Below are 55,040 nucleotides of genomic sequence, written 5' to 3' on the forward strand. Positions count from 1 at the left end.
CCGGCATCCGTTCGTCTGGGGCCGGCGGCGCCGGCACCAGCCACGACGCCAGCCCGGGATCGCTCTGCCGCCAAAAGCAGCCTGACTTGCCGGATGAACCACTTAGCAGCGAACCGTTAGCAAACTGTTGACGGCGGGCGGATCGCGCCACGGGCGGCCGGTGAACGCTTCCAGGCGAGACTCGGGATCGTGGGAACCGTGCAGGTCCCGTAGGGCGGGCTTCAGCCCGCCATCGGCGCTCCGGCTGGCGAGTGGCATGGCGGGCTGAAGCCCGCCCTACGGAGCTGGGCCGAACCGTGCTACCCTCCCGGCAGAACAGGGAGGTTCCCATGGCCAACCCCATCCCCGCCGACCTCCGCGCGCCCGACGCGCCGCTGCCGGAAACCGCGCCGCCGGGGACGCGCATCGGGCACGTCCACCTCAAGGTCTCGGACCTCGAGCGCGCCATCGCCTTCTACCGGGACGTCCTCGGGCTGGAGCTGCAGGCGCGCTACGGGAACCAGGCCGCGTTCCTATCGGCGGGGGGCTATCACCACCACATCGGCCTCAACACCTGGGAGAGCGCGGGCGGCACCGCTCCCCCGCCCGGGCACACGGGGCTCTACCACACGGCCCTGCTCTATCCCGACCGCCGCGCCTTGGCGCAGGCGCTCGCCCGGGCGCTCAGGGCCGGGGTGAAGCTCGACGGCCATGCCGATCACGGGGTGAGCGAGGCGGTCTATTTCCGCGACCCGGACGGCAACGGGATCGAGATCTACCGCGACCGCCCCGAATCCGAATGGCCGCGCACCCCGGACGGCGGGCCCGCCATGTCGAACGCCCCGCTCGACCTCCACGCGCTGCTGGCCGAGGCCTGAGCCTCAGGCCTCCTCCCAGGCGCGGCGCAGCTCCGCCTCCTCGGCCATCTCGCCGCGTCGCATCAGGAAGCGGCCGCTCCAGATGCCGGGGATCGTCCAGGCGCCCTCGATCTCCGTCCGGTCGGCCGAGAGGCGCCCGGCGTAGAGCACCGTATGCTGCCAGGCCCCCTCGTAGGTCTTGGTGAACTCCACCGTGCCGCCGCCCTCGCGCCCCGCCACGGCGGCGCCGAGCGCGAGGGGCGTCCCCTCGGCGCCCGCGGCGGCCTCCTGCGTGCGGCCGCTGAAGCCCGACCCGTGCGAGATCAGCGTGGCCACGAAGAAGACGGGCCGTAGACGCTCGGGATAGCTGTAGAGCCCGTGCCAGAGGCCGGTCATGGAGGCGGGGTCGCGCGACATGGGCCAGAGACTACCGCGCGGCCCGGCGCCCGGACAAGGCCAGGCGCCGCCTCAGGGCCCCCGTCAGATCAGCCGCACCTGCGTGCCGACCTGGACATGCCCGAAGAGCTCGGTGATGTGCTCGTTGAAGAGCCCGATGCAGCCGTCCGACGAGGGCCGCCCGATCTTGCGCGTGTCGTGGGTGCCGTGGATGCGGTAGTACTGCCACGACAGGTAGAGCGCGTAGGGCCCGAGCGGGTTGCGGGGGTCGCCGCCCGGCATCACGGCGGGCCAGTCGGGGAAGCGCTCGCGCATCGACGGCGTGGGCGTCCAGGTCGGCGCCACCTTCTTCTCCACGACCTGCGTGTAGCCGCGCCGCGTCAGCTCCTCGGTCGCGGGGACGGAGGTCGGGAACAGGCGGTAGGTGGCGCCGTCCGCCGACCAGTAGTGCAGCGCCCGGCTTCCGGTGTCCGCGACGATGGCGCCCACGCCCAGGGTCTCGAAGTGGTCGCGCCAGTCCATCTGCCGCAGGGCCGAGATGTTGCGCGGCGGCGTCTCCGCCCAGGCGCGCGACACCAGGGCGGGGGCGGCGAGCGCGCAGAGGCTCGCGCCGAGGAGGCTGCGACGGGTCAGGGGCATTCGAGGTCTCCATTGGTTCTGCTCGTCCGGCCAAGCTGGGAAGTGTGCAGGGCCGCCTCAAGGCTCGGCCTCCGAAATCGGCCGGGCCGTTGCAACCCTGCCGGCCTTCCGTCACATTCGAGCTGCGCAGCCAGGGGGGACAGGGCGTGCGGAAATTCCTCGTCGTGCTCGACGACACGCGCGAATGCCTGAACGCGATGCGCTTCGCCGCCATGCGCGCGTCCAAGACCGGCGGCGGCGTGGTGGTCCTTTCCATCATCTCGCCCGCCGACTTCGGCGCCTGGGTCGGCGTCGGCGACATCATGCGCGAGGAGGCGCGCGAGCGGATCGAGGTCCACTACGAGGTCTTCGCCAAGTGGATGCGCGACCGCCAGGGCGTGAGCCCCGAGCTCGTCATCCGCGAGGGCGAGGCCGTCCCCGAGATCATCGCGCTGATCCGCGACGACCCCGAGATCGGCGTCCTCGTCCTGGGCGCGGGGACCGACAACAAGGGGCCGGGCCCCCTCGTGACCGCGCTGACCAAGCAGTCGGGGACGCTTTCCGTGCCCATCACCATCGTGCCGGGCGACCTCTCCAAGGAGCGGCTGGAGGCCATCACGTGAGCCCCGGCCCCTGAGATGGACCGCCGCCTCGCGCTGGGCGCCCTCCTCGCCACCCCCGTCCTCGCCGCGCTGCTGCTCGGGCTGGGGACGATCCTGCCGCCGCTCGGCGCCTGGGCTCTGGGCCTCCTCGCCTACTGGGCGGGCCTCGGGGCGGCGCTTCGGGCCTTCTCCGACGGCGACACCCTGGCCGAGCTCGCGGTCGCGCGCTCCCCGGGGTGGCTCGTCACGCTGTTCCTGGCGCTGCCCCCGATCCTGCTCGGCGCCGCGACGCTGCGGCTCCTGGGGCGGGAGCCCCTGCCGCTCCATGTGCTCCTTGCCGCCGGGCTGGGGGCCATCGTCAACGCCACGCTCGAGGAGCTCTTCTGGCGCGGCGCCCTGCTGCCCCGGGCCACGCCCCGCGCGGCGGCGGGGGCGCTGGGGCTCTTCACGCTGTTCCACCTGGCCTGGCTCGGCGCGCTGGGGCTCGAGACCGGGGCGGGCCCGCTGGCCCCGGTGCTGGCGGCCCTGGCCCTGGGCGGGGTCTGGACCGCCGCGCGGCTCGTCACCGGAACGGTCGGCGCGGGCATCCTGGGCCACGCGGCCGTCAACCTCTTCGCCTTCGCCGGCGTGGCCGCCCGCAACTGGGGCGCCGCCTAGAGGACCCGAACGCCGTCCAGGACGGGCGGGTTCCCCTCCTCGGGTCAAAAATCATTGCTGTCCAGCGCCTTGCCTTGTATCACATCACCACCCATCTCTTGTCGGGTCCCGGCCGGGCCCCCTTGGGCGCGCGCCGATTATTTCTGAAGGCCTGGAAAGGAACACAGGATGAAGACGATTCTTATGCTGACCACTGCGGCGCTGCTCGGCACCGCGGGTCTGGTCGCCGCACAGGAGACCACGGCGACCGAAGACGCGTTCGGCCTGGCGCAGGTGCAGGAAGACAACATGCTCGTCGAGCTGCCGCTCGTCACCGCGACGGCGGACGGCACGGTCGAGATCCGCGGCATCGCCGGCGATCAGGAAGGTCAGGTCTTCGGCTCCCAGCCCGTGACCGCAGGCGCCAACGAGAACGTCCGCGTCACGCTCCTCCAGGCCCCGAACGCCGAAACGGTCCTGGCCGTGCTCGTGATCGACGGCGCCGACGTGGCCTCGCAGGAAATCCGGCTCTCCGCGCCCGGCGGCGACTCCAGCAGCGGCGGTGAGGAAGACGGCGACAGCGAAGGCGAGGCCGGCTCCGACAGCAACGGCTGACGCCGTTCGGCGATCAAACCTTCGAGGTGTCGGGGAGACCCGGCGCCTCGTTCCGTTTCGGGGCTCGGCCCATTGCTGCGGGGCGCGGGGCATCTACCATCCTCCTTCGACCGGGAGGTGGCGTGATGCGTGACCTGTGGTTCGTCGTGGCGTTCCTGCTCTGGCCGCTCGCGGTCCTGGCGCAGGAGGGGCCGCCCCTCGATCCCCGGGACCTCGACCCGCAGGACGCCCGCTTCCTCCAGGCGGCGCTGGTCTGGTCCGGCGACTACGTCGGGCTGACCGACGGCGACTGGGGCGAGAGGAGCCAGGGCGCGCTGGAGGCCTGGCTCGGCCGGGCCGGCTCCGGGGCCGGAACAGCCACCGGATCGGCGCTCCTCCCTCTCCTGGCCGACTTCGTGGAGGAAGGGGCCGCGAACGGCTGGGCGACCTTCAACCTCGACGGCACGCTGACCGTGGCCCTGCCCTCCACGCTGCTTGTCCCCGCACCCGACAAGCCCGGCGTCATGGAGTTCCGCAGCCCCGCGGACGACCTCGTGTTCCGCATCCTCTTCGGCACGCCGGCCGAGGCGCGGGACATGCACGACTGGATGACGGGCGCCCATGCCGGCCCCGAGGCCCCCTACCGCAGCGAGCGCGGCGACCGCCTCGTCTCGGCCGTCACGCTCGCGAATGGCAAGCGGGTCTATCTGCGCTCGGCCATGGTCGATGGCGTCGCCGTGTCCATGCAGGTGGTGAGCGAGCCCTGGCAGAGGCCGCGCGCCGACCTGATCGCCTCCTCGATGCAATGGGGCTCGGCTCCGGACCTAGTGCCCACCCCCGGAGGCGCGCTGGAGGCGATCCTCCTCGGCCCCGGCGAGCCGCCCCGGGTGGCCTCGGCGCCGAGGCCGACCCTCCCGCCCAAGGCGCCGCAACCCGTGTCGTCCTCGGGGCCCATCGGCACCGGGACAGGCTTCTACGTCAACAACACCGACGTGGTGACCGCCGCCCATGTGGTCGAGGGCTGCCGCGACCTGCGGCTCGAGGACGGCTCCGCGCTGCGGGTCCTGTCAGCCGACCGGACCCTGGATGTGGCGGTCCTGACAGCCGAGCACAGATCTGCGCAGTGGCTTCCGATCAGTTCGGAGACGGGTCCCAGGCTCGGCCAGCCGGTCCTCGCCCTGGGCTACCCCTTCACCAGCCTGGAGATCATGGCGAACCAGGGCCTTTCGGTGACGGGAGGCAACATCAGCGCCCTACCCCGCGTCGCCGACCCGACCTCGCGGATCATGATCTCCGCTCCAGTTCAGCCCGGCAACAGCGGCGGCCCTCTCCTGAGCAACCGTGGCGCCGTGCTGGGCGTGGTTGTGGAGCGATTGGACGATCTCGTTGTGCTGGAGAACACAGGCACCCTGCCCCAGAACATGAACAGGGCGACCTCGGTCCAGCAGCTCGTCCCTTTCCTCGAGTCGGCCCATGTCCTTTTTCCCGCCGCCGGGGACACCCCGGAGACCGACCTCTCGCAGGGCATCCCTGACGCGATCCAGGAGGCCGTGGTGCTGATCGTCTGCTTCTGACTTAGAATCATTCCAAATCCTTGACGACGACGCCCCGAGGGCGCATATCGGTGGCCTCACGCGAGAGGCCCCCATGTTCATCCAGACCGAATCGACGCCCAACCCGGCCACGCTCAAGTTCCTGCCCGGCGAGACGGTGCTGGGCCGCGGCACCGCCGACCTCCCGGACGCGGAGTCCGCGCAGAAGTCGCCGCTGGGCCGCCGCATCTTCGCGGTGCCGGGCGTGACGGGCGTGTTCCTGGGCTCGGACTTCGTGACCGTGACCAAGGGCGCCGACGTGGAGTGGGACCACATCAAGCCCGCCATCCTCGGCGCGGTGATGGACCACTTCCAGTCGGGCGACCCGGTGATGCTGGACGCGGGCGCCGCCCCTTCGGCCCACGCCGCCCATGACGGCGAGGACGCGGCCATCGTCGAGCAGATCAAGGAGCTCCTCGACACGCGCGTCCGCCCGGCGGTGGCGCAGGACGGCGGCGACATCACCTTCCACGGCTTCGACCGGGGGGTGGTCTACCTCCACATGCAGGGCGCCTGCGCGGGCTGCCCCTCCTCGACCCTGACGCTCAAGATGGGCATCGAGAACCTGCTCCGGCACTACATCCCCGAGGTGACCGAGGTCCGGCCGGTTGCGGCCTGAGCCCCTCCTCCTCGCCTTCGACACGTCGGCCGCGCATTGCGCGGCCGCCTTGCTTTCGGGGGACCGGGTCCTCGCCTCGCGCGGGGAGGACATGGGCACCGGCCAGGCCGAGCGGCTCATGCCGATGCTGGAGGAGGTCCTGCGCGACGGCGGCGCCACCTGGCGCGACCTGTCCGCCCTGGGCGTCGGCACCGGCCCTGGCAACTTCACCGGCGTCCGCATCAGCGTCGCGGCGGCGCGCGGCCTCGCGCTGGGCCTGAAGGTTCCCGCGATCGGCGTCACCGCCTTCGAGGCGCTGGCCTGGGGCTTCGACGCGGTGCTGACCGCGCGGGACGCCCGGCTCGGGCAGGTCCACCTCCAGGCCTTCGGCCCCGCCGCCTTCGGGCCGGTGACGCAGGGGCTCGACGCCGCTCTCCCGCCGCTCCCGCCCGGCACCCCGGTCGTCGGCGACGTCGCGGAGGAGTTGGCCGCGCGCTTCGGCGGCACGCCGGCCGCCGCGAAGGCCCCGCTGGCCGAGGCCGTCGCGCGGATCGCCCGGTCGCGGCTCGGGCGGGACAACCCCCGTCCCGCTCCGCTCTACCTCCGCGCGCCGGATGCCGCACCGCCGCGCGACCCGGCGCCCGTCATCCTCCCCGGATGAGCCCCGAAGCCCTGGCCGATCTCCACGCGGCCGCCTTCGCGCAGGACCGCCCCTGGACGACCCGGGAGTTCGCCTCGCTCCTGTCCCTGCCGGGGAGCCTTCTGCTCGGCGACCACCGCGCGGTCCTCCTCGGGCGCGTCACGCTGGACGAAGCCGAGGTCCTGACGCTGGCCACCCACCCCGGCCACCGCCGCCGGGGCCTCGCGGCGGCCCTCCTCGCGGGCTTCGAGGCGGAGGCCCGCGCCCGGGGCGCCGCTCGCGCCTTCCTGGAGGTCGCCGAGGACAACCTCCCCGCCCGCGCGCTCTACGAAGGCCATGGCTACGCCGAGGTCGGCCGCCGCCGCGCCTACTACGCGCGCGAGGGTGCCGCGCCCGTCGCGGCTCTGGTCCTCGCCCGCCCGCTCTGACGCTCCGTCGCGCGGGACGCACGGAAATAGCAGTTGACCCTTCCAGCGCGCCGGTAGCTTATTTGGCGCCATGATACGGGACCCCAAGGCCCCCAACATCAAAGGACTGGGAGAGACATGACGAAGTTCACGACCCTTCTCGGCGCGTCGGCCGCCCTCGCGCTCGTGGCCGGGGCCGCGCTGGCCGAGCCCGCGATCATCTTCGACCTCGGCGGCAAGTTCGACAAGTCGTTCAACGAGAGCGCCAACGCCGGCGCCACCCGCTGGGCCGAGGAGACCGGAGAGACCTTCGCCGAGTTCGAGCTGACCGCCGAGGCCCAGCGCGAGCAGGCCATCCGCCGCTTCGCCGAGCAGGGCAAGAGCCCGATCATCATGGTGGGCTTCATGTCCGCCACGCCTCTGAACGAGATCGCCCCCGACTACCCCGACACCAAGTTCGTGATCGTGGACGCCGTGGTGGACCAGCCCAACGTCCGCTCGGTCGTCTTCAACGAGCATGAGGGCTCCTACCTCGTGGGGATGCTCGCCGCCATGGCCTCGCAGACCGGGACCGTGGGCTTCGTGGGCGGCATGGACATCCCGCTCATCCGCAAGTTCGGCTGCGGCTACGCCCAGGGCGTGATGGCGGCGAACCCCGACGCCACCGTGATCGCCAACTTCACCGGCACCACCCCCGCCGCCTGGAACGACCCGGCCAAGGGCTCGGAGCTGACGCTGGCGCAGATCGGCCAGGGCGCCGACGTGGTCTATGCCGCCGCCGGCGGGACCGGCGTGGGCGTGCTCCAGACCGCCGCCGACGAGAACATCCTGTCGATCGGCGTGGACTCCAACCAGAACTACCTGCATCCGGGCCAGGTGCTGACCTCGATGGTCAAGCATGTGGACAACGCCGTCTACGAGGCCATGAAGGCGGGCGAGGCCGTCGAGACCGGCACGCAGGTCATGGGCGTCGCCAACGAGGGCGTGGGCTACGCGCTGGACGACAACAACGCGTCGCTCATCACCCCCGAGATGAAGGCCGCCGTGGACGAGGCCGCGGCCAAGATCGCCTCGGGCGAGATCGAGGTCCACGACTACAGCGCCGACGAGAGCTGCCCCGCGATCCAGTTCTGATCCGGGCCAGCGCCTGAGACCTCGGGGGCCGCGCGGCAAGGACCGCGCGGCCCCCTGTGCAACGACAGCCGGGACCCCTGCCCATGGCCCTCGACGCCGCCTCGCCCTCCGCCGCGCCCCCTGCCATCGAGCTTCGTGGCATCTCCAAGGCCTTCGGCCCGGTCCAGGCCAACAGGAACATCTCGATCCGCGTGATGCCCGGCACGATCCACGGCATCATCGGCGAGAACGGCGCCGGCAAGTCGACGCTGATGTCGATCCTCTACGGCTTCTACCACGCGGATTCGGGCGAGATCCTCATCGACGGCCGCCCGACGCGCATCCCCGACTCCCAGGCCGCCATCCGCGCCGGGATCGGCATGGTGTTCCAGCACTTCAAGCTCGTGGAGAACTTCACGGTGCTGGAGAACATCGTGCTGGGGGCCGAGGATTCGGGCCTGCTGCGCCCCTCCCTCGCCCGCGCGCGGCGCGAGCTGCGGCAACTGGCCAAGGAATACGAGCTCGACGTGGACCCCGACGCCACCATCGAGGAGATCGGCGTGGGGATGCAGCAGCGGGTGGAGATCCTGAAGGCCCTCTACCGCAAGGCCGACATCCTCATCCTCGACGAGCCCACGGGCGTGCTGACCCCGGCCGAGGCCGACCACCTGTTCCGCATCCTGGGCAACCTCAAGGCGCAGGGGAAGACCATCGTCCTCATCACCCACAAGCTGCGCGAGATCATGGCGATCACCGACAACGTCTCGGTGATGCGGCGGGGCGAGATGGTGGCGACCGTGCGGACCGCCGACACCAACCCCCAGCAGCTCGCCGAGCTGATGGTGGGCCGGAAGGTGCTGCTGCGCGTGGACAAGGCGCCCGCCACCCCCGGCGCGCCGGTGCTGGAGGTCGAGAACCTCCGCGTCGTGGACGCCAAGAAGGTGGAGCGGCTCAAGGGCGTCTCCTTCACCGTCCGCGCGGGCGAGATCCTGGGCATCGCCGGGGTCGCCGGCAACGGGCAGAGCGAGCTCCTCGAGGTGCTGGGCGGCATGATGAGGGCCACCGGCAGCGTGCGCCTCAAGGGCCGGCCGCTGGACCTGTCGGGCCGCGAGGACGCGCGCGACCGGCGCGAGGTGGGCATCGGCCACGTCCCCGAGGACCGCCAGAGCGAGGGCCTCGTCCTCGACTACACCGCCTGGGAGAACATGGCGCTGGGCTACCACCACCGCGACGCCTTCGCGAACGGCCCCTTCATCGACCGGCCCGCGATCATGAAGAACACCATCGACAAGATGCAGCGCTTCGACGTGCGCCCGCCGGACCCGATGCTGCTCGCGAAAAGCTTCTCGGGCGGCAACCAGCAGAAGATCGTCGTCGCGCGCGAGATCGAGTCGGGCCCCGACCTCCTCCTCGTGGGCCAGCCCACGCGCGGCGTGGACATCGGCGCCATCGAGTTCATCCACAAGCAGATCGTGGCGCTGCGCGACCAGGGCAAGGCGATCCTCCTCGTCAGCGTGGAGCTCGACGAGATCCTGTCGCTCTCGGACCGCATCGCCGTCATGTTCGACGGCCGCATCATGGGCGAGCGCATCGCCAGCGAGACCAACGCGGGCGAGCTCGGCCTCCTGATGGCCGGCGTCACCGGGGAGGCCGCGTGATGGAACGGATGCCGCGCTGGGCCGACGTCCTCCTCGTCCCGCTGATCTCCCTCATCCTCGCCGCCGCGATCTCGGCCATCGTCATCCTCGCCATCGGCGAGAACCCGTGGAACGCCCTCAAGATCATGGTCACGGGCGCCCTCGGCTCGTCCTATGCCTGGGGCTACACGCTCTACTACGCGACGAACTTCATCTTCACGGGCCTCGCGGTCGCCCTCGCCAACCATGCGCGGCTCTTCAACATCGGCGGCGACGGGCAGGCGACGGTCGGCGGCCTGGGCGTGGCCCTCATCGCCCTCTACCTCCCCTGGCCGCACTGGACGCTGGCGCTCCTCGCGGCCATCGTGGCCTCGGCGGCCTTCGGGGCGGCCTGGGCGGCGATCCCGGCCTATCTCCAGGCCAAGCGGGGCAGCCACATCGTCATTACGACGATCATGTTCAACTACATCGCCTATGCGCTGCTCACCTACCTTCTGACCGGCCCCATGAAGCCCTCGGGCACCATGGAGACGGCGACCGCCCCCTTTCCCGAGGGCACGCACATCCCCTCCTTCCGGGACCTCTTCTCCCATGGGGAGACGATCCTGTTCCGGGGCACCCCGGCCAACGTCACCTTCTTCGTGGCGGTCCTCGCCTGCGTCCTGGTCTGGATGCTGATCTGGAAGACGCGCCTCGGCTACGAGATCCGCGCCTTCGGCTTCTCCGAGGGGGCCGCGCGCTACGCCGGGATCGGCTCCACCAAGATCATCGTCGTGACGATGCTGCTCTCCGGGGCGCTCGCGGGCCTCATGGCCATCAACAACACCCTGGGCGAGGCCGAGCGGCTCATCCTCAACGCCGTGGAGGGGGCGGGCTTCATCGGCATCGCCGTGGCCCTGATGGGCCGGAGCCACCCGCTCGGCGTCTTCCTGGCCGCCGTCCTCTTCGGCTTCCTCTACCAGGGCGGGGCGGAGCTCTCGCTCTCCACCAGCATCCCGCGCGAGATGGTGGTGGTGATCCAGGCCCTCGTCATCATGTTCACGGGCGCCCTCGACAACATGGTGCGGATGCCGGTCGAGAGGCTCTTCGCCAACCGCCGCGCGCGGGGCACGCCCGTCGCGCCGCTCGCCGGCCCCACGGCCGAGCGCGCGCCCGACCGCGCCGCGCCCCCCTCCACCCCCACGACCGCGGAGTAGGCCCATGGACTGGAACACCGTTCTCCTGCTCCTCGATTCCACGATCCGCACGGCGACGCCCCTGCTCCTCGCCTGCCTCGCCGGCCTCTTCTCGGAACGCGCCGGCATCTTCGACATCGGGCTCGAGGGGAAGATGCTGGTCTCGGCCTTCCTCGCGGCGGGCTTCGCCTACGTCACGGGCTCGGTCTGGCTGGGCCTCCTCGCGGGGATCGCGGGGTCGCTGCTCCTGTCGGCGATCCACGGCGCGGCCTCGATCACCTTCCGGGGCAACCAGCTCATCTCGGGCGTGGCGATCAACTTCCTGGCCTCGGGCCTCACCGTGGTCGTCTCCCAGAGCTGGTTCGGAGAGGGCGGGCGCACGCCCCAGCTCGGGGACGGGGGGCGGTTCGGCGAGGTGGTCCTGCCCGGAGCCATCCGGCTCTCCGAGATGACCATCCGCGAGCAGCGCGAGCTGCCGCTGCTCACGCGCTTCTACTCGGACGTCCTCTCGGGCCACTCGATCCTGACCTACATCGCGCTCCTGGCGGTGCCGCTGTCCTGGTGGGTGCTCTACCGCACGAGGTTCGGCCTGCGCCTGCGCGCGGTGGGCGAGAACCCGGCCGCCGTGGACACCGCCGGCATCTCGGTGAGGCGCCTGCGCTACTCGGCCGTCGCGATCGCCGGGGTGCTCTGCGCCATCGCCGGGGCCCAGCTCTCCACCGCCGAGCCCGCGGCGGGCTTCATCCGCGACATGACGGCGGGGCGGGGCTACATCGCGCTCGCGGCGCTGATCTTCGCCAAGTGGCGCCCCTGGCCGGCGCTGGGCGCCTGCATGCTCTTCGGCTTCTTCCAGGCGCTCGAGACCCGGCCCGACATCTTCGTCCGGCTCTTCGACCTGCGCGTCCCCTCGGCGCTGCTCAGCGCGATGCCCTACATCCTGACCGTCATCATCCTCGCGGGCTTCGTCGGCCGCGCGATCCCGCCGCGCGCGGGCGGGGAGCCCTATGTCAAGGAACGCTGAAGCCCTCGCCGCCATCGTCAAGGACCGCGCGGGGCACGAGCCCGTGCGGCTCGGCCTGATCCTCGGCTCCGGCCTCGGCCACATCGCGGGGCAGGTCGAGGGCACCGCGATCCCCTATTCCGACCTCGACGGCTTCCCCCAGGCGGGCGTCTCGGGCCACGACCCGAACCTCGTGGTCGGGCGGCTGGAGGGCATCCGCGTCGCGGTCTTCGGCGGCCGGGCGCATTACTACGAAGCCGGCGACCCCGCCGCGATGCGCGTGCCGCTGGAGGTGCTGAAGCACCTCGGCGCCGAGTCCGTGGTGCTGACCAACGCGGCCGGCTCGCTCCGCCCCGACATGCCGACCGGCTCGGTCATGCTGCTCAACGACCACATCAACTTCTCCGGCCTCAACCCCCTGATCGGCGAGCCCACCGACGCCCGCTTCGTCCCCATGACCGAGGCCCACGACCCCGGCCTCCGGGCCCTCCTGCGCGCCGCCGCCCATGTCGAGAAGGTGGACCTGCACGAGGGCGTCTACGCCTGGTACTCCGGCCCCTCCTTCGAGACCCCGGCCGAGATCCGCGCCATCCGCACGCTGGGCGCCGACGCCGTGGGGATGTCCACGGTGCCCGAGGTGATCCTCGCCCGCTTCCTCGGGCTCCGCGTCGCCGCAATCTCCGCCGTCACCAACATGGCGGCGGGCCTGTCCTCGGAAGCGATCAGCCACGAGCACACCAAGGCCATGGCCCTCCTGGGCGCCGCCAAGCTCGAGAAGGTCCTCCGCCGCTTCCTGCTCGAGCTGCCCTGAGGCGCACCTCGCCTGTGCCCCAAATGAATCGGTGTCGGTTTTTGCGGCCCGCTCGCCGCCCTGTCATTGGAAAACGGGGCGGCTCGCTGTTCATCTAGGGGCACCGTCGGGACGCCGCCCATGCAGCTCTACCTCCCCATCGCCGAGGTCTCGGTCAACGCCTTCCTGCTCCTCGGTCTCGGGGGGCGTCGTGGGCTCTTGTCCGGCATGTTCGGCGTGGGCGGGGGCTTCCTCATCACGCCGCTCCTCTTCCTCGTGGGCATCCCGCCCGCCGTGGCGGTGGCGACCTCCGCGAACCAGATCGTCGCCTCGTCCTTCTCGGCGCTGCTGGCGCACCTGCGCCGCCGCACGGTGGACATGTGGATGGGGTCGGTCCTCCTGATCGGCGGCCTCCTGGGCTCCGCGCTGGGGGTCATGGCCTTCAACGTCCTCAAGGCCTTGGGCCAGGTCGACCTGCTGGTGAAGCTCTGCTACGTGGCCTTCCTCGGCACCGTGGGCGGCATGATGCTGGCCGAGAGCCTGCGCGCGCTCTACCGCGCCCGCACGGGGGTCGCGCCCAAGCGGCGGCGGCACAACTGGGTCCACGCGCTCCCCTTCAAGACCCGCTTCCGCGTCTCGGGCCTCTACATCTCGGTCATCCCGCCGATCCTCGTGGGCCTCCTCGTGGGCCTCCTGTCGGCCATCATGGGCGTGGGCGGCGGCTTCATCCTGATCCCGGCGATGATCTACCTGCTGGGGATGCCCACCAAGGTCGTGGTCGGCACCTCGACCTTCCAGATCATCTTCCTGACCGCCTTCACGACGCTGCTCCACGCCACCACCAACCAGACCGTGGACGTGGTCCTCGCGCTCCTGCTCATCCTCGGCGGCGTCATCGGCGCGCAGGTGGGCGCCCAGATCGGCACGCGGCTGAAGCCCGAGCACCTTAGGCTACTCCTCGCGCTCCTCGTCCTCGCGGTCTGCGGGCAGATCGCGCTCGGCCTCTTCCTGCGGCCCGACGACCTCTTCTCGATCGAGGCCGCCGAATGAGGGCGCTGCTCGCCCTCCTCGCGCTCCTCCTCTGGACGGCCCAGGCCCGGGCCGAGGAGATCGTGCTCGGCCTCTCCTCGGACCAGGTCGCCATCACCGCGACCTTCACCGGCTCGGACATCCTGATCTTCGGCGCCGTCAAGCGCGACACGCCCGCGCCCGCCGGCGCCGCCCCGCTCGGCGTCGTCATCGCCGTCTCGGGTCCGCTCCAGCCCCTCACGGTGCGCGAGGCGCAGCGCCGCTTCGGCATCTGGGTCAACAGCGCTGCCGTGCAGGTGGACGCGGCGCCCTCGTTCTATGCGGTCGCCACCACCGGCCCCCTCGACAAGGTGCTCAGCTCGACCGAGGACCTGCGCCATTCCATCACCATCCCCCGCGCGATCCGGGCCATCGGCAACGACGTCGGCAACCGAGAGGACTTCCTCGACGCCCTCCTCCGCATCCGCGAGGGGGAGGGCCAGTACCGCATCCTCGAAGGCGCCGTGGAGTTCGACGAGCAGACGCTCTTCCGCACCCAGATCGGCCTTCCCGCCAACCTCGTCGAGGGCGACTATCCCACGCGCATCTTCCTGACGCGCGACGGCGAGGTCATCGACATGTTCGAGACCACGATCTACGTCCGCAAGGCCGGCATCGAGCGCTGGCTCAACGCGCTGGCCCATGAGGAACCCTTCCTCTACGGCCTGCTGGCGCTCGCGCTCGCCATCGCCGCCGGCTGGGGCGCCTCGGCGGGCTTCCAGGCGCTGCGGGGCTAGCCGCCCGCGCCCGGCCCGGCTACACCCGCCCGCATGGTGTCCCTGCCCGCCCTCTCGCCCGACCAGTCCGACGCGTGGGCGGCCGTGGCCACCCTCCTTGCCCAGGCGGGCATCGGGCTCGAGGACGGGCACCTTGCCCCGGCGAACCCGGACCGCGCCCCCTCGGTCCTCGCCGTCACCGGCAAGGCGGGGTCGGGCAAGTCCATGCTGCTGGCCGCCCTCACCAAGGGGCTGCGCGAGGCCGGGGTCGACGTCGTTTCCCCCGACTGGGAGGGACGTCGCAAGCGGGAGAGGCGCACCCTCGCCATCCTCGCCCCCACGAACAAGGCCGCCGCCGTGCTCCGCGCCAAGGGCGTGCCCGCGACGACGATCCACCGCATCCTCTACACCCCCGTCTACGACCCGGAGTTCGAGAAGGTCGCCGAGTGGCTCGCCGGCCAGGGCGAGCGGCCCAGGCCCGGGCGGCTGACCGACGACCAGCTCGACCGCGCCAAGGCGGCCTACGACCTCCACGGCTCGGTCCCGGCCTCGCTGGCGGCGGCGGGCCTGCGCGGGTCCGACTTCATCACCGGCTGGAAGCGGCGCGAGGAGCCGCTGGACATCGGCTTCATCGACGAATCCTCGATGCTGGACGACCGCCAGTTCGAGGACCTCAAGGAGATCTTCCCGACCCTCGTCCTCTTCGGCGACCCGGCGCAGCTTCCGCCCGTGCAGGGCAACGGCGGCGGCATGGTCTTCGAGAAGCTGCCCCGCGACCGCGTGAAGTCCCTCACCCGCGTCCACCGGCAGGAGGCCGACTCCCCCATCCTCGACCTCGCCCATGCCCTCGCCGACCCGGCGCTAGAGTTCGACGCCTTCGAGGACATGGTGCAGGAGGCCGCCCGCCGCGACCCGCGCGTCACCGTGACGGGCCGCGTGGACAGCGACCTCATGGCCCGCTCGCCGGTCCTCGTCTGGCGCAACGTCACGCGGATCAAGCTCATCCACGCCTTCCGCGCCGCGCACCAGGCGCCCGAGACGGAGCTCCTTCCCGGCGAGCCGCTGATCTGCGACGGGATCGAGCTCCCCCTCAAGCACCGCAAGAAGCGCCTCGACCTCGAGGCGCGGGGCCTCATCAAGGGCGCGCAGGTGATCTACCTCGGCCCCGGCAAGCGCCCCGGCTTCTCCCGCCTCCACGTCATCGGCGCCGAGGAGCCGCAGGTCTCGGCCGCCTCCATCGTCAAGATCGAGAAGGAGGGCGAGGAGGAGCCCTTCATCCCCTACGCCGCGCAGATGGGCGCGACCTTCCTCCACGGCGCGGCGGTGACGATCCACAAGGCGCAAGGCAGCCAGTGGGACGTGGTGCAGGTCTTCGCCCCCGACATCTTCGTCGCCGCCCGGATGGGCCGCGTCGAGGCCGGCCAGCCCCTCTGGAAGCGCCTGGCGTATGTGGCAATCACCCGCGCCGCGCAGGAGTTGCGGTGGGTGGTGGCGAACCGCCTCGCGCGGCCGACGCGGCCGTTGACGACGGAGGACCTGAAGGCGCCCCCGGCGGCGCTGGAGTTGGCAGCGGAAGAGTGACGTCCGGCCCATCGTCCTCGTAGGGCGGGGTTCACCCCGCCAGGCGACCTCGGCAACCGGCCCGCCCGCTCATGTATGGCGGGGTGAACCCCGCCCTACGCCGCCCCGAGCCCCTCCCAGAACGCCCACCGATGCTGCCGCGCGATCTCCGCCTCCGGCACCAGCATCGACCCCTTGCCCCGCAGCGACAGCACCTGCCCGCCCTCGTTGAACGCAGGCCACGCCGCCAGCCCCTCCGCCTCGGGCGCCCCCCTCGCCACGAAGGCCCCCCAGCGCGCCGTCATCTCGCGCGACAGCCGCCGCTCGGCCTCGCCGAACCGGGGCGCGATGGGCGTCCCGTTGTCGAAGCTCGGGAACAGGTAGGCGAGCTCCGCCGCGTGCCCCGCGCCCCATTCGAAGCCCATGGGCTCCGGCGTCAGCCCCGGCCCCGTCCGGTGCGCGAACTCGTAGGCCCAGACCTGCGTGTGCTGCGCCATCTCGCGCGTGAGGCGGAGGTTGCCGCAGCCGCCGATCCCGTCGAACGCCCCGGAGTCGGTCACCACCTCGCCCGCGAGATACGCCCCCGTGAATTCGCCCCCGTCCGCGGGCCAGGAATACTCCGCCAGCACCCGCTCGGCCTTGCCCCCGAACCAATCCCGCACCCAAGCCGCATACTCGGCCTCGGTCCAGCCGGCGCTCTCGTTCATGAAGGTCCGCCCCTCGTCCCGGGTCGCGCCGATCACCACGGGCACCCGTTGGAAGGCCCCGGCCCGGATCGCCTCCTGTATGGGTGAGGGCAGGAAGGGCGTGAAATGCACCGGATGCGGCACCTCGCCCGGATAGGGAAGGTCGATGAGCCGAGCCACCGGCAGCGCCCGCAGCCGCGCCAGCGCGTCCGGCCCCGCGCAGCCCAGCGCCTCGGCGATCCCGAGCCCCAGCGCCTCCGCGTCCTGCAAGGGCAGGCTCGCCGCCGACCCGCTCTGCACCATGGCCCCGGAGAAGAGCCCCTCCGACCCCGGCGCCACCAGATGCGCGCAGACCGACCAGCCGCCCGCCGACTCGCCGCCGACGGTGACCCGCTTCGGATCGCCCCCGAAGGCGCCTATGTTGTCCCGCACCCAGCGCAGCGCCGCCTGCTGGTCCATGAGCCCCCAGTTGCCCGACTCCCCCGACTCCGCCGTCAGGGCCGGATGCGCGAGGAACCCGAGCACGCCCAGCCGGTAGTTGAGGCTCACCCCCACGACGCCCGTCCGGGCCACGAACTGGGTCATGTCGCACTGGTCGGAGCTGCCGTTCATCAGCCCGCCGCCGTGGATGAAGACGTAGACCGGGAGCTTCGCGCCGTCCTCGGCTCCCTCCGGCCGCCAGACGTTGAGGAACAGGCAGTCCTCCGCCTCCGACCGGGGCCCGTTCGAGCTCTCGGCCGCCGCCGCCCGCGCGCCGAAGGCGGTCGCGTCCCGAACGCCCCGCCAGGACTTCACCCGCTGCGGGGGCCTCCAGCGGAGCTTCCCCACCGGGGGCGCGGCGTAGGGAAGCCCCAGGAACGCCTCGACGCCTTCGCCCGCGCGTCCGCGCACCGGGCCCGAGCGGGTCCGGACCACCGGCCCGGCGCCCGCGTCCCTGTCCTCCGGCATCGCGCCCCTCCCCCCGATCGCTCAGGGGGACGATAGCCCCGCCGGGCCGCCCCGCAACGCCCTACTGCTGGCCGAGCTTCAGGTCCGGCGAATAGGTCCCTTCGACCTCCTTGGTCACCGCCTGCCCGCAGCGCATCACGCCGCGCGCCGCGTCGAAGGCGTAGGTCGGGTCGCCGTGCAGGCTCCAGCCCTTCGAAAGGGCCTCCGAGACCTTGTGGCAGAAGGCGGAGGTGTCGTCCTCCGACAGGAAGCGGTAGAGCAGCAAGGTCAGCCTCCGAACGGCCAGGGTCCGACGAGGCCGTGGATGTAGCCCACCACGAGGAGGACCACCACCGCCCCCACGGCCGCCCCGATCTCCTTGCCCAGCGGCGCGGGCGCGGGCCTGACCCAGAGCGGCTCCGCCCGGTTGATGAGCACGACCTCCAGAATCGCCCAGACCAGCAGCCCGCCGAACAGCACGAAGGAGGGCAGGTCCCCGTTCACGAGGAGGTGCGCGACGGCCCAGACCATCACGCCGATCAGCAGGGGATGCCGCAGCGCCCGCATGGCCCGCGTCTTCATGCCGGAGGAGGCCGCGAGGTAGAAGGCCACCAGCATCAGCAGGTTGTTGATCCCCGTCGTGGCCGGCGTCCGGCCCCACCACACGGCATCGCTGGTCCAGCTCCGGTAGCCGATGACCATGAGCACGACCCCGAGGAGCGAGCCCAGCGCCACGATCCCGCGCCCGCCGTTCCCCGCCCGCGCGCGCGACTCCGGGGCAAGGCGCTTCCACAGATGCGTCCCGCTCCAGAGCAGGACCCCCAGGATCAGCCAAACCATGCCCACGCCCCCTTGCCCGCTTCGCCGGCACCCTCGCCCAGGCCCGGGGCCCATGCAACTGATTCGCCCCGAGCCGCGTTGCCGGATCAGCAGCGCACGCCGCGTCAAGACATTCCTGCCGGGCCGCGGCGCTCCTTCACGCGACGCACCCCATCGCCCGTTCCCGCGCGGAACGGCCCCAGGAGGCTTCGGCCATGACGACGACGATTCGACTCGCGGCGACCGCCCTTCTGCTCTCGGCCGGGATGGCCCAGGCCCAGAGCGTCCAATGCACCGACCACGAGGCCATGCAGCGGATGCTGGCCGAGAACTGGGGCGAGAGCCGCCAGTCCATCGCCCTCGACGCGGCGGATTCGATGGTGGAGCTCTTCGCCTCCGCCGAGACCGGCACCTGGACGCTGACCGTCACCCAGCCCGGCGGGCCCACCTGCATGATCGCCTCGGGCCACGCCTTCGAGATGGTGCGGGACCCCCTCCCCGTGCTGGACGAGGGCGCCTGAGTCTCCCAGCGCCTGTTGCCGGCCGGACACGCCGCAAGGGGTTGACAAGCGGATCGGAACCGAGCCGCGCACGAGCGTGTTGCCCCTGTGAAAAGCCCTGGCAGCCACGACCGGGGCCAAGCGAGGCGGCATGCGGGCCGCCCGAAGCAGGGGTTTAGCAGATGGACCTTCCCATCCTTGCCGCGACGGCGCTTGGCCTCGCGGTCGCATCGGTCGCGGGCAGCATGGACCGGGGCGCCGCCCCGCACAAGGCCGAAGGACCGGCCGCCCTCGTCGGCCAGCACCTTTACGCCACCGAGGACCCGATCCCCCGCTGGGGCGAGCCGGTCCGCGCCGAGGACTTCGCCGTGGAGGACATGGGCCGCGTCGCCCGGGTCGTCACCGGCCCCGACGGGCGCCCGCAGGGCCTCGTGGTCGAGGTCGGCGGCCTCTGGGGCTACGGCGCCCAGGAGGTGCGGCTCGGGATGGAGCGCGTCCACCTCCTGCGCGCCGCCGACGGCGGGGACCGGCTCGTCGTGGACCTCAGCGTCTCGGGCGCCGAGCCCTCGCCCGACGGCGAGCCCCAGTTCGACCTCTGACCCCCGACCTTTAGCGCAATCACGCGAATCCGACGGGTTCGCGCCCTTGCGCGGCCATCGGCCGGGGGCTAGTCCCTCGCGCGACCCATCCGCGCGAAGGAACACCCCGCCATGGCCAGACCCAAGATCGCCCTCATCGGTGCCGGACAGATCGGCGGCACCCTCGCGCACCTCGTCGCGCTCAAGGAGCTGGGCGACGTCATCCTCTTCGACATCGCCGAGGGCACGCCCCAGGGCAAGGCGCTCGACATCGCCCAAAGCGGCCCCTCCGCCCGCTTCGACGCAAGCCTCAAGGGCGCCAACTCCTACGAGGAGATCGCGGGCGCCGACGTCTGCATCGTCACCGCCGGCGTCCCCCGCAAGCCGGGGATGAGCCGCGACGACCTCCTCGGCATCAACCTCAAGGTGATGAAGTCCGTGGGTGAGGGCATCAAGGCCCACGCCCCGAACGCCTTCGTCATCTGCATCACCAACCCGCTCGATGCCATGGTCTGGGCGCTCCAGCAGTTCTCGGGGCTTCCCTCTCACATGGTCTGCGGCATGGCGGGCGTGCTCGACTCCGCCCGCTTCCGCCACTTCCTGTCCCAGGAGTTCGGCGTCTCCACGAAGGACGTGACCGCCTTCGTGCTGGGCGGCCACGGCGACACCATGGTCCCGCTCGTCCGCTACTCGACCGTCGCGGGCATCCCGCTCCCCGACCTCGTCAAGATGGGCTGGACCACGCAGGAGAAGCTCGACGGCATCGTCCAGCGCACCCGCGACGGCGGCGCCGAAATCGTGGGCCTCCTCAAGACCGGCTCCGCCTTCTACGCCCCCGCCCAGTCCGCGATCGAGATGGCCGAGGCCTATCTCAAGGACCAGAAGCGCGTCCTGCCCTGCGCCGCGCACGTCTCCGGCGCCTACGGCCTCGACGGGATGTATGTGGGCGTGCCCACCGTGATCGGCGCCGGGGGCATCGAGAAGGTCATCGAGATCGCCATGGACGAGGGCGAATCCGCGATGTTCCAGAAGTCGGTGGACGCGGTGAAGGGCCTCGTCGCGGCCTGCAAGGGCATCGACCAGAGCCTCGCCGCCTGAGGCGAGGTTTTCCCCACTAGGGCCGGCGAGCCCTGACGCATTAGGCTCCGGGGCACCCACCCCCGGAGCCTTTTTCATGCGCCTCCTCGCCGCCGCCCTCCTCGCCCTCGCCGCCCACTCCGCCGCCGCCGACACGACCTACTCCGACCGGATCGCCACGCAGGGCCTCCGCGCCACCGAGGCCGAGCTCGCGGCGCTCCCCTCCCCCAGCCCCTCCGACCGCTTCGCCCTGGGCGGCGTCCGCTTCCTCGCCGGCATCGAGCGCGCCCTCCAGCTCCGCTACGATGTCGGCCTCTCCGAGGGCATGGCCGTCGCCTCCGGCGTCCCCCTCCTCCGGCTCCCCATCGGCGAGAACCCTTCCCCCACGCCCTTCCAGCCCGGCATGATCGACGACCTCTTCCGGGGCGTGGAATCCGACATGGCCGGCGCCATCGAGGCGCTCTCCACCATCCAGGACACCGACGAGGTCGCCGTCGAGATCGACACCGCCGACCTCTGGTTCGACATCGACGGCAACGGCACCCGCGCCCCCGGCGAAGGCGTCATGGAGATCGCCGCCTGGACCCTCGCCGGCGGCTTCGGCGGCCTGGAGATCCCCTCCACCACGATCCGCTTCGACACCGCCGATGCCGCCTGGCTCTCGGCCTATGCGCACCTGCTGTCCGCGATTAGCGACGGCATCCTCGCCGTGGATGTCTCGGACGCCATCGCCCGCGTGACGGAGGCCCGCGCCTCCTTCGAGGCCCTCGGCCTGCCCCCGCCCGCCTACGACTTCCTCTTCGGCGACGACATGGCCGAGACCGCCGACCTCGTCGCCATGTTCGTCATGGCCGTCGAGGGCCAGCCCGACCCCGCCCGCACCCGTGCGGCGCGCGACCACCTCCTCGCCGTGGTGCAGGACAACCGCCGCTTCTGGAGCCTCGTCCCGCGCGAGGCCGACAACGACCGCGAGTGGATCCCGAACAAGCGCCAGCAGTCGGCGACCGGCCTCCCCTTCCCGCCCGACACCGGCGCGCGCTGGCTCGCGGTTCTGTCCGACGCCGAGGCGGTGCTGAAGGGCGAACTCCTGATCCCCTTCTGGCGCGTGGGCCCCGGCGCGGGCCTCGACCTGAACGCGCTCCTCGAGAACCCGCCCGAGCTCGACGTCGCCAGCATGATCCAGGGCGCGACCTTCGTCCCCTACCTCAAGGCGGGCCGCCTTGCCGATGGACGCAACCTGAGGTTCTTCGAAAGCCTCGTGCAGGGTGATTCGGCGCTCTATGCGGTCATGCTCAATTAAGCTGCGATCACGCCCGAAATGGCTGTGATCACAAGCGTCGGGTTTTGAGCCCGACGCGCGCTTTTCCGTTTGTCGGCCTGCGGGGCCCATGGTTAGACGGCGCCGCGACGGACAACGAGGGACGCGCCCGATGAACATCCACGAATACCAGGCCAAGGAGCTGCTCCGCGCCGCCGGAGCCCCCGTGGCGGACGGCCGCGTCGTCCTGCGGGCCGAGGACGCCAAGACGGCGGCCGGCCAGATCGACGGCCCCGTCTGGGTGGTCAAGGCGCAGATCCACGCCGGCGGCCGCGGCAAGGGCAGCTTCAAGGAATCCGACGCCGGCGAGAAGGGCGGCGTCCGCATCACCAAGTCGGTCGAGGAAGCCGAGATGGAGGCCCGCCGGATGCTGGGCCGCACCCTCGTGACCAAGCAGACCGGCGCCCCCGGCAAGCAGGTGAACCGCGTCTACATCGAGGACGGCGCCGACATCGCGCGCGAGCTCTACCTCGCCCTCCTCGTGGACCGGCAGACCTCGCGCGTGGCCTTCGTCTGCTCGCAGGAAGGCGGCATGGACATCGAGGAGGTGGCCCATGCCACGCCCGACCGCATCCTGACGCTGACCATCGACCCCGCGACCGGCTACCAGCCCTTCCACGGCCGCCGCATCGCCTACGCGCTGGGCCTCGAAGGGGCGCAGGTCAAGCAATGCGTGGCCCTGATGGGCAAGCTCTTCGACCTCTTCCTCTCCAAGGACATGGAGATGCTGGAGATCAACCCGCTGATCGTGACCAAGGCCGGGAACCTCCACTGCCTCGACGCCAAGATGGGCTTCGACAACAACGCGCTCTACCGCCACGCCGACATCGCGGCCCTGGCCGACGAGACCGAGGTCGACCCCAAGGAGCTCGCGGCCCAGAAGTTCGACCTGAACTACATCGCGCTCGACGGCGACATCGGCTGCATGGTGAACGGCGCGGGCCTCGCCATGGCGACGATGGACATCATCAAGCTCTACGGGGCCGAGCCCGCCAACTTCCTCGACGTGGGCGGCGGCGCCTCCAAGGAGAAGGTGACCGAGGCCTTCAAGATCATCACCTCGGACCCCAACGTGAAGGGCATCCTGGTCAACATCTTCGGCGGCATCATGCGCTGCGACATCATCGCGGAGGGCATCATCGCCGCCGTGAAGGAGGTCGGCCTGAACGTCCCGCTGGTGGTGCGCCTGGAGGGCACCAACGTCGAGCTCGGCAAGCAGATCATCCGCGACAGCGGACTCAACGTGATCCCGGCGGACGACCTGTCCGACGCGGCGGAAAAGATCGTCAAGGCGGTCAGGGGCTAAGCGGATGTCCATCCTCGTCAATCAATCCACCAAGGTCATCTGCCAGGGCTTCACCGGCTCCCAGGGCACCTTCCACTCCGAGCAGGCCATCGCCTACGGCACCAGGATGGTCGGCGGCGTGACCCCCGGCAAGGGCGGCACCGAGCACCTCGGCCTCCCCGTCTTCGACTCGGTCCATGAGGCCGTGGCCAAGACCGGCGCGGACGCCTCCGTCATCTACGTCCCCCCGCCCTTCGCCGCCGACTCGATCCTCGAGGCCATCGACGCGCAGATCCCCCTCGTCGTCTGCATCACCGAGGGCATCCCCGTCCTCGACATGATGCGCGTCAAGCGGGCGCTGGCCGGGTCCTCCACCCGCCTCATCGGCCCCAACTGCCCCGGCATCCTCACCCCCGACGAATGCAAGATCGGCATCATGCCGGGCTCGATCTTCTCCAAGGGCTCGGTCGGCGTGGTCTCCCGCTCCGGCACGCTCACCTACGAGGCGGTCAAGCAGACCACCGACGTGGGCCTCGGCCAGAGCACGGCGGTCGGCATCGGCGGCGACCCGATCAAGGGGATGGAGCACATCGACGTCCTCGAGATGTTCCTCGCCGACCCCGAGACGCAGTCGATCATCATGATCGGCGAGATCGGGGGCAGCGCCGAGGAGGACGCCGCGCAGTTCCTCATGGACGAGAAGAAGGCCGGCCGCTGGAAGCCCACCGCCGGCTTCATCGCCGGCCGCACGGCGCCGAAGGGCCGCCGCATGGGCCATGCCGGCGCCATCGTCTCGGGCGGCAAGGGCGACGCGGAGTCCAAGATCGAGGCCATGAAGCGCGCCGGCATCGTCGTCGCCGACAGCCCGGCGGGCCTGGGCGAGGCGGTGAAGCAGGCGATCGGGTGATGCAGACCCCCGTAGGGCGGGCCTCGGCCCGCCACATCGACATCACGGAAGGTGGCGGGCTGGAGCCCGCCCTACGGCTTTCGCGCCCCCTCGCGCAATTTCGTGACCGCCGCCCGTGGCGTTCACTCGACGTCAACACCCTATCTCCAGTCTGACCCCAGCGCCTTCCCCTCCCCCGAGGTGACCTCATGACCGACCAGCCCTCCAACGACCAGTTCCGCGCCTCCTCCTTCCTCCAGGGCGCCAATGCCTCCTACGTCGAGGCCCTGCAGGAGAGGTTCCAGCAGGACCCCGCCTCGGTGGACCAGAGCTGGCGCGACTTCTTCGCCGCCCTGCAGGAGCCCGCGCCCGCGCACCCGTCCTGGGCCCGCCCCGACTGGCCGCCCATGCCGGCGGACGAGCTGACCTCGGCCCTCACCGGCCTCTGGCCGACCGAGGGCAAGGCCGCCGGCGACAAGATCAAGGCCAAGGCCGAGGAGAAGGGCGTCGGCCTCACCGACGCCCAGGTCCGCCAGGCGGTGCTCGACTCGCTCCGCGCGCTCATGCTGATCCGCGCCTACCGCATCCGGGGCCACCTCGCCGCCAACCTCGACCCGCTGGGCCTGCGCGACACCGCCCACCACCCCGAGCTTGACCCGGCCTCCTACGGCTTCTCGCCCGCCGACATGGACCGCCCGATCTTCATCGACAACGTGCTCGGGCTCGAGCACGCGTCGATGCGGCAGATCGTGGACCTCGTGCGGCGGACCTACTGCGGCACCTTCGCGCTCCAGTTCATGCACATCTCCGACCCCGCCCAGGCCCAGTGGCTCAAGGAGCGGATCGAGGGCTACGGCAAGGAGATCACCTTCACCCAGAACGGCCGCCGGGCGATCCTCAACAAGCTCGTCGAGGCCGAGGGCTTCGAGAAGTTCCTGCACGTCAAGTACACCGGCACCAAGCGCTTCGGCCTCGACGGCGCCGAGGCGCTGATCCCGGCGATGGAGCAGATCATCAAGCGCGGCGGCGCCCTCGGCGTGGAGGAGATCGTCATCGGGATGCCCCACCGGGGCCGCCTCAACGTCCTCGCCAACGTCCTGAGCAAGCCCTACCGCGCCATCTTCCACGAGTTCCAGGGCGGCTCCTACAAGCCCGACGACGTGGACGGCTCGGGCGACGTGAAGTACCACCTGGGCGCGTCGAGCGACCGGGAGTTCGACGGCAACACCGTCCACCTGTCGCTGACCGCCAACCCCTCGCATCTCGAGGCGGTGAACCCGGTCGTCCTCGGCAAGGCCCGCGCCAAGCAGGACCAGCACGGCGACCCCGACCGCACCCGGGTCCTCTCCGTGCTCCTGCACGGCGACGCGGCCTTCGCGGGCCAGGGCGTCGTGGCGGAATGCTTCGGCCTCTCCGGCCTCAAGGGCCACCGCACCGGCGGCACGATCCACATCGTGGTGAACAACCAGATCGGCTTCACCACCGCGCCCAGCTTCTCGCGCTCCAGCCCCTACCCGACCGACATCGCCCTGATGGTCGAGGCGCCGATCTTCCACGTCAACGGCGACGACCCGGAGGCCGTGGTCCACGCCGCCAAGGTCGCCACCGAGTTCCGCCAGAAGTTCCACAAGGACGCGGTGATCGACATCTTCTGCTACCGCCGGTTCGGCCACAACGAGGGCGACGAGCCCATGTTCACGAACCCGGCGATGTACAACCGGATCAAGAAGCAGAAGACCACGCTCACGCTGTATACCGAACGCCTCGTCCGCGACGGCCTCATCCCCGAGGGGGAGGTCGAGGAGATGAAGGCCCAGTTCCAGGCCCGCCTGAACGAGGACTTCGAGGCCGGCAAGGCCTACAGCCCCAACAAGGCCGACTGGCTCGACGGGCGCTGGTCCCACATCGACCGCCAGAACGACGCCGCCTACGAACGCGGCGACACCGCCATCACGCCCGAGACGCTCGGGGAGATCGGGCGCGCGCTCACCACGGCGCCGGCGGGCTTCGCGCTCCACAAGACGGTGGACCGCCTGCTCGACGCCAAGCGGCAGATGTTCGCCAGCGGAGAGGGCTTCGACTGGGCCACGGGCGAGGCGCTGGCCTTCGGCTCGCTGCTGACCGAGGGCTACCCCGTCCGCCTCTCGGGCCAGGATTCCACGCGCGGCACCTTCTCGCAGCGCCACTCCGCCTTCATCAACCAGGAGACGGAGGAGCGCTACTACCCCCTCAACCACATCCGCGAGGGGCAGGCGCGCTACGAGGTCATCGACTCGATGCTCTCGGAATACGCGGTGCTGGGCTTCGAATACGGCTACTCGCTGAGCGAGCCCAACGCCCTCGTGGCCTGGGAGGCGCAGTTCGGCGACTTCGCCAACGGCGCGCAGATCATGTTCGACCAGTTCATCAGCTCGGGCGAATCCAAGTGGCTGCGGATGAGCGGCCTCGTCATGCTCCTGCCCCACGGCTTCGAGGGCCAGGGGCCCGAGCACTCCTCGGCGCGGCTCGAGCGCTTCCTGCAGCTCTGCGGCAGCGACAACTGGATCGTGGCGAACTGCACGACGCCCGCGAACTACTTCCACATCCTGCGCCGGCAGCTCCACCGCAACTTCCGCAAGCCCCTGGTGCTGATGACGCCCAAGTCGCTCCTGCGGCACAAGCTCGCCGTGTCGAGGGCGGAGGACTTCACCACCGGCTCCAGCTTCCACCGCGTCCTCTGGGACGACGCGCAGAAGGGGAACTCGGCCACGAAGCTGGTGGCCGACGACCAGATCCGTCGCGTCGTCCTCTGCTCGGGCAAGGTCTACTACGACCTGCTGGAGGAGCGGGACGCGCGCGGGATCGACGACATCTACCTCCTGCGCGTCGAGCAGTTCTATCCCTTCCCGGCGCACAGCCTCATCAACGAGCTCGGCCGCTTCAGGAACGCCGACGTCGTGTGGTGCCAGGAGGAGCCCAAGAACCAGGGCGCCTGGAGCTTCATCGAGCCCAACATCGAATGGGTGCTCGGCCGCATCGACGCCACCGCCAAGCGCCCGGCCTACGTGGGCCGCGCCGCCTCGGCGAGCCCCGCGACCGGCCTCGCCTCCTCGCACAAGGCCCAGCAACAGGCGCTCGTGGACGAAGCGCTGACCATCGAAGGAAAGTAAGTCACATGGCCATCGAAGTCCGCGTCCCCGCCCTGGGCGAGAGCGTCACCGAGGCGACCGTCGCCACCTGGTTCAAGAAGCCGGGCGACACGGTCGCCGCCGACGAGATGCTCTGCGAGCTCGAGACCGACAAGGTGACGGTGGAGGTCCCCGCCCCCGCCGCCGGCACCCTGGGCGAGATCGTCGCCGCCGAGGGCACCACGGTCGGCCCCAACGCCCTTCTCGCCACCATCGCGGAAGGCGCCGGCGCCGCACCCGCCAAGGCCGCCGCCCCGGTCGCCGCCGACGTGGCGACCGCGCCGCAGGATTCGCCCGCCACGCACCCGGCGCCCACCGCCGCCCCCTCGGGCCCCGGCGAGTATGGCGGCGAGACCACCTCGCAGGCCGCCGCCCAGTCCGCCCGCTCGGACATCGAGGATGCACCCTCCGCCAAGAAGCTGATGGCCGACCAGGGCCTCTCGCGCGATCAGGTCCAGGGCACCGGCCGCGACGGCCGCGTGATGAAGGAGGACGTGCTCCGCGTCCTCGACGCCCCCAAGCCCGCCGCCCCCGCGCCGGCCCCGCAGGCCCCCCGCGCGCCCACGCCCGCCCAGGACGCCGGCCGCGAGGAGCGGGTCAAGATGACCCGCCTCCGCCAGACCATCGCCCGCCGCCTCAAGGAGGCGCAGAACACCGCGGCGATGCTCACGACCTACAACGAGGCCGACATGAGCGCGATCATGTCCCTCAGGTCCGAGTTCAAGGACGCCTTCGAGAAGAAGCACAAGGTCAAGCTCGGCTTCATGTCCTTCTTCGTGAAGGCCTGCGTCCATGCGCTGCAGGAGGTGCCGGAGGTCAACGCCGAGATCGACGGCGACGAGGTCGTCTACAAGCGCTACGTCCACATGGGCGTCGCCGTGGGCACGCCCACCGGCCTCGTCGTCCCCGTGGTACGCGACGCCCAGGACAAGAGCTTCGCGCAGATCGAGAAGGAGATCGCCGACCTCGGGCTCAAGGCCCGCGACGGCAAGCTCTCGATGGCCGATATGCAGGGCGGCACCTTCACCATCTCGAACGGCGGCGTCTACGGCTCCCTGATGTCCTCGCCGATCCTCAACCCGCCGCAGTCCGGCATCCTCGGGATGCACAAGATCCAGGACCGCCCCGTCGCCCTCGGCGGGCAGGTCGTCATCCGCCCGATGATGTACCTCGCGCTCAGCTACGATCACCGCATCGTCGACGGCAAGGGCGCGGTGACCTTCCTCGTCCGCGTCAAGGAAGCCCTCGAGGACCCGCGCCGGCTGCTGATGGACCTCTGACGGGCCGCGCCCGGAACGCACCCTACATTCCCACCGTAGGGTGCGCTTCAGCGCACCATCGTCAAAGGACCAAGACCCATGATGCAGCTCCTCTGCCAGCTCGACACCAACGACTTCCCGCTGGAAGCGCGACTTCGACGCCGAGTCGACCGACCGGATGGAGGCGGGGCTCTCCCTCCTCCAGATGTGGCGCGACGCCGACTCGCGCAGCGGCGTCTTCCTCCTCTTCGGGGTCAACGACCGCCCCCGGGCGGAAGCGTGGCTCCGCAAGGAGCAGGGCTTCGGCGGCCCCATGCAGGCCCACTTCCTGGAGACCGCATGACGCCCGAGCTCACGGCCCTCGCCGTCGCCGCGCTGATCCAGTACGCCACGCTCGGCACCTTCGGGGCCTTGGCGCGGCGGCAGGGGACGCTCGCCTACCAGGCCACCAACCGCGACGCGCCCTCGCCCCACGCCGGCCCCGCCGCCCGCGCGCAGCGCGCCTTGGCCAACCACGCCGAGAACCTGATCCTCTTCGCGATCGCCGTCATCGTGGTGACGCTCTCGGACCAGGCCACGCGCTTCACCGCGACCTGCGCCTGGCTCTACGTGATCGCCCGCCTCCTCTACGTCCCCGCCTATGTCGCAGGCTATGCGCCCGTCCGGTCGCTGGCCTGGGGCGTGGGCTGGGTCGCGACGCTGCTGATGATCCTGGCAGCCCTCTTCTGACTTCGGAGTCTCCCATGGCCACCTACGACCTTCTCGTGATCGGCGCCGGCCCCGGCGGCTACGTCTGCGCCATCCGGGCCGCGCAGCTCGGCCTCAAGGTCGCGGTGGCCGAGGGGCGGGCGACGCTCGGCGGCACCTGCCTCAACGTCGGCTGCATCCCCTCCAAGGCGCTCCTCCACGCCACGCACGAGCTGCACGAGGCGAACCACAACTTCGGCCGCATGGGCCTCGTGGTGCCGCAGCCCCAGGTCGACTGGGCCCGGATGCTCGCCTACAAGGACGAGGTCATCGGCCAGAACACCACGGGCATCGAGTTCCTGTTCAAGAAGAACAAGATCGACTGGCTCAAGGGCTACGCCTCGATCCCCGCCCCCGGCCAAGTCGCCCTCAACGGCGAGACGCACGAGGCCCGCGCCATCGTCATCGCCTCCGGCTCCCAGGCCAGCACCCTTCCCGGCGTCACGGTCGACGAGGAGGTGGTCGTCACCTCCACCGGCGCGCTCTCCCTCAAGGCGATCCCCCAGAGCATGGTGGTGATCGGCGCCGGCGTGATCGGGCTGGAGATGGGCTCGGTCTACTCGCGCCTCGGCACCGAGGTGACGGTGGTCGAATACCTCGACCAGATCACCCCCGGCATGGACGCCGAGGTCTGCAAGCAGTTCCAGCGCCTCCTCCAGAAGCAGGGCCTGACCTTCGTCCTCGGCACCGCCGTGCAGGGGGTGGAGCGCACCGCCGCCGGCGCGGTCGTCACCCACAAGTCCCGCAAGACGGGGAAGGAGGACCGCCTCGAGGCCGAGGTCGTCCTCGTCGCCACGGGGCGCAAGCCCTTCGTGGACGGCTTGGGCCTCGACGCGCTGGGCGTGCAGATGACCCCCCGCGGCCAGATCGCCACCGACGCCGGCTTCGCCACCAGCGTCCCCGGCCTCTACGCCATCGGCGACGTGCGCGAGGGTCCCATGCTCGCCCACAAGGCCGAGGACGAGGGCGTCGCCGTGGCCGAGATCCTCGCCGGCCAGCACGGCCACGTGAACTACGGCGTGATCCCCGGCGTCATCTACACCACGCCCGAGGTCGCCACCGTCGGCCAGACCGAGGAGCAATTGAAAGCCGAAGGGCGCGCCTACAAGGTCGGCAAGTTCCCCTTCATGGGCAACGGCCGCGCCAAGGCGGTGTTCCAGGGCGAGGGCTTCGTGAAGCTCCTCTCCGACAAGGCGACCGACCGCATCCTCGGCTGCCACATCATCGGCCCCATGGCCGGGGACCTGATCCACGAGGTCGCCGTCGCCATGGAGTTCGGCGCCTCCGCCGAGGACCTCGCCCGCACCTGCCACGCCCACCCCACGTTCAGCGAGGCGGTGCGCGAGGCCGCGCTCGCCTGCGGGGATGGGGCGATCCACGCCTGACCTCGGTGTCGCCCCGTAGGGCGCGTGCTCGCGCGCACCGCGCCGGCGGCCCTGATTCGGCCCCAGGGCCGGTGTCTGCGGGCACGCCGCCGACAGGGCGACGCAACACCCTGCCCGGGCAACTTCCGCTCTGGCATCAACCCCTTACCCCCGGGGTGTTGCGTCGCCCCACCCCCCAACGAACGCCCCGTTCACCATTCGTTAACCCCACCCCGGCACCCTGGACCGCGAGGACAGGTGCATCCCTCCGACGCGCCCTCCCCCCGGCCCCAGACCACCCCCGCCCGCAAGGGCACGCATCAGGGTGCAGGCCGGACGGGAGGCGCCGAGGGGGCCTGCACCCTCGGACGCTGGCCCAGGGACGGTCGGCCGCGCTCCGGGGTTCCCGCCCGACCGTCCGGCCCGGAGCCGCTTGCGGGACATTGCTCTCCCGCTCTCGGAAAGGCACGTCCGGGCTGGGTCTGCATGGCCCGTGCTCTTTGAGGGACCAAGCGTGCCGACGCCCCACTGGGAGATGCCCCTGCCCGTCGCGAGACGCCGCAGGTCGTCGCAAAGACCCAGCCGCCGCGTGCCGAAGCACGCCTTCCGCGCCGTGGACTGGCAATCCCGGCGCGGCGCTCGGGTACGACAGGGGCGCGCATGCACCCGCAGCCTCCGTAACGGCCCGAGCCGGGCGCCGCCGCCACGCTTCCCCGCGTGGGCGCCCGCCCCGGCTTTCCCCTTCCGCCGCGACAGGGCACAACTCCATCGTCCACGACGGAAGCGCATGATGCCCCTGGTCCTGATCCTCAACGGCCCGAACCTGAACCTTCTCGGCCAGCGCCAGCCCGAGATCTACGGCCGCGAGACCCTCGCCGACGTGGACCGCGACTGCGCCGCCCTCGGGCAGAGCCTCGGACTCGACACCAGCCTCCGCCAGTCCAACCACGAGGGCCAGATCGTCGACTGGATCCACGAGGCCCGGGACAGGGCCCAGGCCATCGTCATCAACCCCGGCGCCCTGACCCACACGAGCGTTGCCATCCTCGACGCCCTGAACGCCTTCGAGGGCCCGGTAATCGAGGTCCACATCTCCAACGTCCACAAGCGCGAGAGCTTCCGCCACCACAGCTACGTGTCGCTGCGCGCCGACGGCATCATCGTCGGCTGCGGGACGCAGGGCTACCAGCTCGCCCTGCGCCGGATCGCGGCGCTGCTGGGCTACTCCGCCGCCTGAGTCGTCACGCGCGGCACCGGCCGCTGCGCCGCCCGCCAATCCGGGTCGATCCAGGGCTCCCGCTCCTCGCGCGGCAGGACTCGCCCGAGGATGTGGTCCGAGGCCTTCTCCCCCGTCATGATCGACGGCGCGTTGAGGTTGCCGTTAGTCACGCGCGGGAAGATCGAGCTGTCGGCCACCCGCAGCCCCTCGACCCCGATCACCCGGCACTCCGGGTCCACGACCGACATGGGGTCGTCCACGGCCCCCATCCGGCAGGTCCCGCAGGGGTGATAGGCGCTCTCGACGTGCTCGCGGATTGCCTCGTCCAGCGCCGCGTCCGACTGCACGCCCTCGCCCGGCAGGATCTCCGGCCCCGCGAAGTCGCGGAACGCCTCCTGCCCGAAGATGTCGCGGGTGAGCCGGATGCAGGCCCGGAAGTCGCGCCAGTCCTCCTCCCGGCTCATGTAGTTGAAGAGGATGCGGGGCGAGGCCGCCGGGTCGGGCGACCGCAGGGTCACGCTTCCCCGCGACGGCGACCGCATCGGCCCCACATGCGCCTGGAACCCGTGCCCCTGCGCCACCGCCCGCCCGTCGTAGCGCACCGCGATGGGAAGGAAGTGGAACTGGATGTCCGGGTAGTCGACCCCGGCGCGCGACCGGATGAAGGCCCCCGCCTCGAACTGGTTCGACGCCCCGAGCCCCTGCCCGGTGAAGAGCCATCGCGCGCCCACCAGAGCCTTGCCCCAGAGGTTCCAGTACCGGAACAGCGACACGGGCTTGGTCGCGGCGCGCTGGACGTAGATCTCCAAGTGGTCCTGCAGGTTCCGCCCCACGCCGGGCCGGTCGGCCACCACGGGCACGCCCATCTCGCGCAGATGCTCCCCGGGCCCCACGCCCGACAGCATCAGCAGCTTCGGCGAGTTGATGGAGGACGACGCGACGATCACCTCCCGCCGCGCCATCACCTTCTGGAGCCCGTTGTAGCTGTCGATCTCGACGCCCTTGGCGCGACCGTCCTCGATGATGATCCGCCGCGCGATCCCCTTCACGAGGTCGCAGTTGGGCCGCCGCAGCGCGGGTCGCAGATAGGCGAAGGCCGCCGACCAGCGCCGCCCGGCCCAGATCGTCGCCTCCATGGGCCCGAAGCCCTCCTGCTGGAGGCCGTTCGGGTCCTCGGTCACCGGATAGCCCGCCTCCTGCCCGGCCTTGAGGAAGGCCTGCGCCAGCGGGTTGTCGCAGGGGCCGCGCGTGATGTGCAGCGGCCCGTCATGCCCCCGCCAGGAGGGATCGCCCGTCCGCCCGTGCCAGTGCTCCATCCGCCGGAAGTAGGGCAGCACGTCGGCGTAGGACCAGCCCGTGGCCCCGGCCTGCTCCCAATGGTCGTAGTCCTTGGCGTGCCCCCGGACGTAGACCATGCCGTTGATCGAGGACGACCCGCCGATCACCTTGCCGCGCGGCGTCGCCAGCACCCGCCCGCCCAGATGCGGCTCGGGCTCGGTGCGGAAGCCCCAGTCGTAGCGGGCCATGTTCATGGGATAGCTCAGCGCCGCCGGCATCCGGATGAAGGGTCCCCCAGTCCGAGCCCCCCGCCTCGATGATGAGGACCGAATGCCCCGCCTCCGACAGGCGGTAGGCCATGGCGCAGCCGGCGCTGCCCGCACCGACGATGACGTAATCGGCTTCCATCAGGGGCCCTCCCTTTGCGCTGTCAGAAGGGCGCCCAGGCCGGCCCCATGCCGACATAGACGGACTTCAGTTGCGAATAGTGCTCGATGGCCGCATGGCCGTTCTCGCGCCCGATGCCGGACCGCTTCATGCCGCCGAAGGGCGCCTCGACTGGCGTCAGGTTGTAGGCGTTGATGAAGCAGGTCCCGACCTCGAACCCCGCCGCCATCCGGTGCCCGCGCGACAGGTCCCGCGTGAACACCCCGGCCGCGAGCCCGAACTCGGTGGCGTTGGCCCGCGCCAGCACCTCCTCCTCGGAGTCGAAGTCCAGCACCGACATGACGGGACCGAAGATCTCGTCCCGCGCGATGGCCATGCCGTCGGTGACGTCCGCGAAGACGGTGGGCTCGATCCAGAACCCGGGCCGGTTGAGCCTGCGCCCGCCCGCCACGAGCCGCGCGCCCTCCTCCAGCCCCTTCGCGATGAACCCCTCGACGATCTCGCGCTGGCGCTGCGACACCATCGGCCCGAAGTTGGTCCGCTCGTCCAGCGGATCGTCCATGACCACGCCCTTCAGCCGCTCCGAAAGCCGCCCCAGAAAGTCGTCCTTGATCCCCCGCTGCACGAAGACCCGCGTCCCGTTCGAGCAGACCTGCCCGGTCGAGTAGAAGTTCCCCAGGATCGCCCCCGACACGGCGCTGTCGAGGTCCGCATCCTCGAACACGATCAGCGGCGACTTGCCCCCGAGCTCCAGCGTGACGTGCTTCATGCCCTTGGCGGCGGCCTCGTAGACCTTGGTCCCCGTCGGCACCGACCCGGTGATCGACACCTTCGCCACCCGCGGATCATTGATGAGCGCCGCGCCCACCGCCCCCATCCCCTGCACGACGTTGTAGAGGCCCGCAGGCGCCCCGGCCTCCATCAGGATCTCCGCCAGCCTGAGCGCGCCCAACGGCGTCGTCTCGCTCGGCTTGAACACCATCGCGTTCCCGCAGGCGAGCGCCGGCGCTCCCTTCCAGGCCGCGATCTGGGTCGGATAGTTCCAGGCCCCGATGCCCACGCAGACGCCCAGCGGCTCGCGCCGCGTGTAGACGAAGTCGCCCCCGAGCTGGATGTGCTCGCCCGACAGCGTGGCCGCCAGCCCGCCGAAGTACTCGAGCGCGTCCGCCGCGCTCATGGCGTCGGCCACCAGCGTCTCGGACAGCGGCTTGCCGGTGTCGTAGGTCTCCAGCACGGACAGGTCCCGGTTCCGCTTCCGGATCAGGTCCGCCGCCCGCCGCAGCACCCGCCCGCGCTCGACGCCGCGCAGAGCCGCCCACTCCTTCTGCGCCCGCTCGGCCGAGGCCAGCGCCTCCTCGATCACCGAAGGCGTCGCCGCATGAACGGTCGCGATGACCTCCCCGGTCGCCGGGTAGATCACCGGGATCGCCTCGCCGCTCGCGTCCTCGCGCCAGGCGCCGTTCACGAAGTGGCTGGCCTTGGGCTGCGTCTCGGTCATGTCATTCGCCCCTCGGGAAGCGCTGGTTCTCCTCCAGCACGTTGAGGTCCATGTGGTTGCGCATGTATCGCTCGGACGCCTGCCGCAGCGGCTGGAAGTCCCAAGGGAAATAGGCCCCGTTCCGCAGCGCCTCGTAGACGACCCAGCGCCGCGCCTGGCTCTCGCGCACCTCGGCGTCGTAGGCCTTCAGGTCCCAGCGCGCATCGGCCAGCGCCCGGAGCCGAGCCAGCGTCTCGGCATGACCCGGATCGCCCGCGAGGTTGGTCAGCTCCCTCGGATCGGCGTCGAGGTCGAACAGCATCTCCGGGTCGAGCTCGCAGCGGACGTACTTCCACCGCCCGTCCCGGATCGCCACCAGCGGCGCCTCCGACGCCTCCGCCGCATACTCCATCGGCACCGGCCCCCGCTCCGCCCCGCCCACGACGGGGACCAGCGACACCCCGTCCGTCCAGGGCGCCACCCCGTCCATCGACACCCCCGCGAGGTCGCAGAGCGTCGGACAGAGGTCGATCGTGCTCACCGGCGTGTCCACCCGGCCGGCCGTCAGCCCCGGCGCCGCGATCATCAGCGGCACGGCGGCGGAGTGGTCGAAGAAGTTCATCTTGAACCACATCCCGCGCTCGCCCAGCATGTCGCCGTGATCGGACAGGAAGACGACGATGGCCTTCTGCCGCGTCGCCTCCAGCACCGCCAGGATTTCCCCGATCTTGTCGTCCACGTAGGAGATGTTGGCGAAGTAGGCCCGCCGCGCCCGCCGCACCATCTCGGGCGTGATCTCGGAGCTGCGCCAGTCGGACGCATCCATGATCCGCTTGGAATGCGGGTCCATGTCTTCATACGGAATGGGCGCCACCTCCGGCTCGAGATGCTCGCAATCCTCGTAGAGGTCCCAGTACGTCCGCCGCGCGACGTAGGGGGGGTCGGTGCGGATGCGTGAAGCTCGCCGTCAGGCACCAGGGCCGGGGGATCGTGGCCACGCGACAGGTCGTAGAGCTTCTGGACGGCGTTATGCGCCACCTCGTCGTCGTATTCGTACTGGTTGGTGATCTCCGCCACCCCGGCCCCCGAGACGGAGCCGAGGTTGTGATACCACCAGTCGATCCGCTCGCCGGGCTTGCGGTAGTCCGGCGTCCAGCCGAAGTCGGCCGGGTAGATGTCCGTCGTCAGCCGCTGCTCCAGCCCGTGGAGCTGGTCCGGCCCGACGAAATGCATCTTCCCCGACAGCGCCGTCTGGTAGCCCGCCCGCCGCAGGTGGTGGGCGAAGGTCGGCACCGAGGAGGTGAACTCGGCCGCGTTGTCGTAAACCCGCGTGCGGCGCGGCAACTGCCCCGACATGACCGAGGCCCGCGCCGGCGCGCAGAGCGGCGAGCCCGTGTAGGTATTGGCGAACCGCGCCGACCGCTGGGCCAGTCGCTTCAGGTTCGGCGCATGCAGCCAGTCGGCCGGCCCGTCGGGGAACAAGGGCCCCGCGAGCTGGTCCACCATGAGGATCAAGATGTTCGGACGGGTCACTCCCCGACCTCCTTCGCCAAGTAGTCAAGAACGAGCGCCGTCGCCGCCTTGCGGTCCGGCGCCTTGGTGGCCAGGGCCTGCCGCAGGTAGACCCCGTCGATCAGCGCCCCGAGCCCCTCGGACACGGCATTGGCCCGCTCGCCCACCAGCGGCCGCAGGTCGTGGACGAGGTTCGACCGGAGCCGCTTGTGGTAGACCGCGAGAAGACGCCGCGCCTCAGGCATGGTCTGCGCCAGGACGTAGAAGTTGAGCCAGGCCGCGATGCTCTCCCGCCGGAAGGACGCGGCCGAGAAGCTCGCCTGGACGATGGCCTCGACCCGGTCGCGGGGCGCCTCGGCGGTGGCCAGCGCGCCCCGCACCTCAGCCCCGAAGACGGTGAGCACGTGGCGCATGGCGGCGACGAAGATCGCCTCCTTGGAGCCGAAGTAGTGATGCGCCAGCGCCGAGGAGACCCCCGCCCGGCCCGCGATCTGGGCGACGGTCACCTCCAGCGATCCGGCGCGGGCGACCTCCTGGATGGTTGCCTTGACGATCGCCGCCCGTCGGATAGGCTCCGCCGCATGTCGCGCCATGGCTTCCCTCGCGAAAAAAGGCTTGCCATCTCGCAATATCGGGTCGTTAATTGACTCGTCAATCAAGAAACGGCGGGGCGACGCCCCCGCGCCCATAGGGAGACACCATCGATGACCCTGCGCACGAGCCTGAGCGCCCTCGCGCTCCTTGCCGTGGCCGCCCCGGCCCTGGCTCAGGAGGCCTGCACCTCCGTCAGCCTCTCGGACGTGGGCTGGACCGACATCACCTCCACCACCTCGGCCGCCAAGCAGGTGCTGGAGGCTCTCGGCTACGACGTGGACGTGCAGGTCCTGGGCGTGCCCGTCACCTTCGAGGCGCTCTCGACCGGCGACATCGACGTGTTCCTCGGCAACTGGATGCCCTCGCAGACCGCCGCCATCCAGAGCTACCTCGACGAGGGCTCAATCGAGACGCTGGGCATGAACCTCGAAGGCACCAAGTACAACCTCGCGGTGCCCGCCTATCTCTACGACCAGGGCCTCCACACCTACGAGGACCTGCCCAAGTTCAAGGACGCGCTGAACAGCGAGATCTACGGCATCGAGCCCGGCAACGAGGCCAACACCTACCTCATCGGCCTGACCGAGGCCGGCGGGACCCTTGAGGGCTTCACCATCGTGGAAAGCTCCGAGCAGGGGATGCTCGCCCAGGTCAAGAGCGCGGTCGAGTCCGAGGCGCCGGTCGTCTTCCTCGGCTGGGAGCCGCACCCGATGAACTCCAACTTCCCGCTCAAGTACCTGGAAGGCGGCGAGGACTTCTTCGGCGGCCAGGGCAACGTCTACACCGTGACCCGCAAGGGCTTCGCGGCCGATTGCCCGAACGTGGCCAAGCTCCTGACCAACATGCACTTCACGCTGCCCATGGAGAACGAGATGATGGGCGCCATCCTCGACGAGGGGAAGGACCCCGACACCGCCGTCAAGGACTGGCTGGTCGCCCACCCCGAGACCATCGACCCCTGGCTCGACGGCGTGACCACGGTGGACGGCGGCGATGGCCTCGCGGCCGTGAAGTCGGCCCTGGGCCTCTGATCCCGGCGCGGCCCCCGGTCGATCCGGGGGCCGCCCGCCCTGGAGGGTGCGCATGGACTGGCTGACGACCAAGATCCCCGTGGGCCGATGGGCGGCCGACCTCTTCGACTGGATCCAGACCAACGGGCGCGGCGTCGTCCGCCCGGTCAAGGCGGCGGTCCAGGCCTTCGTGGACGCGGTCGAGTGGCTCCTGCAGCTCCCGCACCCCCTTCTCCTCATCGCCATCTTCGTGGCGATCACCTGGCTTCTCCAGCGCTCCTGGAAGACCTGCCTCCTCGTCCTGCTCGGCCTCCTCTACATCCTGAACCAGGGCTACTGGGAGGCGACGACGCAGACCCTGGCGCTGGTGCTCGCCTCCTGCGTGGTCTGCATGGGGGTGGGCGTCCCGCTCGGCATCGCCGCCGCGCACCGGCCCTGGCTCTACACCTGGATGCAGCCGATCCTCGACCTCATGCAGACGCTGCCGAGCTTCGTCTACCTGATCCCGGCCATCGTGCTCTTCGGCCTCAAGGCCGTGCCGGCGCTGGTGGCGACCGTCATCTTCGTGCTGCCCGCGCCGATCCGCCTCACCCGGCTCGGCATCGCCTCGACGCCGCAGTCCCTCCTCGAGGCGGCCGAGGCCTTCGGGGCCACGCCGCGCCAGAAGCTCTGGAAGGTCGAATTGCCCTACGCCCTCCCGCAGATCATGGCGGGCCTCAACCAGACGATCATGCTGTCGCTCTCCATGGTGGTGATCGCGGCGCTGGTCGGCGCGGCGGGCCTCGGCACCCCGGTCGTCCGCGCGCTGGGCACCGTCAACTCCGAACTCGGCTTCGAGTCCGGGTTCGTCATCGTCGTCGTGGCCATCGTCCTCGACCGGATGCTGAGGTTCGGGCACCAATGATGGAACAGACCCACGTCCCCGACCCCGCCGTCGTCTTCGACCACGTCAACATCGTCTTCGGCGACCACCCCGAGCGCGCGCTGCCCCTCATGGACCGGGGCGAGAGCCGCTCCGACATCCAGCGCCAGACCGGCCAGGTCCTAGGCGTCCACGAATGCTCGCTGGAGGTGGCCGAGGGCGAGATCCTCGTGCTCATGGGCCTCTCGGGCTCGGGCAAGTCCACGCTGCTGCGCGCCGTGAACGGCCTCAATCCGGTGGTCCGGGGCGACGTCCGGGTCCGCACCGACGGCAAGCTCGCCTCCGTCACCAAGGCCGACCCCGTCACGCTCCGCAATATCCGGCAGCGGACCGTTGCCATGGTCTTCCAGCAGTTCGGCCTGCTGCCCTGGCGGACGGTGCGCGACAACGTCGGCCTTGGGCTGGAGCTGCGCGGCCAGACCAAGGCCGAGCGCATGGCCCGCGTCGAGGAGGAGCTCAGGCTCGTCAACCTCGCCGAGCGGGCCGACGCCCTGGTGGGCGAGCTCTCGGGCGGGATGCAGCAGCGCGTGGGCCTCGCCCGCGCCTTCGCCACCGACGCCCCGGTCCTGCTGATGGACGAGCCCTTCTCGGCGCTCGACCCCCTCATCCGCAACCGCCTGCAGGACGAGCTCCTGGCGCTGCAGGCCAGGCGGGGCCGGACGATCATCTTCGTGAGCCACGACCTCGACGAGGCCTTCAAGCTCGGCAACCGGATCGCCATCATGGAGGGCGGGCGGATCGTCCAGTGCGGCACGCCCCGCGACATCTTCCGCGCGCCGGCCACGCCCTACGTCGCCGACTTCGTGGCGCACATGAACCCGCTCGGCGTCCTGCGCGCCCGCGACGTCATGGTGGCGCCGAACGGCCAGCTCCCGCAGGGCGAGATCGCGCCCGACGCCGACATCCGCAGCGTCATGGTCCAGCTCAAGAGCGGCCCCCTCGCGGTGCGCGAGGATGGGGCCGTGCTGGGCCACGTCACCTCGGACGGAGTGCTGGCCCGGCTGCTCGACCCCCGGGCCTGAGACGCGCGCCGGGCCAAGGCCCGGCGACCGGCGTCACGAGGCGGCGTAGGCCGCCATGACGTCCTCGGACGCCTCCATGTTGGTCGTCACCGACTGCACGTCGTCGTCCTCCTCGAGGACCTCGACGAGGCGCATGAGCTTGTCGAAGGCCTCGCCCTCGATGGGCGTCGTCACCTTGGGCCGCCAGACGAACTTGGCCGTCTCGCTCTCGCCCAGGGACTGCTCCAGCGCCGCAGAGACGGTGCCGAGGTCGTCCTCGCCGGTGGTGATCCAGTGGCCTTCCTCGTCGGTCTCGACGTCCTCGGCCCCGGCCTCCAGCGCCGCTATCATCACCGTGTCGGCATCGCCGGCTTCGGGCTTGTAGAAGATCTCGCCCTTGCGCTCGAACTGGAAGGAGACCGAGTTGGTCTCGCCCAGGTTGCCGCCGTTCTTGCCGAAGGTGCTGCGGACGTTCGACGCGGTGCGATTGCGGTTGTCGGTCAGCGCCTCGACGATCACGGCCACGCCGCCGGGACCGTAGCCCTCGTAGCGGATGTTCTCGTAATCTCCCGCGTCGCCGCCCTGCGACTTCTTGATCGCGCGGTCGATCACGTCACGGGGCATGGAGCTGGCGCGGGCCTCCTTGACCGCCAGGCGCAGGCGCGGGTTCTTCTCGGGGTCCGGGTCCCCCATCTTGGCCGCGACGGTGATCTCCTTGGCGAGCTTGGAGAACAGGCGCGAGCGGATCGCGTCCTGCTTGCCCTTGCGGTGCTGGATGTTGGCCCATTTGGAATGGCCGGCCATGGGCGTCGTCTCCCGAGTGTGCGAATGATCGCGCCCCTGTATCCCAAGCCCCGCCAGGGGGGCAAGGGTGGGGGCTCAAAGGCTCCAGATCAGCGGGATCACGAGGCTCGCCACCACCCCCGCGAGGACGTTGAGCGGGATGCCGACCTTGAGGAAGTCCGAGAACTTGTAGCCGCCCGGACCGTAGACCAGCAGGTTGCACTGATAGCCGATGGGCGTCGCGAAGCCGAAGGACGCGCCCATCATCACCGCGATCAGCACCGGCCGGGGGTCGAGCCCGAGGGTCTTGGCCAAGCCGATCGCCACCGGCGTCACCACCACCGCCACGGCGTTGTTGCTCAGAAGCTCGGTCAGCAGCGAGCAGAGCGCGTAGATCGCGAAGATCGTCAGCACCGGGTTCCAGCCCTGCATCCAGGGCGCCACGCCGTTCACGATCAGCTCCACCGCCCCGACTGCTCCAGCCCCTCCCCCACCGCGAGCATTGCGAAGAGCATGGCGAGGAGCTGGCCGTCGATGAAGCCGAAAGCCTCGTCCGAGTCGATGCAGCCGGTCACGAGCACGACCGCCACGCCGAGGAAGGCCAGGATCTCGATGGGCGCGACCTCGAAGGCCGACAGGAGCACGACCGTGGCCATGACCGCGATCACGATGGGCGCATGATTGCGCCGGTAGGCGCGCTGCGTCGGATGCGCGATGTCGACGAGGTTCATGTCCTGCGCCAGCCGCTGGATGTCCTCGGATGCGCCCTCGAGGAGGAGCGTGTCCCCGGGCCGGATCACCACGTCGTCGAGCTGGCTGCCGAAGTTCTTGTCGCGGCGATGGACGGCGAGCGGATAGACCCCGTAACGGCGGCGCAGGCGCAGGTCGCCCAGGCGCCGCCCGACCATCCGGCAATCGGCCGCGATCAGCGCCTCCACGGTCGAGGTCGGCACCGAGGAGAGCTGGTCCACCCGCCGCAGGGACTTGTCGCGCTGGAGCGTCAGGAGCTCGGTCATCGCGGTCCGCAGCACCACGCGGTCGCCCGCCTGGAGCGTCACGTGCTCGAAGTCGCGGCGGAGCGAGGCATCGCCCCGGATCACGTCGATGAGCCGCACCCCCTCGCGCTGGAAGAGCTGCACGCCCAGCACCTCGCGCCCGACGAGGTTGCTCTCCTCCGGGATCACGACCTCGGTGAAGTAGCGCATCCGCGAGCGGTCGGTCAGGAAGTCGGTCATGCTCTTGCGCTCGGGCAGGAGCTTGGGGCCGAGCAGCGCGAGGTAGAGCATCCCGGCGATGGCCACCGGAATGCCCACCGGCGACATCTCGAAGATGTGGAAGGGCTCGAGCCCCGCGTCGGCCGCGACCCCCGCCACCACGAGGTTCGTCGAGGTCCCGATCAGCGTGACGCAGCCGCCGAGCAGGGTGAGGTAGCTCAGCGGGATCATCAGCTTGGACGGGGCGACGCTCATCTGTCGCGAGAGCTGGATGAAGACCGGCAGCATCACCACCACGATGGGCGTGTTGTTGACGAAGGCGGAGGTGGCCACGATCCCCGCGCAGATCAGTCCCAGGGTGAGCCTCGGCCTCTCCTGGACATGGCGGGCGGCATAGCCGCCGATGAAATCGAGCCCCCCGGTCCGCACCAATGCGCCCACCAGGATCAGCATGGCGACGATGGTCCAGGGCGCGCTGTTCGAGAAGACGTCGAGCACGCCGTCCGTCGGCAGCACGCCGGTGACCACCAGCGCCGCCGCGCCGACGATGGCCACGACCTCGACGGGGAACTTCTCCCACATGAAGGCCAGGAACATCAGCAGCATGATGGCGATGGCGGCCCAGGGCTGCATCTCCGCCGGGACGGCGAGTCCGAACATTCAGGACCTCATGACAGGCAAGGACGGGCGGAGGTCAGGGTCGCGCCTCGGGAAGGCGACCGCCGACGCGGACGGGAACGGCGCGGGTGGCGCGGCCCGTCCGGTCCTCGGTCTCGACATAGAGGCCCGAAAGGGTCGCCTCGCCCAAGGCGGGGGTGAAGCGGTCGCGGCCCATGCCGGTGATGAACCGGCGCATGGGCTCCTCCTTCTGCATCCCGATGACCGAGTCGTAGTCGCCGCACATCCCGGCGTCGGTCTGGTAGGCGGTGCCGTTCGCGTGGATCACCACGTCGGCGGTCGGCACATGGGTGTGGGTCCCCACGACGATGCTGGCCCGCCCGTCGCAGAAGTGGCCCATGGCCATCTTCTCGCTGGTGGCCTCGGCGTGCATGTCGACGAGGCTCGCCTGCACGAGGCCGCCCCGGGGATGCGCCCGCAGCACGGCGTCCACGGCCGAGAATGGATCGTCGAAAGGCCGCTTCATGAAGACCTGCCCCAGGACCTGCGCCACGAGCACCTTGCGCCCGCCCGGCACGTCGTAGACCCGATGCCCACGCCCCGGCGCCCCCTTGGCGTAGTTGAGGGGCCGGATCACCCGTGGCTCCTGCTCGATGAACTGGAGCATGTCCTTCTGGTCGAAGGCATGGTCGCCCAAGGTCAGCACGTCGGCCCCGGCAGCCAGGAGCGCCCGCGCGTGCTCGGGCGTCAGCCCCATGCCGCCCGAGGCGTTCTCGCCATTGACCACCACGAAGTCGAGCCGCCACTCGGCCCGCAGCGCGGGGAGCCGCTCGGCGACCGCGGAGCGGCCTGCGCGGCCCATGACGTCGCCCAGGAACAGAAGCCTCATGGCCAAGGTGCTTAGGGGCCTGGCGCGACGGTGGCAAGCGGGCCGTGCGCCCCAGGGACCAGGTCAGGGCCGGATGACCTCCGATTCGGTCACGATCAGGTCGAGATGGGCATCCGTCTCCTCGAGGGGAAGGCCGTCGTCCTCCTGCGCCGCCCAGGCGAAGCCGATCGCCGTCACCGGCCCCGCTGCGCGCAGCAGGGCGAGCGTCCGGTCGTAGAACCCGCCGCCGTAGCCCAGCCGCCCGCCGTCCCTGTCGAAGGCGACGAGCGGAACGATCAGCACCTCCGGCACGATCCAGTTCCCCGACTCCGGGATGCTCGTCCCGAAGCCCCCGTCCACCATCACGCTCTCCGGCGTCCACTGGCGGAAGCTCAGCGGGTGGCCACGCTTCGGCGTGACGGGCACGCCCACCGGCCCATGGCGCGCGGCCTCGGCCATGGCGGGGAGCGGGTCGATCTCGCTCCGCATGGGGAGGTAACCGGACAGGGGGCGGCCCCAATGGGGTGCGAGCACCTCCATGAGGAGGGCGGCGGGAGCGGGATGCCCCCTCTCCCACGCCGCCTGGCGGCGCGCGAAGGCGCGGGCGCGCGCCTCCGCCTTGATGTCGGCAAGGTCCTTCACAGCAGCACCACCGTAGCCAGTCCCAGGAATACGAAGAAGCCCGTCACGTCGGTCATGGTCGTCACGAAGGTCCCCGAGGCGAGCGCCGGGTCCACGCCCAGCCGTTCGAGAACCAGCGGGATGAAGGTCCCCGCGAGCGACGCCACCAGGAGGTTCACTACCAGCGCGACCGCGATGACGGCACCCAGGTCCACCGAGCCGAAGAGCAGCATCGTGGCAAGGCCCAGGAACGCGGCGAGGGCCACCCCGTTCAGAAGCCCCACCAGCGCCTCGCGCCGGATCACTCGCCAGGCGTTCGACCGCGTGAGGTCCCGCGTGGCCAGCGCCCGCACGGCGACGGTCAGCGACTGCGTCCCCGCGTTGCCGCCCATGGAGGCCACGATGGGCATGAGCACGGCCAGCGCCACCAGCGCCTGGATCGTCCCCGCGAAGCGCGAGATCACCAGCGCCGAGAGGCCCGCCGTGCCGAGGTTCACGATGAGCCAGGGGATGCGCTGGCGCGCGGTGGCCAGCACCGGGTCCGACAGCGCGCCCTCTCCCACGCCGGCGAGGCGCAGGATGTCCTCCTCGTGCTCCTCGTCGAGCACGGTCATGGCATCGTCGATGGTCACGACGCCCACGAGCCGGTCGTCGTCGTCCACCACGGGGGCCGAGATCAGGTGATACCTCTCGAAGGCGCGCGCGACGTCGCCCTGGTCGTCTTCGACATGGAAGGTGCGGAAGCTGTCCTCGGTGATGTCCCGCAGCCTCACGTCGCGCCGGGACGACAGGATGCGCCCCAGCGTGACGTAGCCCACGGGCTTGAGGCGCGGATCGACCAGCACGACGTGGTAGAACTGGTCGGGAAGCGTGATCCCCGAGCGCAGGAAGTCGATGGCGTCGCCCACGGTCCAATGCGAGGGCGCGCGCACCACCTCGGACTGCATGAGGCGGCCGGCCGAGTCCTCGGGGTAGGCCAGCGCCTTCTCGACGGCGATCCGATCGGCGGCAGGCAGCGCGGCCAGCACCTCGGCCTGCCCCTCGGCATCGAGATCCTCCACGAGGTCGACGACGTCGTCGGTCTCGAGGTCCTGCACCGCGAGGGCCAGCTCGCCGGGCGAGAGGCCCTCGATGACCTCCTCGCGCAGGGACTCATCGAGCTCGGACAGGATGTCCCCATCCACGCCGCCCTTCCAGAGCGCGAGGAGGTCACGCCGCTGGTTCGGGCCGATCTGCTCGAGGAGGTCGGCGATGTCGGCGGCGTGCAGGGGATCGAGCAGAGCATCGAGCCGGGGCGGCATCCCCCGCCCCCACGGGCATCGAGCGCCTCGTCCACGAGGCGGGGGTCGAGGCCGAACTCGTCCTCCTCGTCCTCGGGCGGCGGGGGAGCGATGTCGGATCGGTCGTCCATTCCCCCCTGCCCCCATGCTGCCGACGCGGCGGACCCTAGCGATTTTCGGTGCGGGGGCAACGGGGGACGGCCGGTTTGCAGCGCCCGCGCGGGACCCCTAAGGTGCGGGCATGACCACGCATCTTCTCCTCGGCCAGACCCTTGCCTTCACCGGCGACCCCTTCTCCCGGCCCTGGGAGGACTGCGTGGAGCACCACGAGAGCGGCGGCGTCCTCGTCCGGGACGGTCGCATCGAGGCGGTGGGGGACGGGAACGCCCTGCAGGCCGCGAATCCCGGCGTTCCGGTGGCGAACTACGGCCGTGACCTGATCCTGCCGGGCTTCGTGGACGCCCACATGCACTATCCCCAGACGGGCATCATCGCCTCCTGGGGCAAGCGGCTGATCGACTGGCTGAACACCTACACCTTCCCCGAGGAGATGCGGTTCCGGGATCCAGCCTACGCGGCGGAGGTGGCGGGCCGGACGCTCGACCTCGCGCTGGCCCACGGGACGACGACGCTCTGCTCCTTCTGCACGATCCATCCCGAAAGCGTGGACGCCTTCTTCGAGGCGGCGCAGGCGCGGGAAATGCGGGTCGTGGCGGGCAAGACCTGCATGGACCGCGACACCGCGCCCGAGGGGCTGCGGGACACCGCTCGGGCCGCCCACGACGAGAGCGCGGCGCTGATCGCCCGGTGGCATGGCCGAGGCCGTGCGACCTACGCCATCACGCCCCGCTTCTCGCCCACGTCCACGCCGGCGCAACTCGAGGCGCTCGGGGCCCTTTGGGCCGGGAATCCCACCTGTCTGATGCAGACTCATCTGAGCGAGCAGGTGGACGAGGTGGCCTGGGTCCGGGGCCTCTATCCCGAGGCGCGGGACTACCTCGACACCTACGAATCCCACGGCCTTCTCGGCGCTCGGGGGCTCTACGGCCACTCGATCCACCTCGAGCCGCGCGAGATCGACCGGCTGCGGGAGGTCGGGGCGGCCGTGGTCCACTGCCCGACCTCGAACACCTTCATCGGCTCGGGGCTCTTCGACCTCGCGGGCCTCAAGGGACGGGGCATCCCGGTGGGCCTCGCCACCGACACGGGGGGCGGGTCGTTCTTCTCGATGCTGCGGACGATGGCCGCCGCCTACGAGGTCGCGCAACTGCGGGGGCAGGCGATCCACCCGGCCCAGCTCCTCTGGCTCGCCACCGAGGCGAGCGCGCGGGCCCTGCATCTCGACGGCACCATCGGGAGCCTGAGGCCCGGGGCGGACGCGGACCTCGTGGTCCTGGACCTCGCCTCGACGCCCGCCGTCGCGCAGCGGGCCAAGCGGGCCGAGGACCTGTGGCAGGCGGTGTTCCCCACCATCATGATGGGCGACGATCGCGCGATCCGGGCGACCTGGGTAGCGGGACGGCCTATGGCGCGCCCCGCCTGAGACGGGCTCAGCAGCCGTCCGCGAACATCAGGACCCAGAAGCCCTGCGACTCGCCCAGGCCGAAGACGCCGTAGTTGCGGCCCAGCATGTTGGCGCGGTGGCCTGACGAGGTCGCCCAGCCGTTGAAGGCATCCTGCGCGCTGCGCTGGCCCCAGGCGATGTTCTCGGCGAAGTAGCCCTGTCCCTGGCAGCCGGCGGCTCGGGCCCGCACGACGACGTTCGAGCCATCGCGGCCGGTGTGGGAGAAGTCATCCCCGCGCGCCATGTCCTCGGCATAGGCCTGCGCTGCCGACGAGAGGACTCGGCTCTCGCTCAGCCCGCCGAGGCCGTAGTTGGCGCGGAACTGGTTCAGTGCCGCGCCGAACCCGCCCGAGGAGGAGGACGCCATCCAGAGCGCCTCGGCCGAGCCGGACGACGGCGCGGCAAGGAGCCCACCCGAGAGGAGAAAGGCCGCAAGAAGGGCCGGAATAAGTCGCATCGAACTGCTCGCTTGGCTGTCCCACGAGAGCAGTAGCCAGCAGGATTTTGTCATTCCATTGGCCGACCGCCTCCGCAAAACGGCAACAGCGTGTTTCCGCTCAACCAACAGGCGAGTTTCCGCGGGAGGCCGGGATGCCCTCCCGCTTGAAATCGGGGGACGACACCGAATCGGCGACGCCTTGCCGGAAGCTGCGGACTTCCGACCGAACTCCGCTGGCTCGGGGTTGATCGGCCTGGAGCCGTCGAACGCTGGACCGCCTTCGTCTTGAACTTCCGATCGGGATATCCTGCGTAAGTCCGGGCGCTCCGCGCGTGAACGCGAATCGGGTGCGACCTCTGGGGAGCCTTGGCCGGACGTCAGCAGCCGCAATGCTCGCTAGGGTGATTTCCCTGCGACTGGACTCACGCCGGGTCGGCTTGGTGGGGCCCTCTTGGCCACAATCCCGAAAGGCGGAAACGGCAGGCCGGCTGCCGGACCCGTCAGGACCCCGCCAGCAGTTCCATCGCGGCGGCATGGATTTCGGCATTGGCCGCTGCCAGGAGGCGTCCACCCCCGTGGGCGGGCCGGCCGTCCCAACCGGTCGCGATCCCGCCCGCCGCCGTCACGACGGCGATGGGGGCCTGCACGTCGTAGGGCTGGAGTCCGGCCTCGATCACCAGGTCCACCTGCCCCGCCGCGAGCAGCGCGTAGCCGTAGCAGTCCATGCCGTAGCGCACGAGACGCGCCTGGTCGGCCACGCGGCGAAAGGCCCGATGCTCCTCCTCGGTGCCGATCTCGGGGAAGGTGGTGAGGATCGTGGCCCCGGCGAGCGGACGCGCCGGGGCGGTGCGCAGGCGGGCGGTCCCCAGCGGCCCCGTGACCGAGGCCTCGCCCAAGCCGCCGAAGAACCGCTCTCCGATGTAGGGCTGGTCGATGATGCCGTAGAGCGGCCCCTCGGCGTCGGAGACGGCGACGAGGACGCCCCAGGTCGGTGTCCCGCTGATATAGCCGCGCGTGCCATCTATGGGATCCAGCACCCAAGTCAGGCCGGAGGTGCCGTCCAGCGTCCCGTATTCCTCCCCCAGGATGCCGTCCTGGGGCCTCTCCCGTGCCAGGACGGCCCGCATGGCCCGCTCTGCGGCGCGATCCGCCTCGGTCACGGGGTCGAACCGCCCCCCCGGGCCGGGGCCCTTGTCATCGGAAGCGATCCCCGTGCGGAAATGGCGGAGCGTCTCGGGCCGGGCCGCGTCGGCGAGGGCCTGGGCCGTCCGGATCAGGTGGGCCCGCGTGTCGGGGCTCAGGGTGTCGCGCATCAGGCCGCTCCGCTCCCGGGATCGCCGGGGCGGTATCGCGGCCCGGGGCACCGGGTCAAGTCAGGCGGCGTCGCTCAGGACACGAGCGAGGTCGAAGAGCCGGCGGCGCTGCGTCTCGGGGATCGCGTAGTAGGAGCGCAGGAGCTCCAGCGCCTCGCGGTCCGAGAGGAGGTCGTCGGGCATGTCGGCGACCAGGTTGCCATCGACGGGGGCCCGGCTGTCCATCCCCTCGAAGAAGAAGGAGACCGGCACGTTTAGCGCGCCGGCGATGTCCCAGAGCCGGGAGGCGCTGACCCGATTCGCGCCGGTTTCGTACTTCTGGATCTGCTGGAACTTGATCCCGACCTTGTCAGCCAGTTGCTGCTGAGTCGTGCCAAGCGTCCAGCGCCGATGGCGGATGCGTTTGCCCACATGCACGTCGACGGGATGCTTCATGTTGCGCTTCCTTACGTGGTTCCATTTCGTCGCAGCCGCGCCGGACCTTGTAAGGGGTCGCCCCACCCCCGGGTAGAACAGGCTTCGGTCAGTTTGCGTTCCGATGCCTCGGATATATCGGAACACGGATAGGTTGAACAGGTGGGATTTTCCTTACCCTTAGCGATCCTGGGACCCGTCAGGCGGGCACCGCCCTCGCCATCTCCGCCCCGCTCCGCGCGGGGGAGGAGACCGAACCGCCGAACTCCCGCCGGATCAGCTCCACGAGGTCCTTCTGCGCGGGGCTTGCGCCCGAGTCGCGGGAATAGAGGTTGATGTGGACCGACCAGAGCTCGGGCAGCACGCCGCCGTGGTCGATCCGCTCCGAGGAGTAGGGCTCGTGTCCCGCGATCGCCGCGTGGATGGCGAGGTCGGCGCTGACCGTGGCATAGACCATCTGGTCCGAGCTGCTCTCGATGGCCATCTCCCAGGGGATGCCGACCTCGTCGAGCCGCTTCTGCACGGGCTGGCGGAAGATGCAGTCCCGGCAGAAGGCGATTCGGAGCGGCGAGGACTGCCAGGCCACGCCGCCGGGCGCGCCGACCCAGATGAGGGGGCTCACCACCAGGGTCTCGGCGCCCGGCCGAGGGCCGTCCTCGGTGGTGAGGATCACGTCGATCTCCCCCTTCTCGAAGCCGGCCTGGAGCATCCGGGTGTAGTCGGACAGCAGGTTCACCTTCACGCGCGGGTAGTCCCGGGCGAATCGGCGCAGGACCTGCGGCACCGCCGGATAGACGATGTCGAAGGGCACACCGAGCACGATCTCCCCCGCCTCGTCCCGGGCCGAGAGCCGCCGCCAGGCTTCGTCGTTGATCGACAGCATCCGCCGGGCATAGCCCACCAGGAGCTCGCCGCAGGGCGTCAGCGACACGCCGCGCCCCGTCCGGTCGAGAAGCTCCAACCCCAGGGTCTCCTCGAGCCTCTTGAGCTGCATGGAGACCGCCGACTGCGTCAGGTGCACGAGGCCCGCGGCCTTGGTCACGCTGCCGGTATCCGCGACCGTCACCAGCGAGCGGAGGGAGGCCAGGTCGAGGTTGCGGGGCATATCACATCTCCTGATGACTTACCCATCCAACATTCATTTCACTTATGTCCCGCGGAGGCTCATTTATCAAGCATCGGAATGACGGAGACCCCGGTCATCACGAAATTGAAGCCCGGCTATTGGAGGAAACGATCATGGAACGTGCTCTTTCGACGACCCACGGCTCCCACCGGACGGGGGGCCTCCGGCCTCTCGGCCGGTTCGTGGGCCTCATGTCCCTCGGACGTTCGCGCCGCCGTCTGGGCGAACTCGAGGATCATCTCCTGCGCGACATCGGCCTGACCGCGGCCGAGGCGCGGCGCGAAGCCGAAAAGCCGGTCTGGAATGCGCCGGCCCATTGGCTGCGCTAAATTCAGCAGCTCTGGATCTTGTCTTGAAAAGCCCGACCCCTCTTCCAATATGCAGCCGCGAGGGCGCCGTAGGCCACACGGCGTCCCTGAGGCAACTCGGAGGGTTCCATGGCTGACTACACCACGATCCGCGCGCGCACGGCCGGCACCCAAGCCGCGCGGATCGACGAAGGGCTTCGCGCCTACATGAATCGGGTCTACGGCACGATGTCCGTCGGCATGCTGATCACGGGGGCCGCCGCCTGGGCGATCGCCGGGCTGTCGGTCACGAGCGATCCGACGGGCGCGGCCGCGCAGATCGGCGCCAACGAATACCTGACCAACTTCGGCTACGCGCTCTACGCCTCGCCGCTGAAGTGGGTCGTGATGTTCCTGCCGCTGGTGATGGTCTTCGCCTTCTCGGCCGCGCTGAACCGGATGTCCGCCGCGGCGGCGCAGGTCTTCTTCTACGTCTATGCCCTCGCGATGGGCGCCTCGCTGAGCTCGATCTTCCTCGTGTTCACGGGCACCTCGATCGCGCAGGTCTTCCTCGTCACCGCGATCGCCTTCGCGGGCCTGTCGCTCTACGGCTACACGACCAAGCGCGACCTGAGCGCGATGGGCACCTTCCTGATGATGGGCCTGATCGGTCTCGTCGTCGCGATGATCGTGAACATCTTCCTGGCCTCCCCGGCGATGAGCTTCGCGATCTCGGCCATCGGCGTGCTGATCTTCGCGGGCCTGACGGCCTACGATACCCAGACCATCAAGGGGACCTACGTGGCCCACGCCACGCAAGGCGACTCGGAGTGGCTGGGCAAGGCGGCCGTGATGGGCGCGCTGCAGCTCTACCTCGACTTCATCAACCTCTTCATGTTCCTGCTGCAGTTCATGGGCGACCGCCGGAGCTGACCGGAGCGTGACAGGATCGACCAGGGGGCCGGCGGAGACGCCGGCCCTTTTTCTTATTTCATAGGTCCCGCTCCATCTCGACGGCCGGGAAGTCGGCACCACCGAAGCGGAGCAGGATCGGGCGCAGGGGCCGGAAGCCCAAGGCCTCGTAGAAGCGCACGGCGGTCAGGGTGGAGAGCGAGGAGAGCCGCTGCGCCCCGGCCTCGCGCGCGTCCAGCATCACCTGCTCCATGACCGCCCGCCCGACCCCCTGCCGCGCGACCCTCGCGTCGGTGGCGACATGGCGGACATGGCCCAGGCCAGGCACCACGGGACCGCCGGAGGGCGGCTCGGGCGACCAGCCGCCGGCTCCGAGAAGCCGCCCCTCCTCCTCGGCCAGGAAGTAGCGCCCCGAGGCAATTAGCCTTGGCTGCGCCCGCGCCATGCGGGGAAGCGCGAGGACCAGCGTGGAGGGAGGATAGTCGGCCCTGAGCTGCGGCCCGTAGGACCGCCCGAGCAGCGCGTCCACGGCGCCGATGTCGTCAGGCGTGGCGCGGCGGACGGTCAGCATGGGTCCCCCCGAACGGACGAAGGGGCCGCGTGCGGCACACGCGACCCCCGTCAGATCGAACCCGAAGGACGGGTTACTTGATCTTGCCTTCCTTGTACTCGACGTGCTTGCGCACGACGGGGTCGTACTTACGGACCGTCATCTTCTCGGTCATGGTGCGGGCGTTCCTCTTGGTGACGTAGAAGTGCCCGGTGCCCGCCGAGGAGTTGAGGCGGATCTTGATGGTGGTCGGCTTGGCCATGTGCGTCTCTCCCGTCGCGGGAGGTGGCCCGCGTGAATCTCGGATGAAGCCCGCCTTCTAGCGGCAAGGGCGTTGGTGTCAACCCGCCAAAGGCGGCGAGAGGCGCGCGGACGGCCTGTAAGCCGGATTCTGTCCGGGGGCCGAAGCCCCCTGGATGACCATTCCTCTCGATCCGCCGTTGCCGACGGACCTCTAGCTGCCAACCCGGGTTCCTCGGGCTGAAGCATCCCTGCCTTGCGGCGCGGAACCCCTATTTGGCATTGCTCCCGGTGGGGCTTGCCGTGCCGGTCCGGTTGCCCGTCCCGCGGTGGGCTCTTGCCCCACCGTTTCACCTTTTCCCCGACCAGGTCGGGGTAGTCTGTTCTCTGTGGCGCTTTCCCTCGGGTTTCCCCGGCCGGGCGTTACCCGGCACCGTGCTTTCCGGAGTCCGGACTTTCCTCGTGGGCCCAGGGTCGCCCCTTTGGCCCCCGCGGTCATCCAGCCATCCGCGCCGGGCCGATCTAGGCGGCCGACGCCCGGTGGTCAACCGGGAAGCGGCGAGCGAGGTCGAGCGCGGCGCCGGCGTCCCGGGGCGAGACCGGCCCCTCGGCCCATGGCCGGAAACGCAGGCGGAAGGCCCGCAGCAGGAGGTCCGGCGGGAGCGCAGGATCGTAGCCAAAGGAACGGAGCGCGGGGAGGAGGTCCTGCGGGTCGCCCTCTCCCTCCTCTGGCCAGACCGAGAGGCCGGCGCGGGCGAGGCGCCGCCAGTCGAAGCGCGGGCCTGGGTCGGCCTTGCGCGTGGGGGCCATGTCGGAATGGCCGATGACCCGCTCGGGCGGGATGGACCATCGGGCCAGTATGTCGCCTACCAACCGCTCCAGCGCGAGCATCTGCGGGTGCGCGTAGGGATGCGTGCCCCGATTCTGGAGCTCGATGCCGATCGAGCGGGAGTTGACGTCCGTGACCTCGCCCCACCGACCCGCGCCGGCGTGCCAGGCGCGCCGCTCCTCGGGGACGAGGGACATGACCTCTCCGTCCTCGGCAATGAGGTAGTGGGCCGAAACCTCGGCCACGGGGTCGCAGAGCCGCTCCAGCGATTCCCTGGCCGTGGCCATCGCGGTGTAGTGGATCACCACGAGGTCGGGACGGACGCCGCCCCGACGCTCGCCGTGGTTGGGGGAGAGGCTCAGCCCCGACCCACGGCCGCGCGGAACGGCGCGGGGTCCCAGGCGCAGGCGAAGCCATCCCCGTCGGGGTCGAGGCCCAGGGAGTCCTTGTCCGGCCCGCCTCGGGCCAGGAAGTCGCGCTGCGCCTCGTCGGCGGTGCGGTACTTGGCGCAGTTCCGTTCGGCCCGGCCCTCGCGGGCGAAGAGGACGAAGCGCGAATACCAGGGCTGGCCGACCGAGTTCGGCGCGCTCAGGGCATATTGGACGATGTTCGGGCCGGTGTCGGCGGGCGGCGCCGGCAGGGCCTGCGGCTGCAGGACCTGATATTGCGCGGCCTGCTGCGCGCGCCGGGCCGCGTCGGATTCGATCGATTCGCGCGAGGAGACGGCCTGGAAGTCCTGCTCGTCCGAGATGCCGCCGGTGTTGCCGGGGACCGTGCCGACGAGGGTTGGCGCGGCGTTGCTGGGCGAGGCTTCGAGGCCGGTGGCGCGCATCACGTTGACGTCGCCGGCCACGCCGCTCGAGGCGACGCTGACGAGGCCGTTGCCGGCGGGCGCGGGGGCGGCGGGGAGCGGCACGGAGGAGGTGAAGGCCCCCGAGGTCGGCGCCGGAGCGCCGGCCACGGGTGCGGCCGACGAGACGCCCGGGTAGGGCGCGGCGGAGGAGACGCCGGGAAGCGGCGCGCCGATCGGGCCGCTCGACACCGGCGCCACGCCGATCCCGGCGGCGCTGAGGGCCGAGCTTGGGATGCCGCCGGGCGGCACGGGTGCCGGAGAGGTCGGTGTGGCCATGCCGTAGGGCGAGGTCGCCACCGTTCCGGGGGCGGCGAAGCCCGTCGGCGCCGCGCCGGTCAGCTCAGCCTCGCGCTGGTAGCTGCCGTAGTCGCCGAATCCGACGCCCTGGCTCGGCGGCGCGGGCTGCGCGCAGCCGGCCAGCAGAAGCCCCAACGTCCCCAGAACCATCAGTCCGCGCATGTGTCCCTCCATGGCAGCGGGCGCCCCTACCACCACTTTGCCGGCTTTGCCAAGAACCCGGCTGCACGTTCCAGTGAGTATGCGACATTCAGGAGGTCGCCTTCCTCCCACGGTCGCCCGATGAGCTGGAGCCCGAGCGGGAGCCCCTGCCTGTCGAGCCCCGCCGGGACCGAGATGCCGGGAAGCCCAGCGAGGTTCACGGTCACGGTGAAGACGTCGTTGAGGTACATCTGCACCGGGTCGGCGTTGGCCATCTCGCCCAGTCCGAAGGCCGCCGAGGGCGTGGCGGGCGTCAGGATGGCGTCGATGCCGTCCGCGAAGGCCAGCTCGAAGTCGCGCTTGATGAGGGTGCGGACCTTGCGGGCGCGGTTGTAATAGGCGTCGTAGAAGCCGGCCGAGAGGACGTAGGTCCCGACCATGATGCGGCGCTGGACCTCGGGGCCGAAGCCCTCGGCGCGGGTCTTCTCGTACATGTCGGTGATGCCGTCGCCTTGGGCGAGCTTGGCACGGTGGCCGAAGCGGACGCCGTCGTAGCGGGCGAGGTTGGAGGACGCCTCGGCGGGGCGATCACGTAGTAGCAGGGCAGCGCGTACTTGGTGTGCGGGAGCGAGATGTCCCGGATCTCGGCGCCCGCGTCCTGGAGCATCTCGCGGCCCTTGGCCCAGAGCGCCTCGATCTC

54 protein-coding genes, 1 other RNA gene and 4 pseudogenes (1 of these 59 running past the window's edge) are annotated in these 55,040 nt (G+C 70.7%); 34 read left to right on the forward strand and 25 right to left on the reverse strand.

Annotation, left to right across the window (positions count from 1 at the left end; translation table 11 throughout):
* The first annotated feature begins 329 nt into the window (after positions 1–329).
* Positions 330–857: a VOC family protein gene (locus RUMESO_RS04870; protein WP_082483364.1), complete on the forward strand. Its 528-nt coding sequence runs from the start codon at positions 330–332 to the stop codon at positions 855–857.
* 3 nt (positions 858–860) lie between these two features.
* On the opposite strand, the gene RUMESO_RS04875 is transcribed toward RUMESO_RS04870, so the two are convergent.
* Positions 861–1,253, reverse strand: coding sequence for a hypothetical protein (locus tag RUMESO_RS04875; RefSeq protein WP_037278533.1), 393 nt, complete (start codon positions 1,251–1,253; stop codon positions 861–863).
* A 63-nt stretch (positions 1,254–1,316) separates the two neighbouring features.
* A complete protein-coding gene (locus tag RUMESO_RS04880) occupies positions 1,317–1,871 on the reverse strand; it encodes a L,D-transpeptidase (RefSeq protein ID WP_037278535.1) in 555 nt (184 codons plus the stop codon).
* Positions 1,872–2,017: 146 nt separating this feature from the next.
* Between RUMESO_RS04880 and RUMESO_RS04885 the strand changes: the two genes are divergently transcribed.
* From RUMESO_RS04885 to RUMESO_RS04955, 15 genes are all read left to right on the forward strand, one after another.
* Complete coding sequence (locus RUMESO_RS04885; protein WP_037278536.1) at positions 2,018–2,473, forward strand: universal stress protein; 456 nt, start codon at positions 2,018–2,020, stop codon at positions 2,471–2,473.
* A gap of 15 nt (positions 2,474–2,488) precedes the next feature.
* Positions 2,489–3,109, forward strand: a complete 621-nt coding sequence (locus RUMESO_RS04890) for a CPBP family glutamic-type intramembrane protease (RefSeq protein ID WP_037278538.1) — start codon at positions 2,489–2,491, stop codon at positions 3,107–3,109.
* Between the two features lie 168 nt (positions 3,110–3,277).
* Positions 3,278–3,703 (forward strand): hypothetical protein, encoded by a 426-nt coding sequence (locus tag RUMESO_RS04895; protein WP_051521036.1) that lies wholly within the window; start codon positions 3,278–3,280, stop codon positions 3,701–3,703.
* Between the two features lie 125 nt (positions 3,704–3,828).
* On the forward strand, positions 3,829–5,256 hold the full coding sequence (locus tag RUMESO_RS04900; RefSeq protein WP_051521037.1) for a S1C family serine protease: 1,428 nt from the start codon (positions 3,829–3,831) through the stop codon (positions 5,254–5,256).
* Positions 5,257–5,329: 73 nt separating this feature from the next.
* Positions 5,330–5,893 carry a NifU family protein gene (locus tag RUMESO_RS04905; protein WP_037278540.1) on the forward strand — a complete coding sequence of 188 codons (564 nt, stop codon included), beginning with the start codon at positions 5,330–5,332 and terminating at the stop codon, positions 5,891–5,893.
* The gene (gene tsaB / locus RUMESO_RS04910) at positions 5,883–6,533 is read left to right on the forward strand and encodes a tRNA (adenosine(37)-N6)-threonylcarbamoyltransferase complex dimerization subunit type 1 TsaB (RefSeq protein ID WP_037278542.1); all 651 of its coding nucleotides are present in this window, start codon (positions 5,883–5,885) and stop codon (positions 6,531–6,533) included. Before RUMESO_RS04905 ends, tsaB begins: the two co-directional genes overlap by 11 nt.
* On the forward strand, positions 6,530–6,940 hold the full coding sequence (locus RUMESO_RS04915) for a GNAT family N-acetyltransferase (RefSeq protein ID WP_037278545.1): 411 nt from the start codon (positions 6,530–6,532) through the stop codon (positions 6,938–6,940). Before tsaB ends, RUMESO_RS04915 begins: the two co-directional genes overlap by 4 nt.
* A 117-nt stretch (positions 6,941–7,057) precedes the next feature.
* Complete coding sequence (locus RUMESO_RS04920) at positions 7,058–8,053, forward strand: BMP family lipoprotein (RefSeq protein ID WP_037278547.1); 996 nt, start codon at positions 7,058–7,060, stop codon at positions 8,051–8,053.
* An 83-nt stretch (positions 8,054–8,136) separates the two neighbouring features.
* A complete protein-coding gene (locus RUMESO_RS04925; protein WP_051521038.1) occupies positions 8,137–9,690 on the forward strand; it encodes an ABC transporter ATP-binding protein in 1,554 nt (517 codons plus the stop codon).
* Positions 9,690–10,865 (forward strand): ABC transporter permease, encoded by a 1,176-nt coding sequence (locus tag RUMESO_RS04930; RefSeq protein WP_082483365.1) that lies wholly within the window; start codon positions 9,690–9,692, stop codon positions 10,863–10,865. Before RUMESO_RS04925 ends, RUMESO_RS04930 begins: the two co-directional genes overlap by 1 nt.
* 4 nt (positions 10,866–10,869) lie before the next feature.
* Entirely contained in the window at positions 10,870–11,865 is a 996-nt protein-coding gene (locus RUMESO_RS04935; protein ID WP_037278548.1) for an ABC transporter permease, read from the forward strand.
* Positions 11,849–12,655 carry a purine-nucleoside phosphorylase gene (locus RUMESO_RS04940; protein ID WP_037278550.1) on the forward strand — a complete coding sequence of 269 codons (807 nt, stop codon included), beginning with the start codon at positions 11,849–11,851 and terminating at the stop codon, positions 12,653–12,655. Before RUMESO_RS04935 ends, RUMESO_RS04940 begins: the two co-directional genes overlap by 17 nt.
* Before the next feature lie 120 nt (positions 12,656–12,775).
* Positions 12,776–13,684 (forward strand): sulfite exporter TauE/SafE family protein, encoded by a 909-nt coding sequence (locus RUMESO_RS04945; RefSeq protein WP_037278552.1) that lies wholly within the window; start codon positions 12,776–12,778, stop codon positions 13,682–13,684.
* Positions 13,681–14,439: a TIGR02186 family protein gene (locus RUMESO_RS04950; RefSeq protein WP_037278554.1), complete on the forward strand. Its 759-nt coding sequence runs from the start codon at positions 13,681–13,683 to the stop codon at positions 14,437–14,439. Before RUMESO_RS04945 ends, RUMESO_RS04950 begins: the two co-directional genes overlap by 4 nt.
* 33 nt (positions 14,440–14,472) lie before the next feature.
* Complete coding sequence (locus RUMESO_RS04955; RefSeq protein WP_425414869.1) at positions 14,473–15,999, forward strand: ATP-dependent DNA helicase; 1,527 nt, start codon at positions 14,473–14,475, stop codon at positions 15,997–15,999.
* A 95-nt stretch (positions 16,000–16,094) separates the two neighbouring features.
* Here the strand turns inward: RUMESO_RS04955 and RUMESO_RS04960 are convergent, their stop codons facing one another.
* From RUMESO_RS04960 to RUMESO_RS04970, 3 genes are all read right to left on the reverse strand, one after another.
* Positions 16,095–17,612 (reverse strand): carboxylesterase/lipase family protein, encoded by a 1,518-nt coding sequence (locus tag RUMESO_RS04960; RefSeq protein WP_037278557.1) that lies wholly within the window; start codon positions 17,610–17,612, stop codon positions 16,095–16,097.
* Positions 17,613–17,673: 61 nt separating this feature from the next.
* Positions 17,674–17,877 carry a DUF1737 domain-containing protein gene (locus RUMESO_RS04965; protein WP_037278559.1) on the reverse strand — a complete coding sequence of 68 codons (204 nt, stop codon included), beginning with the start codon at positions 17,875–17,877 and terminating at the stop codon, positions 17,674–17,676.
* A gap of 2 nt (positions 17,878–17,879) precedes the next feature.
* Positions 17,880–18,431, reverse strand: coding sequence for an NnrU family protein (locus RUMESO_RS04970; RefSeq protein WP_037278561.1), 552 nt, complete (start codon positions 18,429–18,431; stop codon positions 17,880–17,882).
* Between the two features lie 194 nt (positions 18,432–18,625).
* Here RUMESO_RS04970 and RUMESO_RS04975 point away from each other — a divergent pair, with 194 nt between their 5' ends.
* The 12 genes from RUMESO_RS04975 (at position 18,626) to aroQ (ending at position 31,828) form a co-directional block, all read left to right on the forward strand.
* Positions 18,626–18,931, forward strand: a complete 306-nt coding sequence (locus RUMESO_RS04975; protein ID WP_037278563.1) for a hypothetical protein — start codon at positions 18,626–18,628, stop codon at positions 18,929–18,931.
* A gap of 161 nt (positions 18,932–19,092) precedes the next feature.
* Positions 19,093–19,509: a hypothetical protein gene (locus RUMESO_RS04980; RefSeq protein ID WP_037278566.1), complete on the forward strand. Its 417-nt coding sequence runs from the start codon at positions 19,093–19,095 to the stop codon at positions 19,507–19,509.
* Positions 19,510–19,620: 111 nt separating this feature from the next.
* Positions 19,621–20,586 carry a malate dehydrogenase gene (mdh, locus tag RUMESO_RS04985; RefSeq protein WP_037278568.1) on the forward strand — a complete coding sequence of 322 codons (966 nt, stop codon included), beginning with the start codon at positions 19,621–19,623 and terminating at the stop codon, positions 20,584–20,586.
* 76 nt (positions 20,587–20,662) lie between these two features.
* Positions 20,663–21,865, forward strand: a complete 1,203-nt coding sequence (locus tag RUMESO_RS04990) for a hypothetical protein (protein WP_051521039.1) — start codon at positions 20,663–20,665, stop codon at positions 21,863–21,865.
* Between the two features lie 130 nt (positions 21,866–21,995).
* Complete coding sequence (gene sucC, locus RUMESO_RS04995) at positions 21,996–23,189, forward strand: ADP-forming succinate--CoA ligase subunit beta (protein ID WP_037278570.1); 1,194 nt, start codon at positions 21,996–21,998, stop codon at positions 23,187–23,189.
* Positions 23,190–23,193: 4 nt separating this feature from the next.
* A complete protein-coding gene (gene sucD / locus RUMESO_RS05000; protein ID WP_037278573.1) occupies positions 23,194–24,075 on the forward strand; it encodes a succinate--CoA ligase subunit alpha in 882 nt (293 codons plus the stop codon).
* Between the two features lie 188 nt (positions 24,076–24,263).
* A complete protein-coding gene (locus RUMESO_RS05005) occupies positions 24,264–27,203 on the forward strand; it encodes a 2-oxoglutarate dehydrogenase E1 component (protein ID WP_037278575.1) in 2,940 nt (979 codons plus the stop codon).
* Positions 27,204–27,208: 5 nt separating this feature from the next.
* Positions 27,209–28,501: a 2-oxoglutarate dehydrogenase complex dihydrolipoyllysine-residue succinyltransferase gene (gene odhB, locus RUMESO_RS05010; RefSeq protein ID WP_037278577.1), complete on the forward strand. Its 1,293-nt coding sequence runs from the start codon at positions 27,209–27,211 to the stop codon at positions 28,499–28,501.
* Positions 28,502–28,658: 157 nt separating this feature from the next.
* A complete protein-coding gene (locus RUMESO_RS05015; protein ID WP_245639151.1) occupies positions 28,659–28,823 on the forward strand; it encodes a hypothetical protein in 165 nt (54 codons plus the stop codon).
* The gene (locus tag RUMESO_RS05020) at positions 28,820–29,209 is read left to right on the forward strand and encodes an MAPEG family protein (RefSeq protein ID WP_037278579.1); all 390 of its coding nucleotides are present in this window, start codon (positions 28,820–28,822) and stop codon (positions 29,207–29,209) included. Before RUMESO_RS05015 ends, RUMESO_RS05020 begins: the two co-directional genes overlap by 4 nt.
* Before the next feature lie 14 nt (positions 29,210–29,223).
* Complete coding sequence (lpdA, locus tag RUMESO_RS05025; RefSeq protein WP_037278580.1) at positions 29,224–30,612, forward strand: dihydrolipoyl dehydrogenase; 1,389 nt, start codon at positions 29,224–29,226, stop codon at positions 30,610–30,612.
* A gap of 769 nt (positions 30,613–31,381) precedes the next feature.
* Positions 31,382–31,828, forward strand: coding sequence for a type II 3-dehydroquinate dehydratase (gene aroQ / locus RUMESO_RS05030; RefSeq protein ID WP_425414872.1), 447 nt, complete (start codon positions 31,382–31,384; stop codon positions 31,826–31,828).
* Here the strand turns inward: aroQ and betA are convergent.
* The 4 genes and pseudogenes from betA to betI form a co-directional block, all read right to left on the reverse strand.
* Positions 31,813–33,496, reverse strand: a pseudogene (gene betA / locus RUMESO_RS05035) (choline dehydrogenase). The gene aroQ and the pseudogene betA overlap by 16 nt on opposite strands.
* Before the next feature lie 22 nt (positions 33,497–33,518).
* Positions 33,519–34,973, reverse strand: a complete 1,455-nt coding sequence (betB, locus tag RUMESO_RS05040; RefSeq protein WP_037278584.1) for a betaine-aldehyde dehydrogenase — start codon at positions 34,971–34,973, stop codon at positions 33,519–33,521.
* A gap of 1 nt (position 34,974) precedes the next feature.
* Positions 34,975–36,485 (reverse strand): annotated as a pseudogene (gene betC, locus RUMESO_RS05045) (choline-sulfatase).
* Complete coding sequence (gene betI / locus RUMESO_RS05050; protein ID WP_037278585.1) at positions 36,482–37,057, reverse strand: choline-binding transcriptional repressor BetI; 576 nt, start codon at positions 37,055–37,057, stop codon at positions 36,482–36,484. The pseudogene betC and the gene betI overlap by 4 nt, the downstream one beginning before the upstream one ends.
* A gap of 111 nt (positions 37,058–37,168) precedes the next feature.
* Between betI and choX the strand changes: the two genes are divergently transcribed.
* The 3 genes from choX to choV are packed head-to-tail and all read left to right on the forward strand — an operon-like array spanning position 37,169 to position 40,012.
* Positions 37,169–38,089: a choline ABC transporter substrate-binding protein gene (gene choX / locus RUMESO_RS05055; protein WP_037278586.1), complete on the forward strand. Its 921-nt coding sequence runs from the start codon at positions 37,169–37,171 to the stop codon at positions 38,087–38,089.
* A 52-nt stretch (positions 38,090–38,141) separates the two neighbouring features.
* Positions 38,142–38,972 carry a choline ABC transporter permease subunit gene (gene choW / locus RUMESO_RS05060; RefSeq protein WP_037278587.1) on the forward strand — a complete coding sequence of 277 codons (831 nt, stop codon included), beginning with the start codon at positions 38,142–38,144 and terminating at the stop codon, positions 38,970–38,972.
* Entirely contained in the window at positions 38,969–40,012 is a 1,044-nt protein-coding gene (gene choV, locus RUMESO_RS05065; protein WP_245639152.1) for a choline ABC transporter ATP-binding protein, read from the forward strand. The genes choW and choV overlap by 4 nt, the downstream gene beginning before the upstream one ends.
* 33 nt (positions 40,013–40,045) lie before the next feature.
* On the opposite strand, the gene RUMESO_RS05070 is transcribed toward choV, so the two are convergent.
* From RUMESO_RS05070 to mgtE, 5 genes and pseudogenes are all read right to left on the reverse strand, one after another.
* Positions 40,046–40,795 (reverse strand): YebC/PmpR family DNA-binding transcriptional regulator, encoded by a 750-nt coding sequence (locus RUMESO_RS05070; RefSeq protein ID WP_037278588.1) that lies wholly within the window; start codon positions 40,793–40,795, stop codon positions 40,046–40,048.
* Between the two features lie 75 nt (positions 40,796–40,870).
* Positions 40,871–42,648 (reverse strand): annotated as a pseudogene (locus RUMESO_RS05075) (SLC13 family permease).
* 34 nt (positions 42,649–42,682) lie between these two features.
* Positions 42,683–43,495 (reverse strand): TIGR00282 family metallophosphoesterase, encoded by an 813-nt coding sequence (locus tag RUMESO_RS05080; RefSeq protein WP_037278589.1) that lies wholly within the window; start codon positions 43,493–43,495, stop codon positions 42,683–42,685.
* 63 nt (positions 43,496–43,558) lie between these two features.
* On the reverse strand, positions 43,559–44,116 hold the full coding sequence (locus RUMESO_RS05085; RefSeq protein ID WP_037278590.1) for a 5-formyltetrahydrofolate cyclo-ligase: 558 nt from the start codon (positions 44,114–44,116) through the stop codon (positions 43,559–43,561).
* Entirely contained in the window at positions 44,113–45,396 is a 1,284-nt protein-coding gene (mgtE, locus tag RUMESO_RS05090) for a magnesium transporter (protein WP_245639153.1), read from the reverse strand. The genes RUMESO_RS05085 and mgtE overlap by 4 nt, the downstream gene beginning before the upstream one ends.
* 220 nt (positions 45,397–45,616) lie before the next feature.
* On the opposite strand from mgtE, the gene guaD reads away from it, so the two are divergent.
* Complete coding sequence (guaD, locus tag RUMESO_RS05095) at positions 45,617–46,918, forward strand: guanine deaminase (protein ID WP_037278592.1); 1,302 nt, start codon at positions 45,617–45,619, stop codon at positions 46,916–46,918.
* 7 nt (positions 46,919–46,925) lie between these two features.
* Here the strand turns inward: guaD and RUMESO_RS05100 are convergent, their stop codons facing one another.
* From RUMESO_RS05100 to RUMESO_RS05115, 4 genes are all read right to left on the reverse strand, one after another.
* Positions 46,926–47,396 carry a CAP domain-containing protein gene (locus RUMESO_RS05100; RefSeq protein WP_051521040.1) on the reverse strand — a complete coding sequence of 157 codons (471 nt, stop codon included), beginning with the start codon at positions 47,394–47,396 and terminating at the stop codon, positions 46,926–46,928.
* A gap of 482 nt (positions 47,397–47,878) precedes the next feature.
* On the reverse strand, positions 47,879–48,691 hold the full coding sequence (locus RUMESO_RS05105) for an inositol monophosphatase family protein (protein ID WP_037278593.1): 813 nt from the start codon (positions 48,689–48,691) through the stop codon (positions 47,879–47,881).
* A 60-nt stretch (positions 48,692–48,751) separates the two neighbouring features.
* On the reverse strand, positions 48,752–49,126 hold the full coding sequence (locus tag RUMESO_RS05110) for a helix-turn-helix domain-containing protein (RefSeq protein WP_037278594.1): 375 nt from the start codon (positions 49,124–49,126) through the stop codon (positions 48,752–48,754).
* A gap of 178 nt (positions 49,127–49,304) precedes the next feature.
* Positions 49,305–50,210 carry a LysR family transcriptional regulator gene (locus RUMESO_RS05115; RefSeq protein ID WP_037278596.1) on the reverse strand — a complete coding sequence of 302 codons (906 nt, stop codon included), beginning with the start codon at positions 50,208–50,210 and terminating at the stop codon, positions 49,305–49,307.
* Positions 50,211–50,344: 134 nt separating this feature from the next.
* On the opposite strand from RUMESO_RS05115, the gene RUMESO_RS05120 reads away from it, so the two are divergent.
* Positions 50,345–50,560, forward strand: coding sequence for a DUF1127 domain-containing protein (locus RUMESO_RS05120; RefSeq protein ID WP_037278598.1), 216 nt, complete (start codon positions 50,345–50,347; stop codon positions 50,558–50,560).
* A gap of 108 nt (positions 50,561–50,668) precedes the next feature.
* A complete protein-coding gene (locus RUMESO_RS05125; protein ID WP_037278599.1) occupies positions 50,669–51,451 on the forward strand; it encodes a Bax inhibitor-1/YccA family protein in 783 nt (260 codons plus the stop codon).
* A gap of 58 nt (positions 51,452–51,509) precedes the next feature.
* On the opposite strand, the gene RUMESO_RS05130 is transcribed toward RUMESO_RS05125, so the two are convergent.
* The 7 genes and pseudogenes from RUMESO_RS05130 to RUMESO_RS05150 form a co-directional block, all read right to left on the reverse strand.
* On the reverse strand, positions 51,510–52,001 hold the full coding sequence (locus RUMESO_RS05130) for a GNAT family N-acetyltransferase (RefSeq protein WP_037278600.1): 492 nt from the start codon (positions 51,999–52,001) through the stop codon (positions 51,510–51,512).
* A gap of 73 nt (positions 52,002–52,074) precedes the next feature.
* Positions 52,075–52,242 (reverse strand): 50S ribosomal protein L33, encoded by a 168-nt coding sequence (gene rpmG, locus RUMESO_RS05135; protein ID WP_037278601.1) that lies wholly within the window; start codon positions 52,240–52,242, stop codon positions 52,075–52,077.
* 102 nt (positions 52,243–52,344) lie between these two features.
* Positions 52,345–52,731, reverse strand: an RNA gene (rnpB, locus tag RUMESO_RS05385) — RNase P RNA component class A.
* Positions 52,732–52,742: 11 nt separating this feature from the next.
* Complete coding sequence (locus RUMESO_RS05140) at positions 52,743–53,411, reverse strand: N-acetylmuramoyl-L-alanine amidase (protein WP_082483367.1); 669 nt, start codon at positions 53,409–53,411, stop codon at positions 52,743–52,745.
* The gene (locus RUMESO_RS05145; protein WP_037278602.1) at positions 53,408–54,361 is read right to left on the reverse strand and encodes a hypothetical protein; all 954 of its coding nucleotides are present in this window, start codon (positions 54,359–54,361) and stop codon (positions 53,408–53,410) included. The genes RUMESO_RS05140 and RUMESO_RS05145 overlap by 4 nt, the downstream gene beginning before the upstream one ends.
* A gap of 26 nt (positions 54,362–54,387) precedes the next feature.
* Complete coding sequence (locus tag RUMESO_RS26830; RefSeq protein ID WP_425414870.1) at positions 54,388–54,780, reverse strand: amidase family protein; 393 nt, start codon at positions 54,778–54,780, stop codon at positions 54,388–54,390.
* A gap of 101 nt (positions 54,781–54,881) precedes the next feature.
* Positions 54,882–55,040, reverse strand: a pseudogene (locus tag RUMESO_RS05150) (amidase); its annotated part runs 834 nt beyond the window's last position; the annotation flags it as partial.

The organism is Rubellimicrobium mesophilum DSM 19309 (assembly GCF_000600335.2).
Taxonomy (GTDB): domain Bacteria; phylum Pseudomonadota; class Alphaproteobacteria; order Rhodobacterales; family Rhodobacteraceae; genus Rubellimicrobium; species Rubellimicrobium mesophilum.

Coding starts and splice junctions, on each gene's coding strand:
- RUMESO_RS04880 (WP_037278535.1), bottom strand. CDS start 1,871: ATGCCCCTGACCCGTCGCAGCCTCCTCGGCGCGAGCCTCTGCGCGCTC.
- RUMESO_RS05115 (WP_037278596.1), bottom strand. CDS start 50,210: ATGCCCCGCAACCTCGACCTGGCCTCCCTCCGCTCGCTGGTGACGGTC.
- RUMESO_RS04870 (WP_082483364.1), top strand. CDS start 330: ATGGCCAACCCCATCCCCGCCGACCTCCGCGCGCCCGACGCGCCGCTG.
- RUMESO_RS04950 (WP_037278554.1), top strand. CDS start 13,681: ATGAGGGCGCTGCTCGCCCTCCTCGCGCTCCTCCTCTGGACGGCCCAG.
- RUMESO_RS04930 (WP_082483365.1), top strand. CDS start 9,690: ATGGAACGGATGCCGCGCTGGGCCGACGTCCTCCTCGTCCCGCTGATC.
- odhB (WP_037278577.1), top strand. CDS start 27,209: ATGGCCATCGAAGTCCGCGTCCCCGCCCTGGGCGAGAGCGTCACCGAG.
- rpmG (WP_037278601.1), bottom strand. CDS start 52,242: ATGGCCAAGCCGACCACCATCAAGATCCGCCTCAACTCCTCGGCGGGC.
- RUMESO_RS04980 (WP_037278566.1), top strand. CDS start 19,093: ATGGACCTTCCCATCCTTGCCGCGACGGCGCTTGGCCTCGCGGTCGCA.
- RUMESO_RS05120 (WP_037278598.1), top strand. CDS start 50,345: ATGGAACGTGCTCTTTCGACGACCCACGGCTCCCACCGGACGGGGGGC.
- betI (WP_037278585.1), bottom strand. CDS start 37,057: ATGGCGCGACATGCGGCGGAGCCTATCCGACGGGCGGCGATCGTCAAG.
- choX (WP_037278586.1), top strand. CDS start 37,169: ATGACCCTGCGCACGAGCCTGAGCGCCCTCGCGCTCCTTGCCGTGGCC.
- RUMESO_RS05130 (WP_037278600.1), bottom strand. CDS start 52,001: ATGCTGACCGTCCGCCGCGCCACGCCTGACGACATCGGCGCCGTGGAC.
- RUMESO_RS05110 (WP_037278594.1), bottom strand. CDS start 49,126: ATGAAGCATCCCGTCGACGTGCATGTGGGCAAACGCATCCGCCATCGG.
- RUMESO_RS04895 (WP_051521036.1), top strand. CDS start 3,278: ATGAAGACGATTCTTATGCTGACCACTGCGGCGCTGCTCGGCACCGCG.
- RUMESO_RS04955 (WP_425414869.1), top strand. CDS start 14,473: ATGGTGTCCCTGCCCGCCCTCTCGCCCGACCAGTCCGACGCGTGGGCG.
- RUMESO_RS04905 (WP_037278540.1), top strand. CDS start 5,330: ATGTTCATCCAGACCGAATCGACGCCCAACCCGGCCACGCTCAAGTTC.
- RUMESO_RS04975 (WP_037278563.1), top strand. CDS start 18,626: ATGACGACGACGATTCGACTCGCGGCGACCGCCCTTCTGCTCTCGGCC.
- lpdA (WP_037278580.1), top strand. CDS start 29,224: ATGGCCACCTACGACCTTCTCGTGATCGGCGCCGGCCCCGGCGGCTAC.
- RUMESO_RS04920 (WP_037278547.1), top strand. CDS start 7,058: ATGACGAAGTTCACGACCCTTCTCGGCGCGTCGGCCGCCCTCGCGCTC.
- RUMESO_RS05005 (WP_037278575.1), top strand. CDS start 24,264: ATGACCGACCAGCCCTCCAACGACCAGTTCCGCGCCTCCTCCTTCCTC.
- RUMESO_RS04935 (WP_037278548.1), top strand. CDS start 10,870: ATGGACTGGAACACCGTTCTCCTGCTCCTCGATTCCACGATCCGCACG.
- RUMESO_RS05070 (WP_037278588.1), bottom strand. CDS start 40,795: ATGGCCGGCCATTCCAAATGGGCCAACATCCAGCACCGCAAGGGCAAG.
- RUMESO_RS04925 (WP_051521038.1), top strand. CDS start 8,137: ATGGCCCTCGACGCCGCCTCGCCCTCCGCCGCGCCCCCTGCCATCGAG.
- RUMESO_RS04960 (WP_037278557.1), bottom strand. CDS start 17,612: ATGCCGGAGGACAGGGACGCGGGCGCCGGGCCGGTGGTCCGGACCCGC.
- RUMESO_RS05105 (WP_037278593.1), bottom strand. CDS start 48,691: ATGCGCGACACCCTGAGCCCCGACACGCGGGCCCACCTGATCCGGACG.
- RUMESO_RS05125 (WP_037278599.1), top strand. CDS start 50,669: ATGGCTGACTACACCACGATCCGCGCGCGCACGGCCGGCACCCAAGCC.
- RUMESO_RS04915 (WP_037278545.1), top strand. CDS start 6,530: ATGAGCCCCGAAGCCCTGGCCGATCTCCACGCGGCCGCCTTCGCGCAG.
- aroQ (WP_425414872.1), top strand. CDS start 31,382: ATGCCCCTGGTCCTGATCCTCAACGGCCCGAACCTGAACCTTCTCGGC.
- RUMESO_RS05100 (WP_051521040.1), bottom strand. CDS start 47,396: ATGCGACTTATTCCGGCCCTTCTTGCGGCCTTTCTCCTCTCGGGTGGG.
- guaD (WP_037278592.1), top strand. CDS start 45,617: ATGACCACGCATCTTCTCCTCGGCCAGACCCTTGCCTTCACCGGCGAC.
- RUMESO_RS04945 (WP_037278552.1), top strand. CDS start 12,776: ATGCAGCTCTACCTCCCCATCGCCGAGGTCTCGGTCAACGCCTTCCTG.
- mgtE (WP_245639153.1), bottom strand. CDS start 45,396: ATGCCGCCCCGGCTCGATGCTCTGCTCGATCCCCTGCACGCCGCCGAC.
- RUMESO_RS26830 (WP_425414870.1), bottom strand. CDS start 54,780: ATGGTCGGGACCTACGTCCTCTCGGCCGGCTTCTACGACGCCTATTAC.
- RUMESO_RS04990 (WP_051521039.1), top strand. CDS start 20,663: ATGCGCCTCCTCGCCGCCGCCCTCCTCGCCCTCGCCGCCCACTCCGCC.
- RUMESO_RS05020 (WP_037278579.1), top strand. CDS start 28,820: ATGACGCCCGAGCTCACGGCCCTCGCCGTCGCCGCGCTGATCCAGTAC.
- RUMESO_RS05015 (WP_245639151.1), top strand. CDS start 28,659: ATGGAGGCGGGGCTCTCCCTCCTCCAGATGTGGCGCGACGCCGACTCG.
- RUMESO_RS04900 (WP_051521037.1), top strand. CDS start 3,829: ATGCGTGACCTGTGGTTCGTCGTGGCGTTCCTGCTCTGGCCGCTCGCG.
- betB (WP_037278584.1), bottom strand. CDS start 34,973: ATGACCGAGACGCAGCCCAAGGCCAGCCACTTCGTGAACGGCGCCTGG.
- RUMESO_RS04890 (WP_037278538.1), top strand. CDS start 2,489: ATGGACCGCCGCCTCGCGCTGGGCGCCCTCCTCGCCACCCCCGTCCTC.
- RUMESO_RS04875 (WP_037278533.1), bottom strand. CDS start 1,253: ATGTCGCGCGACCCCGCCTCCATGACCGGCCTCTGGCACGGGCTCTAC.
- RUMESO_RS05145 (WP_037278602.1), bottom strand. CDS start 54,361: ATGCGCGGACTGATGGTTCTGGGGACGTTGGGGCTTCTGCTGGCCGGC.
- sucD (WP_037278573.1), top strand. CDS start 23,194: ATGTCCATCCTCGTCAATCAATCCACCAAGGTCATCTGCCAGGGCTTC.
- RUMESO_RS04940 (WP_037278550.1), top strand. CDS start 11,849: ATGTCAAGGAACGCTGAAGCCCTCGCCGCCATCGTCAAGGACCGCGCG.
- mdh (WP_037278568.1), top strand. CDS start 19,621: ATGGCCAGACCCAAGATCGCCCTCATCGGTGCCGGACAGATCGGCGGC.
- choV (WP_245639152.1), top strand. CDS start 38,969: ATGATGGAACAGACCCACGTCCCCGACCCCGCCGTCGTCTTCGACCAC.
- RUMESO_RS04970 (WP_037278561.1), bottom strand. CDS start 18,431: ATGGTTTGGCTGATCCTGGGGGTCCTGCTCTGGAGCGGGACGCATCTG.
- RUMESO_RS05080 (WP_037278589.1), bottom strand. CDS start 43,495: ATGAGGCTTCTGTTCCTGGGCGACGTCATGGGCCGCGCAGGCCGCTCC.
- choW (WP_037278587.1), top strand. CDS start 38,142: ATGGACTGGCTGACGACCAAGATCCCCGTGGGCCGATGGGCGGCCGAC.
- sucC (WP_037278570.1), top strand. CDS start 21,996: ATGAACATCCACGAATACCAGGCCAAGGAGCTGCTCCGCGCCGCCGGA.